This is a genomic window from Actinomadura chokoriensis, from assembly GCF_039529475.1.
GTDB lineage: Bacteria > Actinomycetota > Actinomycetes > Streptosporangiales > Streptosporangiaceae > Spirillospora > Spirillospora bangladeshensis.
The window spans coordinates 1-57443 of record NZ_BAAAMW010000008.1; the positions used below are offsets into that span (position 1 = coordinate 1).

General features: G+C 67.2%; 55 protein-coding genes and 6 pseudogenes. 23 read left to right on the top strand and 38 right to left on the bottom strand.

Translation table 11 applies throughout. The features are described from left to right. The 11 genes and pseudogenes from ABFX46_RS18745 to ABFX46_RS18795 form a co-directional block, all read left to right on the top strand. Positions 1-224, top strand: a pseudogene (locus ABFX46_RS18745) (hypothetical protein); the annotation flags it as partial. Beyond that, the gene (locus tag ABFX46_RS18750; protein ID WP_346043721.1) at positions 221-2026 is read left to right on the top strand and encodes a type IV secretory system conjugative DNA transfer family protein; all 1806 of its coding nucleotides are present in this window, start codon (positions 221-223) and stop codon (positions 2024-2026) included. The pseudogene ABFX46_RS18745 and the gene ABFX46_RS18750, both read left to right, overlap by 4 nt. A 102-nt stretch (positions 2027-2128) precedes the next feature. Continuing rightward, the gene (locus ABFX46_RS18755) at positions 2129-2542 is read left to right on the top strand and encodes a DUF4913 domain-containing protein (protein ID WP_346043723.1); all 414 of its coding nucleotides are present in this window, start codon (positions 2129-2131) and stop codon (positions 2540-2542) included. Further along, positions 2539-3327, top strand: a complete 789-nt coding sequence (locus tag ABFX46_RS18760; protein ID WP_346043724.1) for a hypothetical protein — start codon at positions 2539-2541, stop codon at positions 3325-3327. The genes ABFX46_RS18755 and ABFX46_RS18760 overlap by 4 nt, the downstream gene beginning before the upstream one ends. Positions 3328-3368: 41 nt before the next feature. Beyond that, positions 3369-4193: a hypothetical protein gene (locus ABFX46_RS18765; RefSeq protein WP_346043726.1), complete on the top strand. Its 825-nt coding sequence runs from the start codon at positions 3369-3371 to the stop codon at positions 4191-4193. 53 nt (positions 4194-4246) lie between these two features. Continuing rightward, positions 4247-5071 (top strand): hypothetical protein, encoded by an 825-nt coding sequence (locus ABFX46_RS18770; protein WP_346043727.1) that lies wholly within the window; start codon positions 4247-4249, stop codon positions 5069-5071. A gap of 57 nt (positions 5072-5128) precedes the next feature. Next, positions 5129-5518 carry a hypothetical protein gene (locus tag ABFX46_RS18775; RefSeq protein WP_346043729.1) on the top strand — a complete coding sequence of 130 codons (390 nt, stop codon included), beginning with the start codon at positions 5129-5131 and terminating at the stop codon, positions 5516-5518. A gap of 5 nt (positions 5519-5523) precedes the next feature. After that, positions 5524-6309, top strand: a complete 786-nt coding sequence (locus ABFX46_RS18780) for a hypothetical protein (protein ID WP_346043730.1) — start codon at positions 5524-5526, stop codon at positions 6307-6309. Positions 6310-6432: 123 nt separating this feature from the next. After that, a complete protein-coding gene (locus ABFX46_RS18785) occupies positions 6433-6816 on the top strand; it encodes a hypothetical protein (RefSeq protein WP_346043731.1) in 384 nt (127 codons plus the stop codon). 24 nt (positions 6817-6840) lie between these two features. Further along, entirely contained in the window at positions 6841-8325 is a 1485-nt protein-coding gene (locus tag ABFX46_RS18790; RefSeq protein WP_346043732.1) for a hypothetical protein, read from the top strand. A 235-nt stretch (positions 8326-8560) separates the two neighbouring features. Next, positions 8561-9913, top strand: a pseudogene (locus ABFX46_RS18795) (IS256 family transposase). Positions 9914-10171: 258 nt separating this feature from the next. On the opposite strand, the gene ABFX46_RS18800 reads toward ABFX46_RS18795, so the two are convergent. From ABFX46_RS18800 to ABFX46_RS18870, 15 genes and pseudogenes are all read right to left on the bottom strand, one after another. Continuing rightward, positions 10172-10432, bottom strand: a complete 261-nt coding sequence (locus ABFX46_RS18800; protein WP_346043733.1) for a hypothetical protein — start codon at positions 10430-10432, stop codon at positions 10172-10174. Between the two features lie 106 nt (positions 10433-10538). Then, the gene (locus ABFX46_RS18805) at positions 10539-11069 is read right to left on the bottom strand and encodes a hypothetical protein (RefSeq protein WP_346043734.1); all 531 of its coding nucleotides are present in this window, start codon (positions 11067-11069) and stop codon (positions 10539-10541) included. 35 nt (positions 11070-11104) lie between these two features. Next, positions 11105-12541 (bottom strand): group II intron reverse transcriptase/maturase, encoded by a 1437-nt coding sequence (gene ltrA / locus ABFX46_RS18810; protein ID WP_346043735.1) that lies wholly within the window; start codon positions 12539-12541, stop codon positions 11105-11107. 480 nt (positions 12542-13021) lie between these two features. Continuing rightward, a complete protein-coding gene (locus ABFX46_RS18815; protein WP_346043736.1) occupies positions 13022-13282 on the bottom strand; it encodes a hypothetical protein in 261 nt (86 codons plus the stop codon). Between the two features lie 95 nt (positions 13283-13377). Continuing rightward, positions 13378-14442, bottom strand: coding sequence for an SAM-dependent methyltransferase (locus ABFX46_RS18820; protein ID WP_346044202.1), 1065 nt, complete (start codon positions 14440-14442; stop codon positions 13378-13380). A 150-nt stretch (positions 14443-14592) separates the two neighbouring features. Beyond that, positions 14593-14751, bottom strand: a pseudogene (locus ABFX46_RS18825) (BldC family transcriptional regulator); the annotation flags it as partial. Positions 14752-14832: 81 nt separating this feature from the next. Continuing rightward, positions 14833-16074: an acyl-CoA dehydrogenase family protein gene (locus ABFX46_RS18830; RefSeq protein ID WP_346043737.1), complete on the bottom strand. Its 1242-nt coding sequence runs from the start codon at positions 16072-16074 to the stop codon at positions 14833-14835. A gap of 61 nt (positions 16075-16135) precedes the next feature. Further along, entirely contained in the window at positions 16136-16723 is a 588-nt protein-coding gene (locus ABFX46_RS18835; RefSeq protein WP_346043738.1) for a GAF domain-containing protein, read from the bottom strand. A gap of 169 nt (positions 16724-16892) precedes the next feature. Continuing rightward, positions 16893-17336, bottom strand: a pseudogene (locus ABFX46_RS18840) (GTP-binding protein); the annotation flags it as partial. Continuing rightward, positions 17326-17754 (bottom strand): DUF742 domain-containing protein, encoded by a 429-nt coding sequence (locus tag ABFX46_RS18845; protein ID WP_346043740.1) that lies wholly within the window; start codon positions 17752-17754, stop codon positions 17326-17328. The pseudogene ABFX46_RS18840 and the gene ABFX46_RS18845, both read right to left, overlap by 11 nt. Position 17755: 1 nt before the next feature. Next, the gene (locus ABFX46_RS18850) at positions 17756-18256 is read right to left on the bottom strand and encodes a roadblock/LC7 domain-containing protein (RefSeq protein ID WP_346043742.1); all 501 of its coding nucleotides are present in this window, start codon (positions 18254-18256) and stop codon (positions 17756-17758) included. A gap of 29 nt (positions 18257-18285) precedes the next feature. Then, positions 18286-19782, bottom strand: a complete 1497-nt coding sequence (locus ABFX46_RS18855; protein WP_346043743.1) for an ATP-binding protein — start codon at positions 19780-19782, stop codon at positions 18286-18288. After that, positions 19779-20603 carry an SAM-dependent methyltransferase gene (locus ABFX46_RS18860; protein WP_346043745.1) on the bottom strand — a complete coding sequence of 275 codons (825 nt, stop codon included), beginning with the start codon at positions 20601-20603 and terminating at the stop codon, positions 19779-19781. Before ABFX46_RS18860 ends, ABFX46_RS18855 begins: the two co-directional genes overlap by 4 nt. Next, positions 20600-21451: an SAM-dependent methyltransferase gene (locus tag ABFX46_RS18865; RefSeq protein WP_346043747.1), complete on the bottom strand. Its 852-nt coding sequence runs from the start codon at positions 21449-21451 to the stop codon at positions 20600-20602. Before ABFX46_RS18865 ends, ABFX46_RS18860 begins: the two co-directional genes overlap by 4 nt. A gap of 232 nt (positions 21452-21683) precedes the next feature. Then, positions 21684-22925 (bottom strand): IS256 family transposase, encoded by a 1242-nt coding sequence (locus ABFX46_RS18870; RefSeq protein WP_346043748.1) that lies wholly within the window; start codon positions 22923-22925, stop codon positions 21684-21686. 555 nt (positions 22926-23480) lie between these two features. On the opposite strand from ABFX46_RS18870, the gene ABFX46_RS18875 reads away from it, so the two are divergent. Continuing rightward, positions 23481-24791 carry a helix-turn-helix domain-containing protein gene (locus ABFX46_RS18875; protein WP_346043750.1) on the top strand — a complete coding sequence of 437 codons (1311 nt, stop codon included), beginning with the start codon at positions 23481-23483 and terminating at the stop codon, positions 24789-24791. Here the strand turns inward: ABFX46_RS18875 and ABFX46_RS18880 are convergent. The 15 genes from ABFX46_RS18880 to ABFX46_RS18950 form a co-directional block, all read right to left on the bottom strand. Further along, positions 24743-25288, bottom strand: a complete 546-nt coding sequence (locus ABFX46_RS18880) for a GNAT family N-acetyltransferase (RefSeq protein ID WP_346043752.1) — start codon at positions 25286-25288, stop codon at positions 24743-24745. The two genes, ABFX46_RS18875 and ABFX46_RS18880, sit on opposite strands and share 49 nt — an antisense overlap. 156 nt (positions 25289-25444) lie before the next feature. Next, the gene (locus ABFX46_RS18885; RefSeq protein ID WP_346043754.1) at positions 25445-25720 is read right to left on the bottom strand and encodes a hypothetical protein; all 276 of its coding nucleotides are present in this window, start codon (positions 25718-25720) and stop codon (positions 25445-25447) included. 154 nt (positions 25721-25874) lie between these two features. After that, positions 25875-26045: a hypothetical protein gene (locus tag ABFX46_RS18890; RefSeq protein WP_346043755.1), complete on the bottom strand. Its 171-nt coding sequence runs from the start codon at positions 26043-26045 to the stop codon at positions 25875-25877. 1861 nt (positions 26046-27906) lie between these two features. Further along, positions 27907-28206 carry a hypothetical protein gene (locus ABFX46_RS18895; protein ID WP_346043757.1) on the bottom strand — a complete coding sequence of 100 codons (300 nt, stop codon included), beginning with the start codon at positions 28204-28206 and terminating at the stop codon, positions 27907-27909. A gap of 17 nt (positions 28207-28223) precedes the next feature. Then, positions 28224-28742, bottom strand: a complete 519-nt coding sequence (locus ABFX46_RS18900) for a hypothetical protein (RefSeq protein WP_346043759.1) — start codon at positions 28740-28742, stop codon at positions 28224-28226. A gap of 364 nt (positions 28743-29106) precedes the next feature. After that, positions 29107-31113 (bottom strand): toprim domain-containing protein, encoded by a 2007-nt coding sequence (locus ABFX46_RS18905; protein ID WP_346043760.1) that lies wholly within the window; start codon positions 31111-31113, stop codon positions 29107-29109. After that, on the bottom strand, positions 31110-32036 hold the full coding sequence (locus ABFX46_RS18910) for a DUF2637 domain-containing protein (protein ID WP_346043761.1): 927 nt from the start codon (positions 32034-32036) through the stop codon (positions 31110-31112). The genes ABFX46_RS18905 and ABFX46_RS18910 overlap by 4 nt, the downstream gene beginning before the upstream one ends. Further along, the gene (locus tag ABFX46_RS18915; protein WP_346043763.1) at positions 32033-32368 is read right to left on the bottom strand and encodes a hypothetical protein; all 336 of its coding nucleotides are present in this window, start codon (positions 32366-32368) and stop codon (positions 32033-32035) included. Before ABFX46_RS18915 ends, ABFX46_RS18910 begins: the two co-directional genes overlap by 4 nt. Before the next feature lie 99 nt (positions 32369-32467). Beyond that, the gene (locus ABFX46_RS18920) at positions 32468-34081 is read right to left on the bottom strand and encodes a relaxase/mobilization nuclease domain-containing protein (RefSeq protein ID WP_346043765.1); all 1614 of its coding nucleotides are present in this window, start codon (positions 34079-34081) and stop codon (positions 32468-32470) included. A gap of 271 nt (positions 34082-34352) precedes the next feature. Next, positions 34353-34721 carry a hypothetical protein gene (locus ABFX46_RS18925; RefSeq protein ID WP_346043767.1) on the bottom strand — a complete coding sequence of 123 codons (369 nt, stop codon included), beginning with the start codon at positions 34719-34721 and terminating at the stop codon, positions 34353-34355. A 691-nt stretch (positions 34722-35412) separates the two neighbouring features. After that, positions 35413-35976: a hypothetical protein gene (locus tag ABFX46_RS18930; protein ID WP_346043769.1), complete on the bottom strand. Its 564-nt coding sequence runs from the start codon at positions 35974-35976 to the stop codon at positions 35413-35415. A 923-nt stretch (positions 35977-36899) separates the two neighbouring features. After that, complete coding sequence (locus ABFX46_RS18935; protein ID WP_346043771.1) at positions 36900-37691, bottom strand: helix-turn-helix transcriptional regulator; 792 nt, start codon at positions 37689-37691, stop codon at positions 36900-36902. Between the two features lie 280 nt (positions 37692-37971). Continuing rightward, the gene (locus ABFX46_RS18940) at positions 37972-39168 is read right to left on the bottom strand and encodes an MFS transporter (RefSeq protein WP_346043773.1); all 1197 of its coding nucleotides are present in this window, start codon (positions 39166-39168) and stop codon (positions 37972-37974) included. Between the two features lie 52 nt (positions 39169-39220). After that, positions 39221-41017 (bottom strand): S9 family peptidase, encoded by a 1797-nt coding sequence (locus tag ABFX46_RS18945; protein ID WP_346043775.1) that lies wholly within the window; start codon positions 41015-41017, stop codon positions 39221-39223. Between the two features lie 28 nt (positions 41018-41045). Further along, a complete protein-coding gene (locus ABFX46_RS18950) occupies positions 41046-42041 on the bottom strand; it encodes a LuxR C-terminal-related transcriptional regulator (protein WP_346043777.1) in 996 nt (331 codons plus the stop codon). 161 nt (positions 42042-42202) lie between these two features. Between ABFX46_RS18950 and ABFX46_RS18955 the strand changes: the two genes are divergently transcribed. After that, entirely contained in the window at positions 42203-42934 is a 732-nt protein-coding gene (locus tag ABFX46_RS18955) for a hypothetical protein (protein WP_346043778.1), read from the top strand. Positions 42935-42995: 61 nt separating this feature from the next. Here the strand turns inward: ABFX46_RS18955 and ABFX46_RS18960 are convergent, their stop codons facing one another. The 4 genes from ABFX46_RS18960 to ABFX46_RS18975 all read right to left on the bottom strand — a co-directional run bounded on the left by ABFX46_RS18960 (position 42996) and on the right by ABFX46_RS18975 (position 45161). Beyond that, positions 42996-43253 carry a hypothetical protein gene (locus ABFX46_RS18960; RefSeq protein WP_346043779.1) on the bottom strand — a complete coding sequence of 86 codons (258 nt, stop codon included), beginning with the start codon at positions 43251-43253 and terminating at the stop codon, positions 42996-42998. 65 nt (positions 43254-43318) lie between these two features. Next, positions 43319-43852: an ATP-binding protein gene (locus ABFX46_RS18965; protein ID WP_346043780.1), complete on the bottom strand. Its 534-nt coding sequence runs from the start codon at positions 43850-43852 to the stop codon at positions 43319-43321. A gap of 225 nt (positions 43853-44077) precedes the next feature. Next, positions 44078-44290, bottom strand: a complete 213-nt coding sequence (locus tag ABFX46_RS18970) for a DUF397 domain-containing protein (protein ID WP_346043781.1) — start codon at positions 44288-44290, stop codon at positions 44078-44080. Between the two features lie 10 nt (positions 44291-44300). Next, complete coding sequence (locus ABFX46_RS18975; protein ID WP_346043782.1) at positions 44301-45161, bottom strand: helix-turn-helix domain-containing protein; 861 nt, start codon at positions 45159-45161, stop codon at positions 44301-44303. A 346-nt stretch (positions 45162-45507) separates the two neighbouring features. On the opposite strand from ABFX46_RS18975, the gene ABFX46_RS18980 reads away from it, so the two are divergent. Continuing rightward, a complete protein-coding gene (locus ABFX46_RS18980) occupies positions 45508-45936 on the top strand; it encodes a hypothetical protein (protein ID WP_346043783.1) in 429 nt (142 codons plus the stop codon). On the opposite strand, the gene istB is transcribed toward ABFX46_RS18980, so the two are convergent. Together istB and istA are read right to left on the bottom strand one after the other, a co-directional pair. Beyond that, positions 45930-46733, bottom strand: a complete 804-nt coding sequence (gene istB / locus ABFX46_RS18985) for an IS21-like element helper ATPase IstB (RefSeq protein ID WP_346043784.1) — start codon at positions 46731-46733, stop codon at positions 45930-45932. The two genes, ABFX46_RS18980 and istB, sit on opposite strands and share 7 nt — an antisense overlap. Next, a complete protein-coding gene (gene istA / locus ABFX46_RS18990) occupies positions 46733-47956 on the bottom strand; it encodes an IS21 family transposase (protein ID WP_346043785.1) in 1224 nt (407 codons plus the stop codon). Before istA ends, istB begins: the two co-directional genes overlap by 1 nt. 769 nt (positions 47957-48725) lie before the next feature. On the opposite strand from istA, the pseudogene ABFX46_RS18995 reads away from it, so the two are divergent. Next, positions 48726-48872, top strand: a pseudogene (locus tag ABFX46_RS18995) (IS110-like element IS110 family transposase); the annotation flags it as partial. Between the two features lie 506 nt (positions 48873-49378). Here ABFX46_RS18995 and ABFX46_RS19000 read toward each other — a convergent pair. Beyond that, the gene (locus tag ABFX46_RS19000; RefSeq protein WP_346043786.1) at positions 49379-50932 is read right to left on the bottom strand and encodes a tyrosine-type recombinase/integrase; all 1554 of its coding nucleotides are present in this window, start codon (positions 50930-50932) and stop codon (positions 49379-49381) included. A 332-nt stretch (positions 50933-51264) separates the two neighbouring features. Here ABFX46_RS19000 and ABFX46_RS19005 point away from each other — a divergent pair, with 332 nt between their 5' ends. Then, entirely contained in the window at positions 51265-51447 is a 183-nt protein-coding gene (locus ABFX46_RS19005; protein ID WP_346043787.1) for a hypothetical protein, read from the top strand. 26 nt (positions 51448-51473) lie between these two features. Beyond that, positions 51474-51632: pseudogene (locus tag ABFX46_RS43535) on the top strand (DapH/DapD/GlmU-related protein); the annotation flags it as partial. Positions 51633-51733: 101 nt separating this feature from the next. Here ABFX46_RS43535 and ABFX46_RS43540 read toward each other — a convergent pair. Further along, the gene (locus ABFX46_RS43540; RefSeq protein ID WP_428831288.1) at positions 51734-52276 is read right to left on the bottom strand and encodes an RNA polymerase sigma factor; all 543 of its coding nucleotides are present in this window, start codon (positions 52274-52276) and stop codon (positions 51734-51736) included. 413 nt (positions 52277-52689) lie between these two features. Between ABFX46_RS43540 and ABFX46_RS19015 the strand changes: the two genes are divergently transcribed. The 6 genes from ABFX46_RS19015 (at position 52690) to ABFX46_RS19040 (ending at position 57338) form a co-directional block, all read left to right on the top strand. Then, the gene (locus ABFX46_RS19015) at positions 52690-53301 is read left to right on the top strand and encodes an RNA polymerase sigma factor (protein ID WP_346043789.1); all 612 of its coding nucleotides are present in this window, start codon (positions 52690-52692) and stop codon (positions 53299-53301) included. Continuing rightward, a complete protein-coding gene (locus ABFX46_RS19020) occupies positions 53291-54334 on the top strand; it encodes a CU044_5270 family protein (protein WP_346043790.1) in 1044 nt (347 codons plus the stop codon). The genes ABFX46_RS19015 and ABFX46_RS19020 overlap by 11 nt, the downstream gene beginning before the upstream one ends. Positions 54335-54406: 72 nt before the next feature. Next, positions 54407-54676 carry a MerR family transcriptional regulator gene (locus tag ABFX46_RS19025; RefSeq protein ID WP_346043791.1) on the top strand — a complete coding sequence of 90 codons (270 nt, stop codon included), beginning with the start codon at positions 54407-54409 and terminating at the stop codon, positions 54674-54676. A 268-nt stretch (positions 54677-54944) separates the two neighbouring features. After that, on the top strand, positions 54945-55601 hold the full coding sequence (locus tag ABFX46_RS19030; RefSeq protein ID WP_346043792.1) for a CatB-related O-acetyltransferase: 657 nt from the start codon (positions 54945-54947) through the stop codon (positions 55599-55601). 2 nt (positions 55602-55603) lie between these two features. Next, positions 55604-56473 carry a Vgb family protein gene (locus ABFX46_RS19035; RefSeq protein WP_428831289.1) on the top strand — a complete coding sequence of 290 codons (870 nt, stop codon included), beginning with the start codon at positions 55604-55606 and terminating at the stop codon, positions 56471-56473. Between the two features lie 205 nt (positions 56474-56678). Further along, positions 56679-57338, top strand: coding sequence for a DUF5701 family protein (locus ABFX46_RS19040; protein ID WP_346043794.1), 660 nt, complete (start codon positions 56679-56681; stop codon positions 57336-57338). Positions 57339-57443 lie beyond the last annotated feature (105 nt).

Below are 57443 nucleotides of genomic sequence, written 5' to 3' on the forward strand. Positions count from 1 at the left end.
AACTGGCCCGCGTCCACCAGATCACCCCGCTCACCGGCCCCGAACAGCACCTGGTCGCCTCCTGGTCGGCACCCGACTCCTGGCAACCCGGCGCCCGCCACCCCGGACGCGGCAAATACCTCATCAAAACCGGCGAACGCCTCGGCATCCCCATCGAACTCTCCCTCGTCGGCCCCGAAACCGACCTCTACGACACCGACCACGCCATCCGGGCAACCGCATGACCCGGGCACTAGGGCCACGGGCCTCGCTGTGGCACTCCAACACCGGCGCCGCATGGCTGGTCCTCGCGGCCTGCTGGACACCCATCGCCGGGCTGTGGATCGTGTGGGCCGCGGCGAAGCTGTCCGCGGTTGCAATCGGTGGGACGGTCATGCCGTTCGGCACCGACTTCGCCATCACCCTCACCCGGGGACGGACCGATCTGGCCTGGCCCGGGACACCGACCTGGCTCGTGCTGCTCATCCTCCTTCTGCTGGTCATCGCACTGTCCTGCGCCGTCTGGGAGATCTGGCCGAAGATCGCGCGACGTTTTCCACAGCCTGGGGATCCCATCGCCACGCTCGCCGACAACCCCGGACTGACCGCTCTCCAACCGGACGCGACCGCCGGCAAGGCGATTGCGCTGCGGCGTTCCCTCGCCACTTCCAACCCCGGTGACTTGGAGCCGGACGACATCGGCCTCGTCCTGGGCGACGTTCTGTTGCCGGACGAGCGGAGCGGGCCGACGTTGTTCGCCTCGTTCGAGGACACGGTCGTGGCCTTCATGGCGCCTCGGTCGGGCAAGACCACCACCCAATCCATCCCGCACGTGCTGTCCGCGCCGGGGCCGGTCATCGCGACCAGCAACAAGGCCGACCTGTGGTCGGCGATCGCCACCGTCCGCGCCGAACGCACCGGCGGGAAGATCTGGCTGTTCGATCCGCAGCACATCACCTACCAGCCGCAAACCTGGTGGTGGAACCCGCTCGCCGGGCTGTCCACGGTCGAGGACGCGCACCGCCTGGCCGGGCACTTCGTCCTCACCGTCGACGACGGCCAGAAGAAGGACCTGTGGGGGCCGGCCGCGCAAGACCTGCTGTGCGCGCTGTTCCTGGCCGCCGCCACCTCCGGCCGCTCCCTGCACCACGTCGCCCAGTGGCTGGACGAGCCCGCCGTCCCGACCCCGATCGAACTGCTGCAGCAGGCAGGGTTCCACCTGATGGCCTCCTCCCTGAAGGGCACCCAGAACGGCGCCGTGGAGACCCGCGACGGGATCTACCAGACCGCCCGCACCGCCGCCAAAGCCCTCCGCGACCAGGAGATCCTGGCCTGGGTCACCCCCGACCGCGGCCTGCCCGTCTTCGACCCGCACACCTTCGCCGCCTCGCGCGACACCCTGTATCTGCTGTCGAAGTCGCTGTCGGCCGCCGCGCCGCTGATCGCCGCGCTCACCGACACCGCCATGCGCGCCGCCGAACGCCGCGCCGAACAAGCCGGCGGACGCCTCGACCCACCCCTCATCGTCGCCCTCGACGAGGCCGCCAACATCTGCCGCATCACCGACCTGCCGCAGCTGTACTCCCACCTGGGCTCGCGCGGCATCATCCCGGTCACCATCCTGCAAAGCTACGAACAGGGCGTCACCGTCTGGGGCGAACCCGGCATGGCCGCACTCTGGGGCGCCGCCACCCGCAAACTCATCGGCGCCGGCATCGACTCCCCCCGCCTCGTCCGCGACCTGGCCACCCTCATCGGACAGCACGACGTGCCCGTGCGGTCCATCACCTACAGCGACGGCCGCGCCAGCGAACAGATCTCCCTGCGCCGCCAAGACATCCTCGAAGGCGCCGACATCCGCGCCCTGCCCGCCGGGACCGCGCTGCTACTGGCCACCGGCACCAAACCCGCCCTCATCCGACTCCGCCCCTGGTACACCGGCCCGCACGCCGACCCCATCAGCAAGGCCATCACGGCCGCCGACACCGCGATCGCCCAGGCCGCCCGCCGCCACCACACCCGCCCCGACACCGGGCCCACGACCTAACCCGCACCACACACCACATCCACGTCCGCACAGACACGTCCACATCCGCACAGAAAGGGGCCTTCACATGCACACATCCACCGCTTCGGAGGCTTCAATCCCATGTCCGACCCTGCTCCGTCCGCGGACACCGGCAAGCGTCACGAGTCGCTGTACCCGGATGTCACCGCCTGGGTGAGCGGCCACTTCGTCCCGATGTACCGGCGCACTCTCGGCGGCGAGTTCCGCTGGTGCGCCGAGTGGTGGCGGCACGGCGAGGCCATCTCCCGCCTCACCGCTCTGTGGTTCGCCTGGGAGGCGATGCGGCTGCAAGGCGCCACCGGCATGGCCCTGTGGTACCGCGACCACCTCGACCACCAACTCCCCGTCCTGCTCGGCCCACGCGGCCCCTTCTACCAGTGCACCGAAAACGAGCACCTCGCCCCACACGAAGCCCGCACCGTCCCCGTCCCCACCGGATGGCTCGGCTTCGACACCGCCACAACGGCCCCGGCTCCGGGCCCGGTGCACGCATGACGGAGCGCATGGAAGCCGCCGCACTGGCGCTCGACGCCTACGAACAGCACTTGTTCGGCGACCTGGCCAACGGGCACCGCACCGACCACGCCGAAGCCGAAGGACTCCTGCACGCCCTGGTCGTCGACCTCATCAACTACGGCGAAGGGAACCGCCTGGACGTGGTCGACCTGCTGGACGCGCTCGTCCAGGCCCGCCTCGACCGCGGCGGCGCCATCATCAACCCCCGCTACAGCTTCCGCCTCGACACCGAGGTCCAGTTCCGCGACCGCGACGCCGAGCCCTATCGGGGGTTCATCACCGAGCTGAAATCGGCAGGTCCCGGGCAGGACGCCGAATGCGTGCTGCGCATCCCCGGAGTCATCGATCTCCAGCGCACCACCACCTCGCAGCTGGAACCGGCCACCCGGATGGCGCCGATCCTCACCCGCACCTGCGGGACCGCCTACTCCGCTCTGGATGTCGAAGACACCATCACCGAGCTCATCACGCGCCTGCCCCGGTATCAGCCCGATCCCGACACCCCCGCCCTGGCGGACCTGACCGAATTGTCGGCCGCACTGGCCGCCTGGTCGGGCACCAAGCCCGAGTGGGTGCTGGAACACGCGCGTTTCCGTGCCGGCGAAATCCACCCGGTACCCGACGGGCTGTCTCCTGCCGCGCGGCGTGCGGCGGCCGGGTTTCCCAACGACATCGCCGCTCTCCTGGCCGGCGAGCAGCCCGCCCCGTCGCCGTCCAGCCGCCCAGATCCCCCGACGGCGAACCCGCATCCCCGGCAGATGTGACTACCCCACACCGCATTCCACTCAGCTTTCGGAGGCACCAGATGCCCGACCTCGATGAGGCCGTCGCCGCCGCACTCGACGCCTACCAGCAGCAACTCCTGCCCGACGAATCCGACAGTCACCGCGACGATCCCCAGTTGGCCGAACCACTCGTCGAGTCGCTCATGGAACAACTCGCCCGCTACGCCCAGGCCCGCGGCCTCGACGTCCACGACACCTTCGCCGAGCTCCACCAGCAGCACCTGGACCGCGGCGGGCCCGACCACGATCCGACCTACAACTTCCGGCTCGGCGCCGAAGTCCAATTCCGCCAAGGGCGCACCGCCACCGGCGCCAAGTCGCACTACCCGCTGTGGCGTGGCTTCATCACCGCACTGGCCACCGCACCCGATGGCCAGCCCCAATGCACCGTCCGCGTCCCTGGCGTCCATGAGGGACTGCACGTCACTGCGGCCGAATTGGAACCGGCCGATTCGCTGCTGCCCCTACCGGCCCGGACCGCCGGAGTCGTCTGCAGCGCCCGGGACGCCGAATCGACGATCATCGACATCGCCGTTCGGCTCAAGCGCGCCGCCGGCAACGGCCTGGTCCCCGACGAGCAGGCACTCACCGACCTCGCGCAACTGACCATGCGGCTGGGCGCCTGGTCCGGCGGCCGACCCGACGCGATCATGCGCCACCTCTACGACCGCATCATCGACGCCGCGCAGCAACCGCCGAGACAACGCCCCGGACCGGACGCGGCAGCCCGGCTGGCCGCCACCGAATTCCCCCAGCAGCCGGGCCCCTCCGGTGCCGACGGCCCGCCCGCCACGACCAGGCCCAAGCCGGACGACCCGCCACGCCCGCGCAGACCCCGCCCCTAACCCGCCCAACCCCGTCCGCGACACCACTCGAACCGACTCTCTTTGGAGGTTGTATGGCCGAAGCCGGCGCCGCAGAGTTCGCCGAGTTCGGAGCCGCAGCCCTGGACGCCTTCCAAGCGCTGTTCGAGGAGACCCAGCACCTCGACCACCGCGGCAACAACACCCACGCCAGCGAACTCCTCGGCGATCTGCTGATCGACCTGATGCACTACGCCGACCACCGCGGCCTGGAATTCAACGACATCCTCGCCCAGGCCAACGGCTACTACCTCATCGAACACAACAGCCCCGACGTCTTCGCCATCGGCACCACCGTCCAACTCAACGGACCCGCCGCCGACGAGGCGATCCTGCTCGGCGCACCGACCCGCGGCACCGTCACCGGAGTCCTGGTCCCCCACGACGGCCCGATCGAATACGACATCCGGTTCCTCGGCGAGACCAGCAACCACACCATCATCGCCGCCGACCTGGAGCCAGCCCCGCCATTCCCCGCCGCCTCCACCAGCCAAGGCATCATCGGCAACCCGCTTCGGGCCGAGGAGCTCCTCGTGGAGAGCATGGCCCGGATCGGCCGCGCCGACCTCAGCGGTGTCCAGCCAACGCAGGAGGAACTCAGCGATCACCACGTCCTGCTAGATGCCCTGGTCGCTTGGAACGGCATGGACAAGCGCGAAGTCACCGACCTGCTGCTGGCCAAAGTGGAACCGCGCCTCACCACCCCGCCTTCATCCACCGGGACGGCGCTCAGTCCGGCCCAACTCGCTGCCCGCGATTTCCCCCTACCGCTCACGGAAGGCCTCTCCGAACCTCGGCCCGCCGCCCAGCCGCCACCGCCCCCGACAGGCCCTGCCCCGGCACGCGCCCGCCCTCGCTAGGGCGGTTCGCCAGCGGAAACCCGTCCCATCCCGACCGTCACCGCATCGGAGGTTCCTGTGAAGCACTTCTTCGACTACGCCACCCGGCAGATCAAGACCGCCGACTCCCTTCCCGCGCTCCTGGCCGCCGCCTTCATGGGCCTGGAGCTGATCGAGCGCGCCGCCACCATCCTGGCCCAGAGCACCTCAGAGGACGCCTACCAGACCGCGCTCGGCGAAGCATCCGACGCCTGGTGGGCACTGGCCGACGCCCCTTCCCTGGCCTGGCCGCAGAGCCCCATGCCCGACACCGACGCCCGCGAGTTCGCCGCAGCCATCACAAGCCTGGTGATGGTCGTGGCCGAAGCGATCCTCAACGTCGCCTCCAAGACCACCGAACCCGCTGACCGGGTCGCGTGCCTGCGCGCCGTCCACCACGCCGGCAACGTCGCCGCGGCCCTGAGGTGACCACCATGACCCACGCCGGCAGACGCCTCGACCGCGCCGCCCACGCCCTGACCGCCTACGAGAACCACGCCTTCCCCGGCAGGCCCTCACTCCTACACCACGACGGCCTCTACACCCAAGCACTGCTGGCGGCACTGGTGTGCGACCTGGAGCACTACGCCCACCACCACGGCCTCGACTTCGCCTCCGCCCTCAGCACCGGCCGCGCCCTCAACGCCGCCGAAGTCGCCGAAGACGCCCCATACAAGGTCGGCGACCAAGTCCGCCTCACCCGCCACGACGACCGATGCGGCACCGTCATCGGCTGGCAGACCACCGGCCCCGACCCCGCCCCCGACACCGCCCCCGACACCGCCTTCCTGGTCGCCGTCCCCGGCATCCCGTTCATCTATGCCGAGCCCGCCGCCCATCTGGCACCCGCACCTGCCTTCCCGCCCACCCAGACGGTCCTGGGCACCGTCCACCACGCCGACCAAGCCGAACACCTCTACACCACCATCACCACCCGCCTCCCCGACGCCCCAGAACCGACCCAGCGCACCCTCGAACACGACCGGCGCCGGCTCCTGGCTGCGCTGAGTACGTGGAGCGGCATCACCGAAACCCGCCTGCACGACGAACTGGCCCCGCGCCCGCCCGCGAACAGACACCAGCCATCCGACACCCGGGCCGCCGCCGCGGACTTCCCCGCCGATATCAGCCAGAGCCTCCCCACGGCAGGACCCCACGATCACGGTCACGATCAGCCACCGTCCTCCCCCGGCCGCTCACACCCGACATCCGCCGCCTAACCACCGAGTCGGCCTGCAGTTGTCCACAGAAGCACGCCGACCGCCATCGCGCCTCGACGCGCGCCAGGCTGAGCCGACCGGCTCTGCCCACGACCACCTACTCGTCCCGCTGGAGGACACCTGATGACGAGCGAACGCCACCACCAGGACGTCCGGCACGCCTGGTTCACCGAAATCCTCACCACCGCGCTCAACGACCTCGCCCACGCCGAACGCGTCATCACCGCCTACGCCGCCCAGCAACCCGACGGATTCATCGCCTGGGGCATGGCCGAGGGCGAAGCCGTCCAAGCCCACCAAGCCCTCCGCCAAGCCCCCTCCTCACAAGCCGCGCCCCCCACCGACCACACCGAGCTGGACGCCACCGCCGACGCCCTGTTCCACCTCGCCACCACCGTCTCCCAAAGCCTGGTCCGGGCCGCCGAACTGGCCGGCGACCCCGACGACAAGATGGCCTGCCTCCAAGCCGCCCTGCACGCAGGCCGCCTGCGCGACACCCTGCGGTAGCCGCCCATGGCCACCTTCGGAGAGATGACCGCACTCGCCGACCACTACCTCACCGACCTGCACCACCGCCTCTACACCCCGCCCCTGCACCACGACCTACGCCACCACACCGCCCCACCCGAACTAGCCCGCCTCACCCACGTTCTGACCCGCTACCACGACCAGATCGCCACCGGCTTCGGCCTCTCCCAACCCAACACCGCCTGGGTCCGGGACGCCGCCCACCGCGCCGGCACTCTCATCAAACAAGCCGAGCACCTCCTCGGCCCACCCGCCACCATTGAAACCCCGCAATCAGCCCTGGCGGCACAACTCCGCGCCGCCTCCATCGCCCTGGGCTGCGGCCTGGACCTGCTGTCCACCCACTTCCCCACCGCCCCCGAACAGGCGACCACCGCAAACGCCGACGTCATCGCCGCCCCCGACACTGCCCGTGCCCTGCTGCACCAACTCAGTACCCACACCGCCACCCTCGGCCACCTCGCCTACGGCACCACCACCCCCGCCAACCAAGCCGGCCCGCTCCTGCTCAAAGCCGCCGTCCTCACCCGCATCTACAGCGAAAACCACACCTCACCGTCCATCACCGCCATCCCCGTCCACCACACACCCGACCGCATCCCACCCCAAGCCGGCGAAACAAACGATCAGGCCCTCACCGGCATCGACGCCAGCATCCACCGACTCAGCAACCCCACGTCGGCCACCTTCGTCACCACCTGGCGTTACCTCGCCCGCGCAGCCGCGATCATCTGCGACCTCAACCACAAGACCATCCGCCAACTCATCTACCGCATCAACGAACTCAACCAACCCGACCACCTACCCGCCACCAAACAAGCCGAATTCGACCTCCGCCACCTCCGCGCCGCCTGGAAGAACATCGTCCGCCGCTGGGACACCCACATCGGCCACCACGGCCACCCCGCCAACGGCCCCGCCACCGACGCCGGCGACCTCATCATCCGCCTCGGCCGCCTCATCCACACCGACCCCGCCTGGACCCCCAGCCCCCGCTCCTCACCCCACCTCAAACCACCCCACCAACTCGCCCCCACCCTCACCCACGCCGCCCAACTCGCCACCATCACCCTCAAAACCATCGAAGCCTGCAACACACTCGCCGCCCACCACCACGCCGCCATCAACGACGCAGCCACCCTCTACGTCCTCGACCGCCACAAGAAATACCCCACCCACCTGCCCCGGGTACCGGCATCAGCCCACGAACTCTCAACCCGCTACAAAACAGCCAAAACCAAAGGCCACCAAGCCATCACCACCCTCACCCAAGCCATCCAAGCGATTGCCCCGGAAGTAGGCTCCGACATCGAAGAAGCCCACCTAATCGCACACCGGACAACAGTCGCCAACCAACACGAAGCCGCACTAGCCGCAACAGAATTCCCAACATCCATCCAAGAATTCCTGAACCAATCTGAATCAAAGTCAGAAACAACCAGCCCGCCTGCAACGTCTAGAAATTCCAAGGAGCCGCCACGTTTGTAGAACGGCTCCAGAAACGCGCGTGCCAGCCAGGCGATCCCGCACTCGCAGTTCGCATCGGCGTGTGTGCATATCGTTCTCGTGGTGGTCAGTCGCTGCGCCCGGCCGCGATCAAGATCGATTAGAGATAGCGGCCGCGGGGCACAAGACCACAAGGGCGCCGTCATCGACGACGACTCGGGCGCCAGGGACTGTACGGTTTTCGGTGTAACTCCTGATCAAGGAGTGACACATGACAATCGGAACGAGTACGGAGGCCGTGGTGGCCGAGTCCGACAACCCGACCACGGTGACGGCCGGGGTCGATCAGGAGCTGGTCGGCCGGCTGGTGGCCCAGGCCCGTGAGCAGGGTTTGGAGTTGACCGGTGAGGGCGGTCTGCTGCAGCAGCTGACCAAGCGGGTGCTGGAGTCGGCCCTGGAGGGTGAGATCACCGACCATCTGGGGCGTGGCCGTCACGAACGGGTCGGCGATGGTGGTGGGAACGTCCGTAACGGGCACCGGTCCAAGACCGTGACCACCGAGGTCGGCCCCGTCCAGGTCGACGTGCCCCGTGATCGGGACGCCACGTTCGAGCCGAAGATCGTGGCCAAGCGGCAGCGGCGGCTGACCGGTGTGGACGAGATGGTGCTGTCGCTGTCGGCCAAGGGCCTCACCCACGGGGAGATCTCGGCGCACCTGGCCGAGGTCTATGGCGCCTCGGTGTCCAAGCAGACGATCTCGACCATCACCGACAAGGTCCTGGACTCGATGGCCGAGTGGCAGAACCGGCCGCTCGACAGCGGGCAGTCTCTAGCGAACGTCGCGAATCAGGTGGTCATGAGTTGATGTCGCCATCGTCGCACGAGCTGTGCCGGGGAGCGGTCATTGAGGCAGGCACGTGGCCTGTCGTTGAGTTCGTCGGCGACGTGGCGGATCTGTGTCGCGCTGGCGGTAACGGTTGAGGGCACCCGCGACATCCTGGGGCTGTGGGCCGGCGACGGCGGCGAGGGCGCCAAGTATTGGCTGCAGGTCCTCACCGAGCTGCGCAACCGGGGCGTGGCCGATGCCTGCATGGTGGTGTGCGACGGGCTGACCGGGCTACCCGACGCGGTCGGCAACGTCTGGCCCCAAGCCCTGGTGCAGACGTGCATCGTGCATCTGCTGCGCAACTCGTTCCGGTACGCGGCCAGGCAGGACTGGGACAAGGTCGCCAAGGCGCTCAAGCCGGTCTACACCGCACCGACCGAGTCGGCCGCGACCGAGCGGTGGCTGGAGTTCGCCGAGACCTGGGGCACCAAGTACCCGGCGATCGTGCGGCTATGGGAGAACGCCTGGGCCGAGTTCGTCCCGTTCCTGCAGTTCGACCCTGAGATCCGCAAAGTCGTGTGCTCCACCAACGCCATCGAGTCGGTGAACGCCCGCATCCGCCGCGCGGTCAAGGCCCGCGGGCACTTCCCCAACGAGCAGGCCGCCCTCAAGTGCGTCTACCTCGCGGTGATGAGCATGGACCCCACCGGCACCGGCCGCAAACGCTGGATCATGCGGTGGAAGGCCGCCCTCAACGCCTTCGACATCGCCTTCGAAGGCCGCCTCACCACCACCCGCAACTAACCCAAGCAAGATCGAGATACACCGTTAACTGGACAGACCCGGGCGCGTTTGGGGACGGTGCGCGCAGCGGTGGCTACCGCTTGCGGCAGCCACCGCAACGCTCGCTCCGGGGTGGTCTCCCAATGGTCCGTGCCAACACTGCGACGCATCGATACTTTTGCAGCGTGCAGCACGGGCGCGAAACTGCCCGCTATTCTTCGGCCCTGAGCCTGTGTCCGATAAGTGTCATGGTCGACCTTCTATTCGTGCGTGCAGTGGCTAGATATCGACCATGATCGAGACACGTCTATGGTCGGAGTCAAGGTTGTCCGGGTCGCGGAAGTCGTGGACGCGGTAGGAGCCGGACACATAGGCGTCGGCGAGAGGGGTGTTGAGGACGATGCCGTCCAGCGCGATGGGTTGGCGTCCGTTGGGGCGTTCGATCTGCGTCGGGGTGTAGTCGCGGGCGAGTTCGGCGGCGTGGTGGAAGCCGAGGCCGCCGACGCGTTTGTTGAGTTCGGGGTCCCACCATCCACACACGGCGTCCAGGGCGCTGGAGTCATAGGTGTGCGGTCCGGCCTGGGCGGCGCCGTGCTTCCATTTGATCCGCCATGCGGTTGGCGCGGGCCGTGGACACCGGGGGTGTTCAGGTCGGTCGGCTCGACATGGGGCCCGGAGGGGACGGAGTTCCAGTCGCCGAGCAAGGTGCAGGGGATGTCCTCGTCGGCGAACCGGTCGAACTCACGCAGGTCGGCCAGGCGCTGGTCGCTTGCGTGGATGTCGCCGTGCCAGCCAATAAGCCGGATCGGATCGGATCGGTGCGGTCGGGAAGGGTGAAGACGAGGAGGTTGCGGTTGCGGGAGGCGAAGTCGGGCAGCCGGTGGCTGTAGAACCGGCGCACCACGATCTTGATCGGGTCGACGTAGATGACAGGGGCGAACATGCCGCCCTCGCGCGGCAGTGAGCAGGGGTGGGGGACATAGGCCGGGCCGCCGGCTGCGCGAAGGGCGGCGGCGGCCTCGAACGCGCCTTCCATCCCGTTCAGTTCATACAGGTCGCCTTCGCCAATCACCAGGATGTCGGGCCAGTTGGGTCGGCCCGAGGCGCCCTGCCAGCGTTTCCACTGGTGGGTTTCCTCGGACCGCCCGCCGAACCCGGCGTGCCCATTACTGAGCACCGGGCTCTCCACAAGCCTCGCCGGTGTGGGTGTTCTCAACATGTGACGGTCCACGGTGTCGGAATCCTCGTCGCCCTGTATTTGTAACGGGTGGTCCGCACCTTTCCAGGGTCGAAAAGGGCCGTTGTACCGTCGACGGGCCACCAGCCGCTTCCGCAGTAGCGTCGGCGGAGTTCCTTCCAGGTGATTTTGCGGTGCTTGGTTCGGATCCATCTCATGACCCGCGCCCATGTGTAGCTGGCCAGGTATGAGAAGGCCGAACTGGACACCCCTGGTCGGAAATAGGCAGTCCACCCCCTCAGTATCGCGTTCAACCGCTTGAGTAGGGTCGCCAGCGGTTCGTTGTATCCTTGCCGACAGGCCACCTTGATCTTCGCCTTGATCGCCTTGACGGCCTTCTTGGCGGGATAGGTGTAGACGTAATGCCGGTCGGTTCCCCGTTTGCGATGTCGCTGGATGTGCCATCCGAGGAAATCAAGGCCATCGTTAATATGGGTGATCATCGTCTTCTCGGGTGATAGGCGCAGGCCCATCGGCGCGAGGACCGCTTCGGTCAGCTTGAACACTTCTTCGGCGTGTTCCCTGCCGCCGGCCACCAGGATCAGGAAATCATCCGCATACCGCACCAGGTGGTAGTTGGCCTTTCCCTGGCGCCGTCGCCGTTCACGCTCTCGTGACGCTGTAGCCGATCCGCCTGCGATCTTGGAGAAGTACTCGTCCAGAATCGACAAGGCGATGTTTGCCAGCAGCGGCGAGAGGATTCCACCCTGCGGCGTCCCCGAATTGCTGGCCCTGAAGTGTAGCTTCTGGTCCAGAATGCCAGCTTTAAGGAACGCCTTCACCAAGCCCAGGATTCGCTTATCCGCGATCCGAGCCCGCACCCGGTCCATCAGGGCGGGGTGCGAGATCTCATCGAAGCACGCCGTAATATCCCCTTCCACCACCCACTCGTAGGAGCGGCTGGCAAGGAAATGGGTCTCGGCTATTGCGTCCTGAGCTCTCCGTCCCGGACGGAACCCGTAGGAACACGGGTAGAAGTCCGCTTCGAAGATTGGCTCCAGCACCAACTTCAGGGACGCTTGGACCACCCGGTCGGCCGTGGTCGGGATTCCTAGACGGCGGAGTTTCCCGTTCGCCTTAGGGATCATCCTTTCCTTGACCGGAACCGGCTGGAAACTGCGCTGCTTCAACTGCTGGCGCAGCCGGTCGAGGAACTCCTCGACCCCCAGTGCGGTCTCGATATATGTCGCAGTCGCACCATCGACACCGGCCGTGCGCGCCCCCTTGTTGGACCGCACCCGATCCCACGCCACCATAAGGAAGGAGGGATCGGCGACGAGGTTAAACAAATCTCCGAACCGATGGTGAGAGTCACCGGTCGCCCAGCGATGCAGCTTGGTCTGGATCTCCAGTACCCGGCGTTCTGCCGCCGAAAATAGCGGCCATACGAACGCAGGTTCGTCAGTATTCACCAACGTCCTCCTGGCATTCCAGTGCCCTCCCTGCTGACTTGCTGGTCCCCTTCGCCATGTACGCACCTTTCGTACGCTCGGACTACTACGGGACCTCCGTCCCGCCCCGGATCATCAGCCGGCAACGGGCCTGCCCACCCAGCGGACTGGCTGTCCACGCGGAGGGCGGCTCCGGGACGGTTCCCACGTTCACCACATGATCGATTGGTCAGGGCGGCGCCCAGCTTTACCCCGGCAGCCTCGCCACACCTACGCCGCAGACATTCGGCGTGGCCTCCGGACCGATTAGCGACGATCGATCTCGGAGTCGGTCTCCATGGCGCGATAGGTGACCGTGCACTGCGTCCCGGCCCAGATCCGCCAGGTTTCGAGCCGGTTCCACGGTTACGGGGCTTCATCCACTGGTTCACTCTCGTTACACCTTCTGACCCTGCTTGCCGAGCCCGGATCGTCTGGCAGTGCCAATCCGTCCCGACGTTGTCAGGGCTGCTCTCGCCTTTCCCGGCGTTCCCCGAGTCGGGCTGCCCTCAGCTTCTCCCGCCCTGCTGCGACAAGGCGGTGACGGTGGTCTTTCACCTCCGCTCGATCACATAGCGCCTCGTGGCGCACGTCCCCGTCGTGGAACATCCCGGTGACCCGGTTGTAGTCGTAGGGGCCGCCGTCGCCTGAGTAGGCGGAGTAGCCGGCGTCGGTCCTGCCGCCATGCTCGACGTTGACGTAGCTGAGCCGTAGAAGGGTCATTTGGTGGGCTCCCTAGCTCGAAACGAGACGGGCATGACTGGTTTGAGGCGTTCTGCCGCGTGTCCGCCCCTGTACCGGACGATCGGACTGGGGCATCACGTCCTGGCCACGGCGCATCGTGCGTCGGTGTTGACGCCCCCTGCCGGTGGCTGACTGGGCTGCCAGAGTGCGGGTGGTACCAGGCCAGGCTGGACAGGGCTGAGACCGGTGAAGAATTCGGCGATCCGGGTGGGGGTGCGGAGCCGGTAGGGGGCGGCGCCGGTGGCGTTGTAGGTCTCCTGTGCGAAGGCGAGCGCGGTTTTGGTAGTGGTTGCGTCGGACAGCGCAAGAAAGCTGCCGGGTGCCAGGGCGTCCATCAGGCGGCGCACGATCGCATGGGCGTCGTCGGTGTTGTCGATGTGGCCCATGACCCCGATGAGCAGGATGGCGACCGGCTCGTCGAGGTCGAGGTGGCGGGCAGCGCCGACCAGAACGGCTTCGGTGTCGGCGACGTCGGCGTGGACGAGGTTGGCGGCGCAGCATGGGTCACTGTTCAGCAGTCGGATGCGAATGCTCACCAGCGGGTCGTTGTCGACGTAGACGGTCCGAGCGTTGCGGGCTGCCGATCGCGCGACGATGTGGGTGTCGGTGAGGTCCTTCGGCGCCGGGAGGCCGGGACCGATGTCGATGAACTGCCGCACCTTCTGTTTGGTGAGATATTCGATCGCCTGGCGCTTGAAGCTGCGCTGGCTCACCACTAGGTGTGCGAGGTCGGGATAGACCTCTTGGAAGGTGTCGGCGGCCTGTCGGTCGGCCTCGTAGTGGTCGTTGCCTCCCAGGATGTAGTCCCAGATCCGTGCAGAATGCGGTACCAGCCGGTCGACATCGTCCAACGAGAGTGCTTTAACGCTGGCGTTCGGCGAAGTCCGCTCCGGTTGCAATGGTGCCGTAGGGCTGAGCGCGTTAACGCTGTCGTCGGCGTCCTGGTCTTCTCGGCCCGGGGTGGGCGGTGGCGGTAGTTCGGAAGCCGTCATGTCCGGGAGGGAAAGACCTGCGGCGTTCAGCACGGTGCAGGCGTAGTCGAGTAGTTGCCCAGCGCATTCCCGATGGAGCATCCCGCCGAAGTTTCCGAGTTCTGCGGCAATGCGTTTCCACTCGAGGTCGGTGATGTCGCGTCCCATGAACTGGGTGAACCAGTCCCGGTTCAGCGTGGTGACGGCAAGGCCGTATCGGTCGGCGATGTCCAACAGCACGCGGGTGGGATCGCCGTCGTAGTGGTTGTCGACCAGTGCCTCCAGCCAGGCGTACCGACGGGAGGCGCGCTCGGCGTTCAGCAACTCGTGGACCTCGCGGGCGCGGTAGCGACGGTGGCCGCCCACCGTGCGGATCGAGGAAAGCTTGCCTTCCTGTGCCCAGCGTGTGACGGTCTTGGGGTCCACCCGGAACAGGGCGGCGACCTCGGCGGGTGTGAGCAGGTCAGGTGAAGTCATGAGTACTGAGGTTTCGACGAAGGGAAGGGGGCGGTGCGGCCCTGGGTTGGGGCCGGTGGCGGCCAAGGGCCGCACCGCAGGTCATGCGGCAGGTTCTTGTGCGCCTTCAGGCGGGACTGGCGCGGGCTGCAGGGCAGTCACGTGGGCCAGGCGCTGCGACCACTGGCCTTTGCCGGTGCCCAGGGCGGACTCGGCGAGGCGCTGGAGCTGGATGTCACCGGTCCCGGCGGGTGCATCGATATGGAAGGCGTCCCGCACCAGGCGTTCGATCGGGCGGTCGCGCCGAAGGCCGGCCGCGGCGTGGATCTTCATCGCGGCAAGGGCCGATTCCATCAGCGATTCCACGCCCCGGTACTTCGCGCTGATCAGCTCGTCGTCGCAGGGCTGACCAAGGTCGAGCATGTGGGCGGCCTGGTAGGCCAGTGTGCGGGCGGTCATCGTCCGCTCGTTGATCTGCCCGATGCGCTGCTCGATGGTGCGCAGCGCGGTGAGAGGGGCGTCCCGGCGGTGGCGTTCCTTGGCGAACCGGACGGTCTCCTCCAGCAGCGCCTGGTGGATGCCCAGCGCGACGGCGGTGAGGTTCGGCCGACCGTACAGGACCGACGAACTGTAGGCGACGTCGAGTCCCTCGCCCTCGACACCGATCATGTTGTGGGCCGGGACCCGGACGTCCCTCATGACCAGGTCACCGAAGCTGAATCCATGCAGCCCCAGACACGGCCGGTATGGGACCAGCGTCAGGCCGGGCCGGTCGTGCTCCACCAAAAACGCCGACAGGCTCTTGGACTTACGGATGTCGTCGCCGCCGGTGCGGACGATGACGCCGTGGAGATGTCCTATATGGGAGTTGCCGACGTAGAGTTTCCGGCCATTCAGTACCCAGTCGTCGCCGTCGCGGTGGGCGCTGGCCTGCATGTCCAGCACGTTCCCGCCCGATTCCTCTTCGGTCACCGCGATCGTCGGTAGGCACTCGCCAGCGGCGATCGGCGGCAGCCAGCACTGTTTCTGCTGCTCGGTACCGAAGTGGATGATCTTGGCTGCGCCGAGCTGGGACGCCTGGACCAAGGCGCCCATCGCTCCCGATACGCGGGCCAGTTCCTCGATCACGATGGTTTTGGCGAGATGACCGGCACCCATGCCGCCGTATTCGCGAGGGATGGTCACCCCGATCCACCCCTGCCGGGCGATGCGGGTGGGCAGGACGTGGTCGATGGCGGCAGAGGATTCCGTCTCAGCAACCCGGGGCGCGACCTCGGCTTCGACGAAGTCGCGGACTGCCTTGCGCAGGTCCCGGTGGTCGTCGGTCTCGAACACGGACACCATCCCTTTCCACTTGGGGCCACTGCCGGGCGGTCGGACCCGGCGTCATCGTCGCGGCCAGGTATCAGCCGCTCCGAGAGTCGGAGCTGTGCCGACCTCGGCCGGCGCCAGCGGCGAGCAGATCCGCCAGCGCGTCGCGGTGCCCTTTGATCAACTCCAGCGACGTCTGGCGGGTCCCATTGGGAAGCGCCCGGGTCCCCACCACACATACGCTGCCCAACACGGTTCCCGTCGCCTCATGAATGAGTGGCGCCCCCGCGTAGGTCCGCACTCCGAGCCGGTCGACGACCGGGTTGGACGCAAACTGTGGTTTGGCGCACACATCGGCCAGAACGAGAGCCTTGGTGCGATCAAGCATTTCGGGGCAGAACCCGTGGTCGGGTCGCATGGTGCGATCCACCGCGCGCATGCCCGCCGGGTTGTACAGGCCAACGAAGGTCTGATCGTCGCGCAGGAACAGGTTCACCATCGCGTACAAGTTCTGGGCGTGGTCGCCGAGTTCGGCTGCGAAGGTGCCGGAGATCTGGGCGGCGAAGCGGTCGAACTCGGCGTCCGGTTCTCCCAGGCCGAGTTCGGCCAGTAGCTTCACCCTGTCCTCGGCCTGGTCGTGCCAGGTGGGGACCTCTAGGCCGGCGTCGGCGTCGTATCTCATGCGGGTGCTCCGATGGATCGCTGGGGTGTGGAGTCTCGGCGGGTGAGGGCGTGCCCGACCAGCGTGAGCAGAACTGTGATGGCGGACGCTGGTCGCGGGCGTCGCAGCGCACGATCGGCACGTGCTCGGGAACTTCGAGTGCCTCACGCACCTCAGTGGACGTGTAGCGGTAGGGGGCATCGTCGAACTCATTCATCGCGACGATGAACGGCATCTGGGTCTGCTCGAAGTAGCCGACTGCGGTGAAGGCATCGGCCAAGCGCCGAGTGTCGGCCAGCACCACGGCGCCGACCGCGCCGATGACCAGGTCGTCCCAGGTGAACCAGAACCGATCCTGGCCGGGCGTGCCGAAGAGGTAGAGCACCATCTGCTGCCTGGGGAAGGTGAGGCGGCCGAAGTCCAGGGCGACGGTGGTGGTGGACTTGCGTTCAATCCCCCTCAGGGAATCAATCCCGTCACTGATCTCGGTCAGGCACTCTTCGGTGGTCAGCGGCTCGATCTCGCTGGCTGCACCGATCATGGTCGTCTTGCCGACTCCGAACCCGCCACTGATGATGATCTTCGCCGAGGTCCTGCCGGCGGCCGGGCTGGGCGGCATGGAGTCAGGCGACATCGGACAGCCTCGTTTCCAGGCCAGACCGCAACGCCTCCAGCAACTGCAGCTGATCGGGAGCGTCGGGGCCGGGTAGTGCCATGACCAGCGTCCCGCGGTCGACCAGATCGGACAGGATGATCTTCGTGACCTGGATGGGATGGCCGATCAGGGCTGCGATCTCGGCGACCGAGCAGGGCTGGAGGCTGCACAACTCGACGGCCCGGACGGCCTCGGGTGCCATCCTCGCAGCGCGGGTCAGATCCCCGGCCTCCAGCAACGTGACCAGCCGCATCGCATGCTTGGGACGGGTCCGGCCACCGGTGATCCCATAGGGACGGACCTCCTCGGTGTCATAGGTATCCCAGGGCTCACGGTCCGCTGCTGCTTCGGCAGTCCATTGGGGGCCTGGTGGAGAAGGAGATGGAGTGCCCGCCATGTCACCGGGCCTCACAACCGCGGGTACCAGAGCTTGGGCTGGAGTGGGCGTCGCCTCGGGGGCGGGTGGCCAGGTGATCGGCCACGCTTCCGACCAGCAGGCCGATCTCGTGGCCGATGACGCCTGGGTCGGAGTCCGGGCGTGCCAACACCCCCAGCACGCTGCCGACGAGTCCGGTGCCGCCGTGCCGTTCGTAGTCGGCGCTCACCACGAACACCAGAACGCCGTCGTCCTCGATGACGGCCTGGCGGAAACCGCTGGTCTTGAGGCCGCTGATGGCGCCGGCCGACCGCGCCAGCGAGTGCAGGCTGGCAACCCATGCCGCGGCCTTGTCAGCCTGATCGTCGGCCAGGCGGGCAGCCGCCGTCTTCAGACCGTCCCGTGAGACCAGCAGGGCGGCGGTAACACCGATCACCCGGCCCACGAACTCGTCCAACAGCCAACTCAGTCCCTCATCGGCCGGTGTCGAACCGGCCGTGATGGGGGTCATGCGCGTCGTCATGCTCGTCACTCCGTACCTGCGAAGGGGGTTCAGCCGGTCTCCGGCTCTGTGATGTCGTCCTGCTGCGCGGCGGCTTTTCCCTTCCGCATCCCGGCGGTGAAGGCCGCCATCAGCCCGAGGCTCGGCGGCTGGGCCGGCGCCTGGGCTGCGGGGCCAGGGGTTCGGGCCGACGGCCCCGCATGGCTGCGCCGAGGCAGCGGAGGTTTGCCGTCCTGGTGCGGCTCGGACGTCTCCGAGGATTCGGCCGCCGGTGGGAGATGCGGTGGGAACTCATGCATCGCGACCCCGTTCAGGGCAGCTTCATCCGCTCCCGACGCCGGGACGATGATGGGATCAGGCAAAGTCATGGCAGGCCGAACGGACACGTGGACTGAGCTGCGGGGCAGCTCCCCCATATGCCAAGCGGGGCCTTCGGCCGGGCTTGCCGCCCGATTCGGGGCCGAAGCAGGGTCCACCAGCAGCGCCGGCGGAATGACGACCAGGGCTCGCGTCCCGGCCTCCTCCGGATGCAGTTCGACCCGCAGGCCAAGCCGATCGGCAAGCCGCGCGACCACCAGCACGCCGATCTGTCCCTGCCTGACCTGCTCGCGAGGGCTGGTCTCGTGCGGCTCGGACAGGATCCGCCGCAGCTCTGCCAGTTTCTCGGCCGACAGCGGCAGGCCCCAGTCGCGGATTTCGATGCCCAGCCCGTCGGGTGTCTCGACCGGCGCCATGAGCACGGTGGTATCCCGGCGGGAGAACCGGGTTGAGTTCTCCACCAGCTCAGCCAGCACATGAATGATTGATGGGCCCGCATAGCCCACCACCGGCACATCACTATCGGGAAGGATCAGCCCGACTCGCCTGAACTGCTCGACCTCGGCGACCGCCTGGCGCAGGACCGTCGACATCGGCATCGGTGACTTGGCCCGCCGCGCGGTAACGCCGCCGAGCACCGCCATCCGCTCGGCGGCACGGCGCAGCTGGGTCGCCATGTGATCGAGCGCGTACAACTCGTCGAGGAGATCAGGATCCTCGTACTCCTTCTCGATCGCCTTGAGCCGGGCCAGCATTCGGCTCACCAGCGAATGCACCCGGTATCCGACGTAGACCAGAACCTCCCGGTCGGGCTCGTCTGCTACGTCCGGCCTGGCGATCGGAGCATGTTTCAGGCGGGCGCGGGCACGCACGTCAGCGTCGATCGCCGCGGCGATGGCCTCGGAGGCGCTGACGATGTCGCCGGCCCGGCAGAATGGCTGGAACCAACAGGTCCCGATCCGCGGGGGGTTGGGGAAGCGCCGTTGCCAATGCCAGTACAGGCCGTCCAGTCCCTGGGCCGGCAGCAGGAACGCCGTCCGCCCGGCATGGGGATGGACATCCATTCGCTGCGCGGTCACCGCCATCACACCCGCCGGGCCAACGGCCTCCGATGCGTGCAGCCCTCGGGCGGCGAGGCCCTCGACCAGCTCGCGCGCGCGGTCAGCGGCCTGTCCGGACGGTTGGTCGCTGCCTGACCGAACCGGGGCATGAAGCGGATGAGCCGTCACGACAACACCCCAACGCCGCACCACAGGTCGCCCGAGGCGGGAACTGGCCGTAAGTCGGATTCCGGGCGCCGCGCCGGAGCCGAGACCGGCCCCCGCGCAAGCAACTTCATCCCGGCGCAGAAGGCCCCAAGGGCCGCGGGGTTGCGGACGCACGGCGGGCCAGGAGTGATGCCAGCGCACATACTCCCAAGACCGGCAAGGCCTTGGTCATATTCGGCGGTCAGATGGCAGAAAGCGATGTGGCTACCAGCCGCCAGCGCCGTCCGGAAGGCAGAGATGGCTGCAACGGCCTGGGGATCACTGAGGACGTCCAAGCTATTGATCAGCAGCACGGCCACCGGACGATCCAAGTCCAGAGTGTCGGCGGCGCCCGCCAGCACCGCGCGGGGATCGTCCAGTCCCGCGTGCACGAACCCGCAGGTATCGGCTCGGTCGCTGAACAAGCAGGCGCCGACATAAAGCATCACCAACTCGTCAGCGTCGGCGTACACGACGCGGACGTCCGGATTGACCGACTGGGCGATGGCATGGACATCGCTGTACATCGGCATGTCGACACCGGCCACCAAAATCTGGTCGATGCCTTCCCCGACCAGCGCCCGCACCACCCGGCTACGGAACGCCAGCCGTTGCCGGGCCAGAGCCTCGATCTGCGGGAAGCGCGCGGCAACTTTCTCGCCGAGGGCGCGATCAGCTGGGTTGTAGTCGGTCCCGCCACCCCAGAAGGCCCACAGGCGCGCGATGGCCGGACGGTCGCCGTCGTATCCCCCGCTCAATCCGAGGGCAGCGGCTCGCCAGTCGAAAGCCGTGTCGCCGCTCACCGAGCACCACCCGGCGTGCGAACCCGACCATGCCGAGAGTCGGGAAGCACGGCAGCCATGCCGACAACCCGGACATGCCGCCCCGACTGCCCGTCGCGTGGCGTAGGAAGGCCCCACCGGCCGACGTCACACAGCGCCGGCGGATCGACCGCATCCCAGTCGATGAGGAGGTCTGCGATCTCCTCCTCCGTGCGGAAGTAGATGCGGCTGGTGGCGTCGACGTACGCCAGCTCCATGCCGGAGACCCGCCGCCGGTCCGTCGCAGAGGACGTCGCATGCGACATCACGAGCACGCTGCCGGGCGCCAGACGCTGCCGCAGGTTGTCGACCACGCCCTTGACCTGATCGTCGGCGACGAAATGCAGCACGGCCGCCAAGACCACGACCATGCGCTCAGCAACGTTCAGACTCGTCTTCAGGTCCGGGTTGCCGAAGATGGTGTCGAGGTCCCTGACGTCTCCCTCCAGGATCCGCTTGTATCCGGGACGAAGACCGCGGGCGTGGGCGAGAACGACGGGGTCGTTGTCGCAGCCGACCACGACAGCACCAGGGCACACTTGGTGAACGTGGTCCTCCACGCTCGGCAGGGGTACGCCACTGAGGATTCCGGCACCGACATCCAGGACTTGACCGATGCCATGGGTCTTGGCCGCCCACGCGGCGGCACGCCCGGCGAACAGGAAGTTCTCCCGCGCCACAACTCCGGCGTCGGGTGCGGACCGGAGCACAGCCTCGGCAGCAGCACGGTCGACTTCGAACCACGCGCTCCCGCCAAGGTAGTAGCTGTACATGCGGGCAGTGCTCGGCCGAGTGAACGCCAAGGCCGGGTGACTCCTGCCGGCGGTCACGACGCGGCCAGTTCTATCAGCTTGGCGTCCAGCGCTTCCGGGGTGTCGGCGTCGAGCAAGTTCGGCTTGTTGAACAGTTCCCGAGGCACCGGGAAGCGCTGCGCCCACCAACGGCCCTGGTCGGAGCAAATGAAGCTCCAGTCGGGGTGGCGTGCCTTCAGGTCCGCCTTGTCGGGGCCACGTCCAGCGGAGTGGTGTAAGAGTAGCCTCCGCGTGATCCTGTTTCTGCAGGTTAAGCTGTGAGTTCTCGATTGTCGATCTTGGGATCGGGTGTGGTGCCCTCGACCACCCGCAGTCGGGCTTTGGCCAGGAATTCCAGGCCCATGTAGCGGCGGGCCTCGGTCCACTCGTCGGTCTGCTCCATCAGCACCGCGCCGACCAGGCGGACGATCGCGGCCCGGTGAGGGAAGATCCCGACCACGTCGGTGCGCCTGCGGATCTCCTTGTTCAGGCGCTCCTGCGGGTTGTTGGACCAGATCTGCCGCCAGAGCTGGCGCGGGAAGCCGGTGAAGGCCAGCAGATCGGGTCTGGCCTGGTCCAGGTGCTCGGCCGCGTCGGGGTGCTTGGCCTCCAGCGAGGCAACGACCCGTGCGTGCTGGGCGGCCACTTCTTCGGCGGCGGGCTGGTCGAAGATGGTCCGCACCAGCGTCGCCACCCACGGCTGCGCCGACTTGGGCACCCTGGTCAGCAGGTTGCGCAGGTAATGCGTCCGGCATCGCTGCCAGCCCGCGCCCGGCAGCGTCGACCCGATCGCCTCGACCAGGCCGCGATGCGCATCGGAGATCACCAGCTGGACGCCCGACAGGCCGCGCGCGACGAGCCCGCGCAGGAAGGCGAGCCAGCCGGCTCCGTCCTCGGCCGAGGTGACCTCGATCCCGAGGATCTCGCGGTGCCCGTCGGCGTTGACGCCGGTGGCCACCAGCACGTGCACGTTGACGATCCGGCCGCCCTCGCGGACCTTCTGCGTCAGGGCGTCCACCCACACGAACGCATACGGTCCGCCCTCCAGCGGCCGGTTGCGGAACGCGGCGACCTGCGCGTCCAGCACCTTGGACATCTCCGACACCTGGCTTTTGGAGATGCCCTTGATGCCCATCTGCTCGACCAGCTTGTCCACCCTGCGTGTCGACACCCCCAGGAGATAGGAGGTGGCGACCACGCTGACCAGGGCCTGCTCGGCCCGGCGGCGCCGCTCCAGCAGCCACTCGGGAAAGTAGGACCCGCTGCGCAGTTTCGGGATCGCCAACTCGACGGTGCCGGCGCGGGTGTCCCAGTCCCGGACCCGGTAGCCGTTGCGGCGGTTGACCCGGTCCTCTGAGCGGGTCCCGTAATCGGCCCCGCACACCGCATCGGCCTCCGCGCTCATGAGGGCCTCGGCCATCGTCTTGACCATCGACCGCAACACATCGGGCTCACACGCCCCGATCTGCTCGGCCAGCCAGCCCGCAGGGTCCACACTGTTGTCCACGGCCATCGCGTTCCTCTCCTTCTGATCTTGGTCGATTCGAAGGATCACGCGATGGCCGTCTCACGTCACGACGCCACGCCCTCTGACCAGGTCAAACTCATACACCACCTCCGTGGACGCAACCCTTGTCGGCCGCGACTGAGGCCGCGGGCGATGGCTCGGCTGTGGGCATGTTGGATTCCTTGACGGGGAGTTGTCTGGACACGGAGGGCGCGGACATATACGCACGCGAGGCGTCAACCTGCCCGCATGCATCTCCGAGGGGATGTGCGAACGCTTGGCCGGGTGTAATCCCGCACCACTGGTGCTGGCTCCCTGGGAGTAAGGCCAGGCGCCGACGCCGGTCTCGCGTCGATACCGTGCTCATAGCCGAACTCCATTCCGGTCAGCCCAAGAGCGGCCGACGTTTGCACGCCGGCAGCCGAGGCCGTCTTAGTCCCGCGTCGCCTTCCGCTCACCACAAGACCGCGTTCGGCACTAGCGTGGAAGGCGTTGTCCGTTGACCGGGCCGAGCAGCCAACGGCTCGTAATAGTCCGCACCGGGGTGAAACGGTGGGAACGATGACCTTCAATGAGACCTTCGGCGAGGCGCTCCGCCGACTGATGACCAACCGCGGGATCGGCGTCCGCGCCATCGCAAGACAGGTTCCATGCGACGCCGGGCACGTTTCCAAGCTTTGCCACGGACACAAGAGCCCATCCGAGCAGTTAGCCGCCCGACTCGACGCCATCCTCGACGCGGGCGGACTACTCATTGACCTCGCCCGGACAACACCAGAAGTCCCAGTTCAGGCCAGTAGCGTGAATCCTGGGGCGCACGCCGACGAGTGGGGGGAGGACGACGAGATGCAACGACGGCGACTCTTGCAGGCACTGGCCACCCTCGGTGCCGCCTCCTCCCCCGCGGTCGAGGCCGTCCAATGCATCCGCGACGGAGTCGACCGGGCCATCGGCCGGGACGAGTCATCTCATCTGGACGAATGGGAGGAAACGGTTGCCGAATACGGCTACACCTACCTGCTCCTTCCCCCTCACAGGCTGCTGCGCGACCTCGCCGCCGACCTGGTCACAGTCCAGCGGATCACCGGCCGCCGCACCGGCGACCGGTCACTGCCCTCGTGGTACAGGGTCACCGGCGGACTGGCCGCACTCATGGCCAAGACGCTGTGCAACATGGGGCAACCACGGATCGCCCGCGACTGGTGGGTCACCGCGCAACACGCCGCGGACGCCTCGCGCGATGTGGATCTTGGCCTGTGGATCCGCGGCGAGCAGATAGTGCACGGCCTGTACGAGAAGCGGCCCCCAGTGATCCTGCTGCGCAAGGCGGACCAGGCGGTCGCCTCGGGCACGGCATGCCGAGGGCTGCTCCATGTGCGCACGGTTCGCGGGCAGTTGCTCGCCTTGGAGGGCGCCCATGAAGAGGCAACGGCGGAATTGAGGGTGTGCGAGGAGATCTTCGGCCGCCTCCCGGCTTCGGTGACCGATGAGGTGCGGTCCGTCGCCGGGTGGGCCGAGGACCGTCTGCGCTACACCGAGGCGTGGGTCCATGCACACGCCGGCGAACGCGACAGACTCGATCGCGCCGCGGCCCGCGCCGCGCAGGTCCTTCCAGGCGATGATCCGCGTGTGCACGTCCAGCTCGACCTGCTGCGCGCGGCCGGGCACGTGCGCGCCGGGGACACCGCCGTGGGGGTGCAGCACGCCCACACGGTCTACGAGACCCAGCCCGATGAGCACCGGACGGTGATGGTGACGAGCCTCGCCCGCCAGGTCGCCGAGGCCGTCCCGGCGCGCGATCGTGATCTCCCGGTCGTCGTCGGCTATCGGGAGCTGTTGTCTTCCGGTGCGGCGCGCAGTGCCATCACGTAGAGATCGAACCACGGCTCGGTCTCGCCCTCGCCACCGGGCGTGCGACCGACATGCCGCCAACCCCACCGCCGATACATCGCCTGAACCTCGTGCTCATGCGGTGCTGTGGCGAGAGTGGCTCGCTCTTCCGGCCGTGCTGTGAGCAAGTCGTCCAGGAGGCGGCGTCCGAGGCCGCTACCGCGATGGGAAGGCCGCACCGCAAGATCGATCACGGCGAACGTCCGTTCGCCAGTCTCGGCGGTGAACGCCTCAGACGCGGACGGCTTCAGCCCGTCCCACCAGTGCGACCCGATAGGCAGCGGCGTCCCGTAGGCAAAACCGGCCAGCACGCCGTCACGGCGGGCGGTTACCACGTCAAAACCGGATCGAGCGAGCAGGCCGGCCATGCGGGCCCGATAATCGCCCAGGTCGTAGCCCGGGAACGCTTCGGCGTACACCGCCTCGATCTCGCTGAACCGGGCCCGCGCGCCGTCACCGTCAAGGTGCTCGATGTCCACATCCCCGAGTGTTCCCTAGGAGCTCCCGATTCGTTCCAGGATGGTGCGGTTGAGTGTTCGTAGCGGCAGTCTCCTAGCCATGACGTCGAGCTTGAAGCACTTGAAGCCGGGCACCCTCGTTAGAAATCGGGCTCCGGCCGCCGATGACGTCCCTGCTCAGCCGCTCGCCAATACCGTTCCCGTCCGCGATTGCGGCTGATGGCCCGGGTCGTCCGGGTCGCGCGGATCGGTGGGATCGCTCGGCGGATGGTGCCGCAACTCCAGCCGCTCGCGCGGGACCTTGCTGTAGTCCTGCCCGGTGATGGGAGCGACCTCACCGGCCGCAACGCGCGCGTGGCGTCCCACGTGACCGTCCCGACGGACCTCAAGCCAGAGAAGACGAGCCCACCACGTGCGGTCGGGATGCTGCCGCTCCCAGACGAGCAGATACACAGGACACCGATGGCCCGGAAGGTGACAACAGGCGGAACTCGCACGGCAAACCATCAGAGTATCGAACATATATTCTAGTCTGCCCATGCTGTCCTCCCCCGCAATGGCCGGCGGCCTCGGCCGAGACCGGCCCGGTCGGCGGCTGGAGGTGCCGTCAGCCGGTTGGGCCGTCTGATCCGGGCGCCCCGTCGTTGCCGGGCCTGCCGTTGCCGGGTTCGGGAGGCTGGACTTCATCGACCGGTGCGTCCAGCCGCGGCCACAGCTTCTGGAAGCGCTCCTGGGCTGCGGCGGCATCGGGCAGTCCCAGCACTGCTGCGATCTGCACCCGGTCCAGACCGGCCTTCCGTACGGCGGCAACCAGTCGGCTTCCAGCCGGTCCAAGTCGAGCCGCGCGGCTTGCAGCACCACAAGAGGCCGCGCCCAGGTCGGTGACGGTCGGCTCTTGTCGATGGTCGCGGTTTTCAACGGTGGGGACCTGTGGCGGCTCTGGAATGGGCACGAGGATCGGGGTGGCCTGGTAGCCCTCTCTGAAGGCCCGTTGTTGCCGTTCGGAACTGCCACGCCATCACCCCGGCCGAGCTGGCAAGCCGAAGCAAACTCGATCTCTGATGCGCCTGCCGTGTCCAAGGTCCTGGTGGCTGGGGTTGGTCGTGACAGATGAAGATTGGGTCCAGGGTGTCGGCGCGCTCCCGCTGAACGGCCTGGAGCTGGTCGACCCAGGCTGATCAACCTACTGTGCTGGCGCCCCGGCCCGAGCCAGCAGCCCCTGCCGCCCGTCCCTGACGAATTGCCCCAGTTCCGCGGCGCCGCCAGGACGGAACGAGAGGTTGGTGCGGCGGCATCTCGCGCAAGCCGCCGGCCGGCCAGCTCGCAACCAAACTGAGAATCCCGCATGGCGTTACCTGCCATGGGGCGCCCGCTCGCCCACGCCGTCTGCCCTCTCACAAGGTCGAGCGCATGTCGGCATGGACATGAGCAGGTTGAAGGCGTCGTCTCTCGCCAGCAGTGGCAGACGAGGGGGCGGGGAAGGGTCGGTGGCGCTTGTGACCACGCCGTCGGGGGAAATCCTCGCGGGTCCCTCGGTGTGAGTCGATATGGCTATCACAGGGATTTGGCTGCGTCCGCCGGGGAGGTCTTCGCCTTCGCTGGTGTAGGCGAGCAGGAGCCACCGAGACGAGCTCTGACGGGACAAGAAGGCACGCGTTCGCTCATGGTCATCTGTGAGGACTAGGCCAGGGATTCGGTCCTCCTGGAGGGTGCCGAGGTCCATGCCGAACAACCGCCAGGCATCAGGACGGTTGAGCACGAGATCGGCAGGGACGGCTTTCCTGCGGATCAGAATCTCCATGGCTAGGTGGCGGGCGGCGCCTTCAGCGCCTGGGCCGGTCAGCGAAGTTCCCTTCGAGAGGATGGAGGTGATGCAGGTTCGCCTGGTCGCCACGTGGTCGGTCGTGGTTGGAGGCGTTGCTCGAGTCTTGGTGCGAAGACCTCTTTTCAGGTTGCTGAGCACGGATCTCGTCACCAGGAGGATGGTCTGCCGACGTTTGCCCATGGAGGCGGCAACCGCAAGCAGGGCCAGCAGCGCGATTGCTGCGGCCGAGGTGTTCGGCCACGGTGTGATGCGCAACCTCCTGGTCCGCGTAGGCGCGTGCTGAGGTTCCTTCAACGGCGTTGGCGCGGTAGCCGACGGCCCTGTCGGTGATGGCTGCGTTTCGGTGTTGCTTGTTGGGCGGGTCCGTGGGGTTGCGAGCGTCGCGTCCGATGAGGACCTACTCGTCTGGTCCCGCCCGGCCTGTTGGCGGTAGTGCTTCGTGGGCTTGTGGCGACGAAGATGCTCGGACGGCTTCGCTGTGGAGTCGCGGATGACGTCGCCCCAGTCCGGGTCACGGCCGGTGCGGAGGCTCTCCAAGACCTCATTGCGGGCACGGCTGCAGGCCTTCTTCCTGTTCACGTATCGGCTGGCGACCGGTCCTATGGAAGGGCAAGTCGCGGTGCTGCGGACGGTGATGAGGCCTGTGCTCTTCTGCGCGGAGATATGGGGTAGGACGACGGCACCGACGAGAAGGGCGGAGTTGACGACGACTGGGACCCATCGCATCAGCCGCGTTGGTCCTCGTTCCCGGCGGCGATGCGAGGGGCTGGCCGTCTCACGCTTCGCACCGGCCGTCCCGCCGACAACCGCCCTTTCACGCATATGGGCCTCGCCGGCTGGGGCGGCTCCAGTACTGGTCCGCTGGGAGTATGGGCGGGTGGCGTTCCAGGCGCCATGGCCTGTGCGGATCGCGGCGGGGCCATCTGATTGCGAGGATGAGCGCGATGGGCCAGCCGAAGGCGGTGGTGCAGCAAATCACGTTGAAGAGGATGACGATGGCTATGTCGTCGACACCGCGAGCCAGTGCGATGAGAGTCGGCAGGACCGCCAGAAATGCGAGAAGCCCGATCATCGCGAGCCAGAAGTAGAGGCTATTGAGGACTGCGGTCATCATCGTGTCCCTCCGTTCGGTCAGAGGTTTCGTCGTCGGTTTCGGTCGGGGGCCTGGGGCGGCGTTCGGCGCCCGGACGGGGTTTCGAAGGGCTGCTTTTCGGTCATTTCGAGTGCCTCGTCGACGGAGAAGGGGAAGTCCTCTGCCGCCCCGGCTATGTCCGTGCCCCGGTCAGGGTGTAAAGCGGGAGTCTCTGGAACGGCCTTGGCGATGATGTGTTCCGGCAGGTTCGTGGCGATTTCCAGAACACTGCGCAGTTCCGCAGGCTGGGGCTCGTGTCCCTGATGGCGAAGCTTGGTCCGTAGCTCGTCGGCGAGTTGGCCGGCGCGCTGGATCTGGCGTGCTTCTTCCCACTCGTCGCGGTCCGGGCCATGGACGCGTGCGGCCCATTCGGTGCCGGTACCTTCAGGGAGTTGCCCGCGTGAGGGCGCCGGGTCTCCGGTCCTGATGTGCGGGTCGCGAGTGAAGAACGGGGCCGCTTCCGCCATGGCATTGAACGGCTCCTTGCCTTCGCTGCGCAGCCGATCGTAGTGAGCCATCCCGTGTGGGTGCAGGCGGCGCAGCTGCTCTTCGCATCGGCGGACGGCGAGGCCGGCGGAGACATCGCCATCGGCGTACGGGACGGCCGCTCCCCACACTTCGGCGACGTCCAGCAGGTTGGCCTGGCGGAGCCACTCTCGGTCGTGGGCGCGCCCCAGCGGGAGCGGGCTTCGGCCAAGGCTGCCCGGCGAGCTTCGGCTTCTGCCTGTTCTGCCTTGCGATCCCTGGCCTGCTGAGCGGCCTTTAACCGGTACTTGCGCTGTGCAAGGAGTTGCTGCCCGGCGGCGGCAGCGGATACGAGCTGCACGAGCCGCTGCCCGCCGTGGTGGAGCCCCTCGGCGATCGGGTCCGGATGGTTCTGGGTCATGCGGTCCTCCGGTGGGTGGGCTTGGTTGGGGTGGTGCGGGATCGATGTTGGGCGCCGGGTGCCTGCTCGGCATGGCTGGGAATCTTCGGTAATGAGGCGTCCGTGTCCGGGCTGATCGCCGAAGTGACGAGGCTGGTGATTTCGGTGACGGGCATGCCGGTCGTGCCCGCAACGCGGGTGACTTGCCGGGCGATCTGGTCGGGTGGCAGCTCGGCGATCAGAGCGGCGGCGGCACGAGCAGCGGCCAGCCGGGTCTCGATGAACTCGAGTTGTCCTCCGGACCTCTGCATTCTCTCATCTATCACCAGGTCAGCGAGGGGGATCACGGAAAGTAATGCCTCGCGAACAGCTGACTGTCTCGCGGGGGTCAGCAGCTCAGCCGGGTCTTGGCCTTGGGGTAGGACGGCTGCTTCGAGGCGGGTAGTGAGGCGATGGAGCGTAGGCCAGGCTCGGACCGCTCCGGCTCGTCCAGCGCGGTCGCCGTCGAGCGCGATGACGAGTCCAGATGCGTTCAGACTTGTGTGAGCGGCGATCGCGTTGACCTGAGCAGAGGTGATCGCTGTGCCGCAGGGAGCGACCGCGGCATAGGTCTGCGGCATGGTCATGTTGACGGCGATTGCATCGAGCGGGCCTTCGACCAGGAGCGGGCGGGCCGTGCCTGCGAGCTGCGCGCGTGTTTCGTGCAGGCCGAACAGAACCTCGCTCTTGCGGAAGAGCTCCGTCTCGGGAGTGTTGAGGTACTTCGGGCCTTGGGCCGCCTCGCGACGGCGGCCGATGAAGCCGACGATCTGCCCGTCCAGGTCGCGGAGGGGAAGCAGAACGCGGTCCCTGAGGAGATCGAAGGGTTCTCCCCCGTCTTTCTGCTTCGCCAGGCCGGCATGAATCAGTGTCTCGTCGGCGTGTCCCAAGGTGCGCAGGTGCTGCAGCAGGGCATTGCGGGACCGCGGGGCGAGCCCGATCTCCCATCGCCGCTGCACCGCCGAGCTGAAGCCGCGGCCAGCGAGGTAGCGGGCTCCCCAGCTGCCGCTGAGTTGTCCTTGGTAGAAGTTGTGCGCGTCGACCAGTGCCGCTCGGAGTTGGGGCAGGAGGTCGTCCGTCGGGCGCCGGGTCTGTCGGACTGCGCCCTCCTTCCGCACCACCTGTGAACCGGCGGCTCGTTGGGCTGATGCGGCTGGCGCGGTGGCCGGACGTGGGGCCAGGTCGGCCGCTGCGGCGAGGCCTTCTAGCTGACGCCGAAGCCGTGTGCTGGTGCGGACGATTTGCTCTCCCACCGCGCGAACTACGCCGAGTGAGTCAGTGCGAACGTCTGTCCCGGCCCAGTGCCGGGCCGTTGGGAACGACAGGTGCGCGATCGGCAACCCCTGGTCGGCCAGAACAATGTAGGCGACCGAGTCGGCAAGGACGCGTCGCACGCCGTGGCAGGAGACGTATTGCGCGCCGCTCGCGTCGAGGTAACCGCCGGAGCGCAATGCGTGGGCGAGCTGGTGAGCGAGCAGCGACGCCGCTGCCGTCTCGTCCAGTTCTGGGGCGACCTGGATGCGGCGGTCCGGGCGCCCGAGATAGGTCCAGCCTTGTCCCCGGTCGACGTAGAAGTCCAGGTCGGCAGCCACCTGGGAGAGCCGCCGCAGACCCTCAGCCGATGTGTGCGCCTTCCGCTCGATCGCCTGGCCGTCGGTCTGCTCGATGTCGAAGACCGTGCGCGGTTTTCCGCGCGTGGAGATGATGCGGATGCCGGTCTCGCCGCGGCGGACCTGCCGTCCCTGCTTCTGCCATGCGTCGTAGGAGCGGACGTCGGTCGCCGAGGGACGCTGGGCAGGAATCAGCAGCGTGTTGGTGAACCCGTACCTTCCATGTCGACTGGCGTGCTCCAGCCAGGTCTCCCATGCCAGACGTCCATCGGCGAGGCATGCGACAGTGTGATCGGCGATTCCTTGGAGGACGGCGAGCCGACGCCGCTGGTCTTCCGCCTCGGCGAGTTGCTCGTTCTCGGATGAGGTCGTCATGACGCCTCCCGCCTGGCCGACTCTTCACGGACTGCGGCAATCATCTGCGTGAGCCGGTAGTTGGCGATCGTGAAGCCCCGTTCGCGCAGGCGCCGACCGAGCCGATCCCGGCTGAACTGCACGCCTTCCCGTTCCACTTCACGGTGGAGTTGCCGGGCGATGTCCATCAGTTGGTCGTCTCGATGCGCCTCCTCGGAAGGGGCGGAGTCCGCGGCCGGATGTGGCGGCTGCTGGACGGGCATTCGGTTGAGGGCGAGCCGGTCGGCCAGCGGGGCGCGCCATCGCCACGACCATCGGCCGTAGTCCTGCTGGAGTTGGGCGACGGCCATCAGGTGGCGGTGCTCCAGATCGAGGCCTTCCCGGTATTCGGTGATGTGCCAGAGGACCATGCGCCGCCACAGCAGCAGGCTGGAGACCGGCGCGAAGAGCCATCGGGTCGTCGGGATCCGTTCGATCCGGCCAGCGGAGGTGAGCCCGACCCATCGACGGATCAAGTGCCGGACACCTTCGACCACCGTGATGAACAGGACGGGCATCGCCGCGTGCATCACGCTGCCGGCCAAGCTGCCGTGTGCGGCCGACACATTCACCAGAATGGTGCCGAAGATGTAGACCCAGGCGACCCAGCGCAGCACCGGCCAGGGCAGATCCAGGTACTCCATCAGCAGATCCCAGCCCAGCAGGATCAGGATGCCGACGTCCATGCCGACCGGAACGATCCACGCCAGGTTGCCGAAGTGCGGCTCGGCCACCTGCCGGATGGTGGTGAACGACCCGAGACCTCCTAGGATCGCCAGCGCTGCAATCAGAGGAGCGACCACGGCGGCCACCCACTTGACGACTCGGGCTTCTCGAGGCACGCGCGCGGCCTTCTTGGCGTCGGTGGCCGAAGGCGTCACTTCTGGTTGCTTGAGTGCGGTCATCGGAGACGCCTCTCGACCATCCAGACCAGCAGTCGCGCGACGTATCGGACCTCGTCAGTGGTGCCAAGCAGCCGCCCGTGGGCGGTGACGTAGGCGTAAGCGCCGTCGGCACCGGCACACAGAACCGTTTCGGACCACCCGTTGTGCCGGATCCTCAACCGCCAGCGTCCGTTACGCGGCTTCCGTGCCCGCACGCAGGCTCCCAGTCGCTTCAGCTCATAGTGCAGCCGGAGCAGCTTGGCACGCCGCTCTTCCAACTCGGCCTGCGTGGTCGTTGCCTGCTTCTGCATCGCGTCCCCCGGTGATGTCAGCCGATGATCCGAGACGGCCATCAACTAAAGTCTTTGACCAAGAAGATGCAGCACACGCAGACGTTGGTCAACTAAAGTATGCGGTTCGGCGTGTTGCGTTTTTCAAAACAACAGCGAGCATCACGTGCCTCGCCGTCTGCCCGCGTGCGGCGACGGCGTGCTCGGTGCAGAACTTGCTCGTGTCACAGGGGCTACGGGAGCCCATGGATTGGGGAATCCGGCCATGGCAAGCCGAGCCGGCGTGGACAAAACGGCCTTGTCAGGCTCCAGGTGATGGCCGGTCGCTGCGTGGTCGAGGTGCTGTCTCGCTCGGCGAGCCGCGCCGGCCTGTGCCTGGCGTTGTTGCAGCAACCGGATCTGGGTGATGGTCTCCACAAGGGCGATCAACCGGGTGACCAACACAAGAATGGAAACGGTGGTGCGGTCATGGGTCCCGGTGAGAGTCAGCAACCGCGCCGCGGTACGCAAGGCGTTGCCAGCTGAGCTGGGACGAGGGATGCGGCCGTAAGGTGAGCGGGCCGCCCGGTCGTAGGTGTCCGCGGCACGACGAAGATGGGAATTGCCGGTAGCTCTGGCCGCCACGTGCAAAGTGTCGGATGCGGCCCAGCAGGCGTCCTCGGCCTCGTAGGGGTTGGTGGCCAGATGCCGCCGGATCTGGGACGTGGCATAGGCCGCCGCGCGAGCCGCGTCGTCGTAGAACGCCTGCCGCTCTTCAGGCGTAAGGTCGTAGAGCGAAGAGGCAGGACCGCCGTCGACGTCCGATACCGGGCTCTCCCATCGTCGCTGGATGCGCTGAAGGGTAAGGTCATCGGCGAGCCGTCCACCGCTGTACCAGGTGGGCTCCTCGCCTTCGGCCAGCGCTACGGCGTAACCGGTGATTTGATCGGGATCGAGTCGGCTGTAGCGACGGCGCACCAGCAGGCCTTGTCGTTCGAGGAGATCGAGGAACTCGCCGGTCGTCCGGGCTTCGTCCGCCGCGCGGCGGACGGCCGTCCGCAGCACGGCGCGCGCCGTCCGCGCCGACAGATGCCGTCCAGACAGCGGACGAGGCCCCGGACGATCACCACCGTCAGACGCCCATCGGCAACGGAGCTTGGGCAGCGTGAGGTCACTGGCCAGCTTTCCGCCGCCGAACCACACGGGCCGTCCGGACGGCCCTACGTCATCCGGCAGTGCGACGGCGTAGCCAGTGACTGCGCCGGCGCAGCGTTCACTGTGACGCTTGTGGACCAGAACCCCTTCAGCCGCTAGCGCAGCGAAGAATTCGGCTTCCGTCCGGGCTCCCGCCGCCGCAGTGACCACATGCCGCCGCAGTACGCTGCGCGCCGGTTCCGTCCGACCGACGCGTTGGGACTTTTCGGTCTCGGCACGCTTGGGTCGCCGTGCCGCCGTCCGATCCGCCGGGGCCGTCCGCCGCAACCCGTAACGGTCCTCGACCGCGCGGCAGGCGGCACGGAGTCGGTAGCCGTCATTCCACACGTTGGGCCGTCTCCCGTCCTGGCGGGCCAGGGTCGCGACGATGTGGACGTGGTCGTCGGCGTGCCGGACGGCGAGCCAACGGACGGCTCCATCATCGCCGGACGGGGCCAGCCCGGTCCGCTCCATAATCTCGCCGGCAATCTCCCGCCACTGACGATCGCTGAGGAGCGGGTCGTCCGGGTGCGCCCGGACGGCCACATGCCACACCGGCTTGGGATGGTTGCGTTCACCCAACAGGTCGAGCGGCTGCTGCATCAGAGCGTCCAGACGGCGGAAGTCTCGCTTCCCGTCCCTTCCTATTGGTGGTTCAAGCGCTGCCGGGGCATCGAAGCCCGCAACGATATGCGGATCATGGTGCTCGTTACGGCGTCCCGGCCCGTACAAGTAGCGGATCAGCCCTGGAACGCGTTTACCTCGCATGACTTTGGCGATCACGCAGGCCCGCCGCACCACATCCGACTCGCATCACCAAGAGCCACGATTTCGCTCCAGTGCAACCGAGCGCGAGTCGTCGGCAGCCTCGACCTCATCGTCGATACTTCGGCGCATGGGTGCGTCGGAGGGCCCTTCTTATCTCTTCGGCGACCGCATCAATGTTTTGCGTCGAGTCCGCTGCGATCCGCGCATACTGTTCCAACGCGTAGGTGGGCCGGCCCGTCGAATGCAACGCCGCAACAGCCTGATTGAGATTGATCCCGACACGACGGGCCTGACCTGCAGCCTGCATCACCTCACCCAGCAACTCTGTCAGGGGCGACCACTGCGGCGGATCGGTCTGCATGGCCACAGCAACAGTGACCTCGCCGACATAAGCACTGACCGCCATGCCCACCCGTTCGGCCGCCGCCCGAACGACGGCGTACTCCTCCTCACTCAGGGGGATCCGCACCCCCACGTCCCGCCGCTGTCCACGCGTTCGGCGCCGACGACGCCCTTGCCCTTGTCGATGCCTCCCACCACCGTTCTCCCGCCGCGCCGCAAAGCGGGGACCTTCTCGGTCTCCAGGCGACACCTGACACCCCCTTCAGGGCTTCGAAGAACTCCGCCCATCACCTCTTCGGACCGCGCCCGGTCCGAAGCCCGTAAGTGTCACTTACGCCATTACTTGCCCCCGCGTCGGCGGAGCCCGGCGGACGGCAGCCGCCCTGTGGACAGATACGCCGGCGCAGTCCGCAGCGCCTCGTCCAAGGAGCCACGGTTACCTTCGAGCATGAGAGAGACGAGCTCGTCATCAGGCTCTCGGCCGACGAGGCCCTAGTGCTGTCGGGCCTGCGGACATCGTGCAGATGACCGACCTCTGCCGCATTGTCGGCGACACGGCCGTTTGGGGCCGTTGGGATCACCGGTGCGCTTGATAAGGCGCTGCCGTGGATCTTCGCGCCGGACAACGCAAAACAACTCGCTGCCGGACACGCACGCCACAGCGCCGCCCCTTATCGCTCCCCCAAGTCAGAGAAGGCGACATCACCGCCCGCACGGGGCGGGCCGGCACCATGACAGAGCCATAGCCCGTCCCTTAGGCACAGGGATGTCGATCCGCGCCGACAGCAGGGTCTGGCTGAATTGGGCCGCGTGCCGTTATCGGCCTACCGGCCACGACGTGGATGCGGCGGCTGCGGCGGCGAGCGAAGCTCCGGCGGCACGGCATCGGCCTGACCCGGACTCGGGAGCAGCTCGTTGATCGCACTCGGGAAGTCCTCACCTGCGGAGCTCACCTGGGTGTCTCCTCGCTCTGCCCGATCCACCTCTACATGCTGGTCGCGCGACGCCCCTTCACTGTCGGCCAAAGCATGGATGGGAGCAAGCGCACTCGCTGCCCGCCGGAAGCTCTCGCCGAGGTCGGCCGCCTGCTCAGTGACCCGCCCGAGCGCATTGTGGGCCGCAGTCACCGCAGGAACAGGGTCATCCTCGCGGTCATGCCCGAGCCTGCCGGCGTCGAGTTCCCGCGTCAGGAATGCGTCGATATGCTCTGCCGTTTGCGCTAGGCGGAAGGACGTCTGGGCGAGATTTCCCAGAACCGTGTACGCCGCGGTCGGCTCAGACAGCCCCGGAGGGCCTTGCGTCAGATGGTTGAGGGCTCGGACGCGTTCATGCAGCTCGCCAGCGAGCCGCTCGATGTCCTCATTGGTAGGGGTTTCGTGATCGTTCACGCGGGTTCTTCTCCAGTGTCGAAGGGGATTCGGCCATACAGCAGCCCTCTCGATAGACGACGGGTAACATGCTTTGGAATCGCTTGTAGCGGTCTTCTTCTGTTTGCGCTCTATGATGCCGTGAACTCGTACGGACGCCCAGCAGGCCCCTCGGCGTGTTGCCCTCCCGCCTCTCACGGGACTTCAGCAGCCAGTTGGTTCCATGCTCAAGTACTCGCTAGTGGTTGACCTGCGGGAAATCCGTGTGCGGTGATCGTCTGGCCGGTGCACCAGACAATCCAGAACAAGCGGTCAGTCAAGGCGTCGCCACAGCCGTCCCGTAGGCTCGCCTCATGGCCACCGCCCGGCAGCCCGGATTTGCATCTCAAAACGATAACGGCGTCGTATAGTTGCAGGTCGCGAAGTGCTCTCCCCGCGCGAGCGGGGGTGGTCCGTGACGCCGAGGAAGCCGCGCCAGGTCATTCGCGCTCTCCCCGCGCGAGCGGGGGTGGTCCGCGTGGATTACGGTCTCCTCCGAGACCTATCCCGTTCTCCCTGCGCGAGCGGGGTGGTTCGGGTGGACGACCTTCGGCCGTTTCGTCATGCCCGTTCTCCCCGCGCGAGCGGGGGTGGTCCGCGCGCGACGCCGTACGTGGTGGTGAGGTGGTGGTTCTCCCCGCGCGAGCGCGGGTGGTCCGCTGACGGCGCCCTCCAGGTCGTCCGTGCTCGCGGTCTCCCCGCGCGAGCGGGGGCGGTCCTGCCGCCGGCTACAGCGAGGTGTGACTGTTCGGGTTCTCCCCGCGCGAGCGGGGGTGGTCTGTCTGACCCCTCCGTCCATCGTCGGCGGGCCGTGCCCCCCTGTACACGCGGGGCCTTTGCCTCAGGCGCCTAGTCGTGAGGTAGAGAGCCAGCACCTCGCTCAAGAGCGCATCCAATGCAACGGGTCAGTCCACCAATCCTTGCTGGACTGCGACTACTCCCAGCTGGAATCGTGTTTTGGCTCCGAGGCTCTCTCGCAGAGTTTTGATATGTCGACGCACGGTGGTGAGGCTCAGATCCACCCGTTCTACAATGCCCTCATCCGAGAGGCCTTGGACGAGTAGGCGTAGGATCTTAACCTGAATTTCCGGGAGACCTCCACTGTTTCGCCCCATCCCACCAAAGGGTATGGCTCGCTCCCAAAGCAGGTCGAAGTATTCTCGCAGTGCACCTGCGATCACCGAGGACTGAACCAGAAGAACTGCCGACGCCTCGGCTGCGGTGAGCGGAAGGATTGCAGTCGCCTCGTCAGCGAGTCGCAGGCTCATTCGAACGCGTGGAAGTATGCGAACCTGCATGCCGGTCGCGGCTATCATTTCCAGTTTGTCTCGTGTGGCTACTTCCTTCAGGCAGTCGGAGTCATAGATTGCTCTGCATCGGGCGCCGCGCTCTACTGGGGAGGGAGTCACGGCAGCACCGCCACTTGCGTCCATCGGCTCTGCCGGCGCATGGCTGCTCAGAGCCAACCATTCGCGCTGCACTGAGCCGAGTAGCCTGCTAGTCAGCCTGCTGACTTCATCGCTGTCGGTGACAAGTTGCGCCAGTTGGCGCACCGATGGGTCTGCGGTCGCACTTGTGTTTGCCGAAAGATCGCGCATGCGCTGATACCCGCCCAGGAGCCTCTGATAGTCGGCCAGCGCTTCTTGCGCGAGGCCGAACAGCGTATGCTGCAACACCACGTCCATCGGAACAGCCATCGTGCATGACGCTTCGTCGGCTGTGGGTTCACATCTCTGGGCCATTCCAGCACAGATCAAGCTATTTAAGTTATCCGCTCCCCCGAGTACACGTGATGCTTCTTCGATTGAGCATCGCCCTGCAGTTAGGAGCCGAAGGTACAGATGGAGTGTTTCTGCTTCAACGACTCCACCAAGCAGACGAACGGCCTTCTCCTCGAGAGAACGCATGCGGAAGCCTCATTTCAATCGACTACACGAGATATAATGCAGACCATTCCACAGAGGTCAATCCGCCATCTCACACTAGAGCCTCTTTACTCTCATCTTTTGCGATAGCGGCCATCCTTGGAAGCAGACGGAGGGCAGTCAGCACGGAAAGCGTTGCGATGACAACTGCGCCACTTGCCCAGAACGCGAGCCTCTCAGGGCCGAAGGTGTCCGCCAGAGGCCCGGATACCAGCATGATGAGTGGCATGAGGGCATAGCTCGTGACCATGTTCCAGCTATTGACACGGACGAGCATGTGCGGAGAAAAGCGTTCCTGTAGAAGAGACGTCCATAGGACGTAGTAGACGGCCTGGCATACGCCGGGAATGACCGCCGCGACGGCGATTAGTTGCCAGGCCGCTCCGCTTCCCATCAGAAGCATGGGAAAAGCCACCGAAAGAGGAAGCAACGCAGCCACCTGAATCGGTTTCTCGGGCCGCCACCGGGCACCTACCAAGGCACCCAGCACTGCGCCAAGGGGCTCGCAAGCACGGATGACTCCCCAAGCCCAAGCACCTCCGTGGCCATCGGTGGCGTAGAGCGGACCTGCGATTTTTGTGTAGCAGACCACCGCGGTGGTTATCGCGGTGTACTGCAAAGTCATGAGCCATATCCATGGGCAGGCCCCGAACTCGCGCCATCCGGCCCGCAGCTCGCGCAGTGGGCCCGCGCCAGGGTTGCCGGGGCGCGCGGTGGCCAGCCGGCTGAGTAGCACGGCGCTCAGCCCGCACAAGACGCCTCGCATCGAGGCAGCCGATGCTGGTCCGATCGCGGTGACCATCGCGCCGGACGAGATGAGGCCGATGAGCAGGCCGACCGACTGGGTTTGATTGACGAGCGCGTTCCCGGCTGGGCGGCTGGGCGAGTCGAGGAGATCGGCGATGATGCCGCGGAGTGTGGGCAGGAACATCGCGGTGGCCACACCGCCGATGGCACCCAGCACGCACAGCAGCGCCAGGGGCGCTCGTCCGGTGAAGAGTGCGGCGCCGATGGCCAGCCAGGAGAGGCAGGCCAGTGTCTCGGCGCCCATCAGTACGTGGTGCCGACGGAAGCGGTCTCCGGCGACTCCCCCGCAAATTATGAGTAGGGCGGGGAACGCGTTGCAGGCCATGACCAGGGACAGCCCGTGCGCACCGTAGCCCAGGTTCATCACGCCCCAGGCGAGGGCCAGTTGCCCGAATCCGACACTCGCACTGGAGATGACGCGGGAGATGAACAGGGGTGCCACGGAGGGGTCCCGGAGGAGGGTGAGCGGCGACAAGAAGCCGGACACAGCGCTCCTACCTCCTTGTCAGGTGTGTGAGGAGGAACTGTGCGATATCCTCGAATGCCTTGATCTCGTTGCTGCGATTAGTGAATCCATGGCCTTCGTCGGGATAGACGTCATAGCGCACGTCGATACCGCGGGCGCGGAGCCGGATGACGATCTGGTCGGATTCGTCCTTGGGGACGCGTGGGTCGTGGGTGCCCTGGATAACCAACAGTGGTGCGGTGATGGCATCGGCGTAGGTGATCGGGGACCGGCTGGTCAGGAGTTCGGCGTCGGTGTCGGGGTTGCCCAGGACGGCGTCCACGGTGGGCCTCCAGGTGGGTGGGCAGGCCCGGGCGAGGGTGACCAGGTTGGACGGGCCGCAGAAGGACACCCCGGCCGCCCACGGGTACGGGAGCCGTGACAGGCAGGAGAGGGCGGCGAATCCTCCGTAGGAGCCGCCCATGACGGCGATGCGGTTGGCGTCGATGTCGGGGAGGGTGTGCAGGTGGCGGACGGCGTGGTCGAGGTCGTCCAGGTCGATTCCGCCCCAGTTGCGGTAGATGAGCTTTTGGTGGGCGAGTCCGTATCCGGTGGAGCCGGCGATGTTGGGTGCCAGCACTGCGATGCCCTTGTGCAGGAGGTACTGGTAGAGGCCGGAGTATGCGTATTCGGGACGTTCTTGGGCTTCGGGGCCGCCGTGCACCGAGAGCAGAACTGGATGAGGACCTGGCGTGTGCGGTCGATAGAGCAGGGCGTGGACCTGGCGTCCGCCGGAGGCCGGGTAGGTGATCAGGTCGGGCTGGACAGGATCGATCACCTGGACGGCAGGTGGGCGAGCGTCGGTGAGGTACCGGAATCCAGTTGCCGGGTCGAGTACGCCGATCTCGCTTGGCCGGGTCGCCGTGTCGATCTCCAGGACGATCCTTTCGCCGTCCGGACTGATCGAGATCGCATCGATGACTCCCTGGGGAGTATCCGCGAGCGTGAACTCGGTGTTGTCTCGGCTGGCGCGGAGCACGGAGCGTCCGCTTTGGTTGATGGACCAGACGAGGATGTCGCCGGCGGCTTCGATGTGCTCGGCATCCCAGTTGTCGCTGGTGATACGCGTCATGGAGGCGTTGTTCAGGGTGTATCGGCCGATAGAGGTGAACTCGCCCCACATGTCGGTGCACAGGTAGAAGGCGGTCGAGTCCGGTGTCCACGGTCCCGGGACGAAGTAGCCGTTTCCGTGCTCGGCAGTGACGCAGGCGGCCTCGACGTCGGGCTTGGTGAGGTCGATGAGGTATGTAGCGATGTCGGTGTTGGACCGGACACCGGCGGCCGTCAGCCACCGCCCATCAGGTGAAGTGCGGACCGGGGTGAAGTTGACGCCATCCGGGGGAACGATGCGACGCTCGGTGCCATCGGCCAAGTCTCGGATGAGGATGTCTTGGACGGTGCGGTCGCGGTCGTTGGCCGCATAAAACAGGTACCGGCCTTGGGCATCGAACGAGGCCTTTGCCAAGACCCGCTGACAGTCGGGGCCTGTGCTGATCTCGGTGAGGTCTTGCCCATCTGTGCCGACGCGGTAGATGCGGTACTGCTCGTCGCCGTTACGGTCGGCGGTGAAGACCAGGTTCTTGCCGTCCGGCCACCACATGATCTGCCGGACGGCTTGACCTTCGAGTTGGGTCACACGGTGCGGTGTTCCTCCAGTGACCGGGATGGTCCACAGGTCGAAGGACCCGGCGGCGTTGCTGCAGTAGGCGACGGTCTTGGCGTCCGGCGATAGGGCCACCTGCCCTCGGAAGCGTTCGGTGGGGACGAAATCCACATAGTCGGGCATCGCTGCTACTCTCCAGATGGGGTAGGTGTCAGTCGATCCAGCCACGTCGGGCGACCGCAGCGCCCATTGCGATACGGCTGGTGGTGCCGAGGTGCCTGCCGATCGTGCTGATGTGCCGTCGCACACTGCTGGTCTTCATGCCGATCCGTCGGGAGATCCCGTCATCGGTCATTCCCTGCGCCAGCATCCGCAGGATCGACATCTGGACCGGCTTGAGCGGCATCTCCGGCGCGGCATCGCCGAGCGGGACCGCACGCTCCCACAGCAGCTCGAAGTACTCGCGCAGCGCAGCGACGATCACCGGGGATTTGATCAGCAGCGCACCGGGCAATCCGGTCGGGGTCAGCGGCAGCAGCGCTACCGCCTCATCGGCAAGCTTCATCTTCATGCCGATCTTGGGCAGGATCCTGGCCTCTTCGCCGGCCCCGGTGTGCATTTGGATGATCTTGATGCCGACGGGGTGCTCGGCGCAGGACGCCTGGTAGATGGTCCGGCTTGCGACGTTGCCTTCGAACGTGGGCAGGGGCGGCATTCCGGCCAGTTCTTCCAAGGGCCGCTCCATGGCGAAGTTCTCCAGAGTCAGCCAGTGGCGCCGTGCCGTTCCCAGGAGTGAGCGGGAGGTGTCGGTGATCTCAGTGCGGTCTGTGAGGACGCGCACTAGTTGGTCAGGCGGACCTTCCATGGCTCCGGGGAAGGGATGCATTTCGACCATGCGGCGCTGCCCGTCCAGCAGGCGTTGCTGGTCGGCGACCAACTTGCGGGACAGTGCCGCGAGGGCTCCCTGCAGCGCCAGATCCGGAGCGGTGGCGACCAGACGCGGGGAAACGGCCATCCCCAGCGGCATGACGTAGGCCAGCCCGGTCTCTTTCAGCGCCTCCACGATCCTGGACCCGCCGAGCACCTCGTCCGTTTCCGATGGCAGGCAGCCGTCCGAGGCCAGCAGCTCGGCGTAGGGGCTGAGCAACTCCTCAGCGACGAGCCCCTTCAGCAGTCTGGTGGCTGTCTCTTGGTCTTCCGTACTCACCTACACCTCCCGTGACAGAGAGTATCGATGCAAGTGAGGAGCGTCGCCAGAATGGCGCGTGAGCGTTTGGTGTCAATGAGCAGAGTCGCCATCAGCCGCCTGGCTACCTACGCTGCGGCTCCAGGCTGCTGGCGTAGGCGGTTTCTGTGGAAGCGGCTTCGATGGATCAGACTGCCGGTCTCTGGTCACTTGCCGCCATGAGGCGTTTCAATCAGATCCGTGACCTGGCAGGACCCGGTTTGATCAAGGTCTCCCTCGCGACCCATCCACCCGGAGTGAAAATGAATCGACTGCGCAAAGCCACCCACACGCCCTTGGCCCGCCGGCTTACCGGCCTCACCATCAAGCGGCGCAGCCCACACGGATGCCGCAAGCCGGTTCCGGAGCCCGTCCTGGCACGCGCCTTCAGCCACCCTCAAGGAGCCGGCGTCATCGGCCCAGGTGCCCAGCGTCTGCTACGTTCCGCGCTGGTCGACGCCCTGACCCGCAGCACGAACGGATGCGATGTCATCATCGCGCGGTCCGACCTGGTGCGTCTGCTCGGCACCGCAGCCATCGACCTCGCGTCACGCTTCGCCTCCGTCCTGCAAGTCACCGGCACCTTGGAAGAGGCGATCGAACATCTCGAAAGCAGGCTCCCGAGCACCGCTGCCACCGAGCCGGAGGACCAGAGTCCGGTCCTGTGGCTGGCGACACCGGGAGTAGACGCCGACGTCGTCCACCAGGTGATGGAGAGCCAACTCGCGGCCGACCTCATCGCGCTGTTCAACGGACCGTGGCCGTACGGCCCCACCCACTTCATCGACACCGACGGCCCCAGGCGCCCGCCTTGTCACGACCTGCAGCTGCTCAGTCGTGACAAGGCGATCGCCAAGCTCCGCGCCGTCGGCTGAACACGCTGAAGGTGGCAGGTGCTGTGTGGGCCAGGGAAAGCTCGTCCCCGGCCCACGATGTTCACTTGAACTTCGGACGCTGGTCGCTGACTTGGAAGACATCGCCAATAGCGGCGTCGATACGAGCGACGGCTTCGCTGAACGCGAGCGATCCGCCGATCAAGTAAGCGCGGTGCACCTCGTCCTGTTCCTCCCGGTCGGCCAGGTCGGCCTTCTGCCGTGCCCGGCCAGCCAAGGCATCACGGGAGCGGGTAAGGGCTCGCTGAATCCCGTTGGCGAACTCGCCTTTGGTCAAATCGTCAGGGAGCAGCAGCGCCAACGCCGCAGGCGGATCATGTGGTCGCTGCTTTTCGCCGCGCTGTCGCCTGGGGAAGCGGAACCATGTCACGAGGCGTCCGTGTCCGGGCGGAGCGGCCACAATGCCCAGACGACCTTGCCGGGTGCTGCGGCACCGGCGGTGATCGGATACCAACCCCATCCAGTGGCCAGGGCGTCGACGAGTTGCAGCCCTCGCCCACCTTCATCATCACTGTCGGGAGCACCCAGCTCTGGACGGGCGTCGCTGGGGTCACGGACCTCGGCGATGAGGTGTCCCGCCGAAACGCGGAGCTGGACGAGGATCATCAGCAGAGCACGGTCGTCGAGGGCGTCCAGGTCCTTGAGAACCGGCTGGCCGATGGCGTCGAAGGCATTCGTGGCCATCTCAGAAAGGACCTGCTGGCACTCCCAGCCGTGAGAGCGCTCCAGTCCCCAAGAAGCCAGCTTGGCTCGCGCAAAGGAGCGCACGAGGGGGATCGAAGTGGAGAACGCGGCCATGCCGATGCTGTCGCGGTAGTCGTCGCCTCCGTCGTGGTCAGGCGGCCGCCTGCCAGCCGGAACCGCCCGGCGACGCCGGACGGTGGCAGTGGATATGGACATCTATCAGAACTCCTGCCTAGTCATCGGTGGGGAGGGAGACGAAGCCAGTAGTGCACCGGGCCCACTGGCTGCTTACAGTCTCCTGCTTGCGACAGTCACGATTATGGGACTGTCGCAAGGAACCAGGCAAGGGCTTTCGCAACAGTGCGCGAAGAGACAATTACGCAAATGCAAACGAAACGGGCCAGAGCGGAACGCTCTGGCCCGTCGCGCGACGACCAGTGGCTACAGCAGACGGTATTGATCTTCCTTGACCGCACCTATGAAGGCACGCCACTCGCCGGCGCTGAACGCCAGCACGGCACCGCCCACGCCGACCGCCGAGTCTCGGACACCGATGCCCGACCGGCCGCGGGCCCGCCCAGCCTCGACACAGTTGTTGCCCGTACCGCTGTATGAGGACTTGCGCCACCCCGTGTAGCGCTCGGGACCATTCATGATCGTCTTCCTAACGAGATGGCAGGGACTTTGCTACCTGCGCCAGCATCTCGCGCGACCTCTCCACCGAGAGCGCCGCGCTCACCAAACCGGTGTACACCATCTCGAACTGCCCGGTCTGCTCCTGATCAGTGAGCACCAGATCGGTGGCCACCGCCTCCAGGCCGACCACGACCGGATCGCCACTGTCCGGGTAGGTGTAGATCGAAAACGAGCATTCAGGGATGTGGTAGCCGGGGATCTCTGCATCCACCGGCAACACCTGTACTGTGACCTGCTCTTTCTCGTCCATCAGCTTGATGATGCACTCGATCTGCCTCCGGAAGACCTCCGGCGGAACCGACCGTCGCCGCAGCACCACCTCGTCCAGAATGACCTCATACGCCGGGCCGTTTGGACGATGCAGCATCCGCTGCCGCCCGGCCCTCCCCTTCAGCACGCCGCTCATCTCAGCGCCCGAGGCCAATGGCAGTTCGCTGTTGGCCAACCGCGTGGAGATGAACTCCTCGGTCTGCAGCAGCCCCGGGATCAGGTTCTGCTGGTACTCCCGGATCACCGCGGCGCCGGCCTCCAGATTGGCGAACCGCGCTTGCCTCTCCCCGATGCCGGACGACTCCCACCACCCGTGGGACGCTGCTTCCGAGGTGATCTGCACGAGTTGCGTCCACTGGTCACCCTCAACACCCAAGGTCTCCAGCAACCTCTGGACGTCCTCCTGACTCGGCGGGACGTGCGCGTTCTCCAACTTGCTGACCATCTGCCGGTACACCCCGGACCTCTTGGCCAGATCCTGAGCAGACACACCTGCCCGCTCCCGAAGCTCCCGCAACTCCGCAGCGAGCCTCAACCGCCGCACATACGGACTGATCACCTAGCCCCCTTCACACCCCGGCTTCAAGAATGTCACTGAAAGGAGAATGTCACGCAACCGGAACGACCTCCGACTCCGTTGGCATCGATGCCGCAAGCCCGAACCAGCCAGATCAGGACCAACCGCCCGCTGGTCGACAGCCAAGCCATGCACGTAGACCTGCGGCTTTGGTGGTTACGACTCCGGGCCAACTCCATCTGTCTGCGAGTGGTCTTGCTCAGTAAGTAGAAGTCACCAACGGCAAAGCCGAAGCCGTCTCCTCCTGGTCAGTTGCCGCTGCCGCGCCGTCGGCCCTCGGCAGTCACGTCGCGCCGCTGAGCATTTGTCACCATCGCACGTTTTACTCATGCCGCTGACCGGCGTCCTTGGGTTTTCATTGTGGCTCGTCAGCAAAGCGACCCGCTTGGAGGAGCAGATGAACGCCATGTCCTGCATCCATGGCCCCATCAACTGGACGACGAGTCACCCACCCCACGACCGCTTGATCGGCGAGGCCGGCGGCAGCCCCGCGGGCTCCGGCCACCCTCCCGGCAGTCCCCTGCAGCCCCACATGACGGGTCGGCTGGAGGCGCCCTGGCTCGACAACAGGCGGTTTGCGCAGTCGGACCTCGCCCGCGGAGACTCTCTGGACGCCGACTTCAACGGTCGAGACGGGCGGCTGAACCGCTCTGCCTTCGCCAAGGCGCCCACTGTCAACGACGTGCGAATTCTGACCCCCTGCCGGCGTCTGAAAGTTGACCCCCTGGTGGTGTTGTTTGTTGTGGGTTGTTACTGATGGTCGTTGTTGGTCTGGGCGGCGGGGACGCGGCCCAGGTCGCGGTTCTTCAGGCGGTAGCTGTCTCCTTTCAGGCTGATGACCTCGGCGTGGTGGACGAGGCGGTCGATCATGGCTGCGGCCACGATGTCGTCGCCGAACACCTCACCCCAGCGCCCGAACGGCTTGTTGCTGGTCACGATGAGGGAGGCGCGTTCGTAGCGGCTGGAGACCAACTGGAAGAACAGATTCGCCGCCTCTGGCTCGAAGGGGATGTAGCCGACCTCGTCGACGACCAGCACCGGGATGCGTGCGAGCTTGACCAGTTCCTGCTGCAGTTTCCCGGTGGCGTGGGCGTCGGCCAGGCGGGCGACCCATGCGGCTGCGGTGGCGAACGCGACGCGGTGCCCGGCCTGGCAGGCCCGCATCCCCAGCCCGATCGACAGGTGGGTCTTGCCGGTGCCGGGCGGGCCGAGGAACACCACGTTCTCGCGGGCGGCGACGAAGTCCAGAGTGCCCAGGTGGGCGATGACCTCTCGTTTGAGGGAGCGCTGGTGGTCGAAGTCGAAGTCCTCCAGTCCCTTGCGGGCCGGGAAACGGGCTGCGCGGATGCGGGCCTCACCGCCGTGGGATTCGCGGGCGGCGACCTCGCGTTGCAGGCAGGCGGCCAGGAACTCCTCATGGCTCCAGGACTCGGCCCGGGCTCGTTCGGCCAGCCGGTCGACCGAGGCCGCCAGGGACGGGGCCTTGAGGACCCGGGTCAGGTAGGCCAGTTCGGCGGCGAGGTTGCGGCCACTGCCGGTCTTCGCAGAAGCCATCAGGCCACCCCCTCAACGCCCAGCAGGGCGTCGTAGTCACTGAGTCGGCGTTGTTCGACCTCGGTCCCGGCCGATGCCGTCACGGCCTGGATCTTGGTGCGGCGCAGCGCGGCGGCGGCCCGGGCGTGGGCCGGGTCGGTGATGCTCTGATGGACCGCCCAGCACCGGTCATGCCGGGCGACGAGTTGGCCGCCGCAGGTCACGGTGACCTGCTCGGGATCGGCGACGACCTCGACCAGTCGGCCGATGACCGACGGGTGCACCGAGTAGTCGTTGGAGGCGATCCGGACGTAGTGGTCGCGGGCCAGCCGTGTCGAGGTCCGCCACCCGACCGCCGGAGCAACCGGCGGCAACCCGACCATCGCCGCCCGATCGGCATCGATCCGGTCGGCGGGACGACACTCGATCCGCCGGTGATGACGGGCATTGGCCCGCGTCAGCCACTGGGCGAGCTGAGTGTTGAAGTCGCCGGGGCCGGTGAAGACGCGGCCGGGCATGAAGGAGGTCTCCAGATACCCGTTCGCCCGCTCCACCAGCCCCTTGGCTTCGGGGTCGGCGGGCCTGCACTGGCGGATCGCGATCCCCAGCACCCCGCGGAACGCGTTGGCCTCGCCGGTCAACTGCGGACGGCCACCCTTCCACTGCCCGATCGCGCCCTCGTTGTCCCACACCAGCGTCCTGGGCACCGCCCCCAACACGCTCAGCAGGGTCCACATCCCGGCGAACAGGTCCCCGGCCGCCCGCGAGGGCAGCATCCGCGCCATCAGCCAGCGCGAATACCCCGAGACCATCACCAGCACCGGCGGGCTGCCCGCCTGCCCGGCACCCAAAGGGATGTGGGCCGGCGGGAACCACAGATCGCATTGGGCCAGCTCGCCGGGCTGATACGCCGTCCGGGACACCGGATCCACCGGCTGGTAGTGCGGCCGCAGGATCCGGACCCGGTCCTTGAGCACAGTGAGCGAGTTCGTCCAGCCGATCCGCTCGGCGATGACCGTGGCCGGCATGTCCGGAAACTGCTCCAGCAGTGCCCGGATCTGCGGCTCCACCGCGTCCACGATCGACCCCCTGCTCGCCCGCCGGTACTTCGGCGGTTCCTCGGCCGCCAGCGCCCGCTTGACGGTGTTCTTCGAGATGCCCATCCGCCGAGCGATCGCCTTGATCGGCATGCCCTCGGCCCGGTGCAACCGGCGGATCTCCGCCCAGTCCTCCACCTTGATCACCCTCCACAGTGACAGCGGAGGGGGTCAGATTTCGGCCGTCGCCTGGGGGTCAGTTTTCACGTGTCGTCGACACCCACCGGCAGCATCGGCGTGTCCTGGATCCGCGCGGTCAGACCCGACGTGAACGCCCCGGGATACCGGGCACCTCGGGTACCGACCCCCACCGCACCTGCCTACCCGGGTCCAGGGGCGGGTGAGTCTCTCACAGGTGGACCGTACGACCTCTAGCGGCAGGTGACACCGCACGTGCAAGGTGAGTGCCACCAGCATGCGCCTCTCGATTACATGACGGGTGGCGGTCTCGGCGCTGCTAGGCCATCGGAGCGCCTGTCCAGCGCGGCGTCGATGCACGCCAGCGCCGGCTCGCCGTGGCTGCTCAAGGCGTGAACGGCCTCATGCCGCTCGCAAGTGCGCAGTGCGACCATGTCTGGCTGCCTGGCCCGCCGATGGAGGAGGGGGCCAGGCAGCAAGGACGCTTGATCATTCGGAACTCCCCTCGTAATGCGCGTTCAGCGTAAACCCAGTTTGAGCGGTATATAGCGAACCCCCTGAAGTTCCTGTTTCGCCCAGTCCCTCGCGCGCCGCGGTCGCTCGCCGGACGCTCTTCGCCTTCCTACGGGACCCCAGTCCCGCATCGACGGAGCCAGCGAGGCATTGCCTGCAGAAGGCAGCATCACTTTCCCGTGCTCATTTGTCGACGCCGTTCGGTGAGGACCGAAAACCGCAGCTCAGTGCGGGGAGGTAGGCGGAAGGGAGCGACCAGTGAAGGCGGTGGCGCTCACCGGCCCAGAGCCGCCCAGCAGGCCGACGTCGGCTGGACACGCTGCCGCTGCCGAAGGCAACACGGATGGCCGAGCGGCTGGTCCATGACATCTTCACCGCGCTGGCCGAGCAGACGGTGGTGGCGCAGGGCACCAGACGGCCGTGCTGCTCGAACAGGCTGCGGATCAGCACGGCCGACCGCGGCACAACTCGGCCTCCAACCGGGCGAACGCAGCCGCGGCCGCCGATGCGGCTGGCCTAGAAGCCGGCGCACATCCGCGGCGCCTACGCCCGCGAACAGTGGCTGGACTAACTGCACGCGGCCGGCGTCGACCCGTGGCAAGGTGCGGCGCGCGGACGCCGACGCCCTGCGTCGGCGCAGCGTCCGGCGGACCTGCTCGATGGCGGAATCGACGGCCGGTTCGGTCAGCACGTGCTGATGGCCGAGACTCATGAGAGTTCACCCTGGCTTGCGGCGGCTGGTGCGGGTCTGCGACGCAGCAACTAGTCATCAGCAGCCACCGAGGGTGCGGGGTGGCCAGAAATCACGCGCAGAACCACTTTGGTCCGCTCGCCGAGCAAGGCGGCATGAACGCCTGGCTTTCGTGCAGTCGACAGTCGAGACGCCGACTGCACGAGAGACCGCCTGTACTGGGAGTGTTAGTTGCTCGTTGGGATTTGCATGGCGGTGAGGGTGTCGGTGACCAGGTGCAGGCCTGGGCGGGAGGTAGAGGTTTCGGCTGCGATCTGGCGGGCGAGGGGAGGGTCGATCATGGCTTGCATGCGGTTCATCATGGCTTCCATGCGCGCCAACATCGCTTCCTGCGGATCTGGCTGCTTGGTCTCGTAGCCCAGCAGCACGTTCATCGTGGTTGCCGCGGTCTCGCTTTCTTCGGCTAGCGCCCACACATAGTGGGTGGTGGATGTCAGGTCGTTGTGGCCCAGCCGGGCCTGAACGTCCGGCAGTGGGACATCGTGTGCCAGCAGCAGGGAGGCGTGGGAATGGCGCAACTGGTACGGGGTCACATCGACACCGATGGCCTTGCGGGCCGGGATCCAGATGGTGCTCCATTCGCTGGACGCCAGGTAGTCGTTGCCGTCCCGGCGGACCCGCCGGCGGGCGACCTTGCCCTTGCGTGCCATCGCCTCCACTCGATATGCAGACCGGTAGTCCCGGTAGGCCTGCACGCACGGGCCGCACCTGCAACCGTGCTTGCGGTAAGTGCTGATCTTGGTGTGGGTGACCCGTGCACCGGTGACAGGTGAGATGAAGGTGGTCTTCGCGGCGGCCTGCATCTCCTCTTCGGTGCAGCGTGGCAGGTTGACCCAGGCCGTGTCCGGCATGAACAAGCGCACCGGGAAGATTAGATCCCCGGGTTTCATTCCGTGTTCTTGGACGTGGGTTCGGATCTTCTCGACCAGCGGCCTGCCGACCTTGAATCGGCGGTGCTCGCCGTTCTTGGTGTAGGGGCGGGTCACGAACCGGCCGCCGGTCGGGTGGAACTGCTTCGCCACCTCCACAGTCGATCGGCAGACCTTCAGCATGCCGGTGTCGTAGTCCAGGTCTCCCTCCTGGAAGGAGATCGCCTCACAGAAGCGGACTCCGGTGGAGATGATGTACTCGGCGAACAGCCGGTGCGCCGGCAACGGCAACTTGCTGCACAACTCCCAGAACACCGTCTCGTTGATCACTTTGATGTTCTTGTGCACGGATTGCTTGCCGACGTTCAGTCCTCTGACCGGGTTGTCGCTGCGGTAGCCCAGCAGGATCGAAAGGCCGATCATCGCCGAAAGCAACGTTCGGCAGGCCCGTCGCGTGTTCACCGTCCGCTCTGCCTCGGCCAACCAGGTGAAGTACTGGATGGCGCGGGCGGAGTCGATCGTCGCCACCCTGTCGGCCTTCAGGTACGGGCGGACATGGTTGATCCATGTTCCAAAGTAGGTCTGCATGGTGTTCGGCTCGACCCGATGATGCCGCTGGAAGATCGGCCAGAACTCCTCGAAGGTCATCGCGCGCCTCTGCGCCAGCGTCATCTCACCTAGGACGCCGTTCTTGCTCCTGTTCTGCTCCCGGCGCGCCGCGGTCAGCGCTTCCAGCTCGTCGTCGTAGGTACCGGCCGACCGGGGCACCCCGGTCGTGTCGTAGTACATCCCCGTGTACCGGGTCGCCCCGGTGCGCTTGCTGACCTTCCTGGCTACGTACGGTTGCCGCATCAACTCCCCCTCTCAACCGGAGAACGAGTTAGCGAATCGGCTAGCGGACTGTCTGAGACAGCTCCGTATCAGCCACCCCTGCGCGTGATTAAAAGATATGTCTACCTGCGATTATATCTTAAAATCAACCACTCGGCTGAGTCTGGGAGGGCTCGGGCAACGTCGCGGCACTCGATCTCCTGCGTGCGATCCTGCGGGAGCCGCAGACCCTGGACGCGTTCTTCGACGAGGTCGAGCTCGCCCGAGGAGCCGACAAGCGCCTCGACGCCGCCGTCCAGGACACCAAGGACGCCTTCGCCGACACCGCGACGATCGAGTTCCGCGCCCGCCGCGTGGCCGAGCGCCTGGCCCTGATCCTCCAAGCATCACTGCTGGTCAGGCACGGCCACCCGACCGTCGCCGACGCCTTCTGCGCCACCCGCCTGGCCGGCGACTGGGGCGCCGCCTACGGCACCCTCCCCCCGGGCCTCGACCTGGCCCCGATCATCGACCGCGCCACCCCTAAACTCGGCTGATGGGCGTGTCCACCTTCCCGTTCACCATGTTCGGCGACGAGTGGGCCGAGCAGACCCTGGGCGCCATCACCGCCGTGCCCAGCCGGGGCGACACCGTCATCGGCAACGACGTGTGGTTCGGCTACCAGGCCACCGTCATGCCCGGCGTACGGATCGGCGACGGAGCCATCATCGCCGCCGGCGCGATCGTCACCGCCGGCGTACCGCCCTACACCATCGTCGGCGGCAACCCAGCACGCCCGCACCGCCCGCAAAGGCGCGACCATGGCGTGGAACTGCTCTGGGGTCATGCCGGCCATGGCCGGGTATTCGTGCTTGACCAAATTGTGAACCTGCCGACCGAATTCTGCGCGGGCCTCAAGCTCGGGACGCACCTTGACACGGGTGGAGATCTTCTTCGAGAAGGTCCGGGTGCACCCGGCGGCGCGCAACGCCACGAGCCGGCTGTCGAATTCGTGGCCCCGGTGGAACGGAGTACGCGACCGATCCGGAGCGGCAGCGCCGCGGGGGATCTCGGCGGCGGGCACCGGCGACGGCGCCCGGCATTGCGCGCCGGGTCGGCGCCCGGGCGGGACGGGCACCTCGAGTGGGTCGGACGGTGTGGTCCTGGGCGGCAACCTGGCCCTAGCGGCAGGGCGAGCGGGAGGACGGCATTGTCCGGTGGAAAAGCGGCTTTCAGCCGTTTACAGGCCCGGTGCAGTCGAACCCGCGCGGTACCGTTGCGGGTGCCCAGCACCGCCGCCGCCTCAGCCAGGATCAGGCCGTCCAGATCGACCGGTTCGATGACACTGCGCAGCCGCTCGGGCAGCGCGGAGAGCGTCGCATACAAGGCGCGCGCCTCTCGCTAGGCGTGGATCTGCTCTTCCAGCCAGACGATGTCGTCGCCGTCCAGGTAGCGATGGCCTCCCGCTCTGTGCTGTTTGCTCTTCTTGGCAAGAGAGCCTCGTCGCGTTACATCCCACCGACCCTTCCTGTGCCGGCGTTGCGGACGCGAAGCTCGGAACGGGCGGTTGCCAAGGATCGCGGGCGGCGGCTCTACCGGGCGAAGCTTCGACTCCGCCGCCAGGTCGCCCACACCCACCACGGCACTCTCTACATCACCGACACACCCCCAGAATCACCCTGCCCGTCCGGCCTGCCATGCCAGCCGCCGCTCGCGCGTGAACCTTCTCGCGGTCGGCTGGCAAAGAGGGGTGTTGGTGCCAGCGATCCAGGGAGGGCCGGTATGTGAAGAGTGACGCCATGACCGCTGTCGGGGCGGTCGCGTCCACCAGTGACGCCGAGGAGATCGAGCGATCTCGGCAGGAGCCTGAGCGGTTCGCCGTGCTGTTCGACCGGTACGGCGCGCGTTTGCATCGGTATGCGGCGCGCAGGCTTGGGGACGGAGAGGCCGACGACATCGTCGCTGAGACGTTCCTGGTGGCGTTCCGGCAGCGGGAGGGATACGACCTCGGCCGTTCCGAGGCGCTGCCATGGCTGTACGGGATCGCCTCCAATCTCATCCGGAGGCATAGGCGCGCCGAGATGAGCCGCTATCGGACGTTCGTGCGTACCGGGGTGCTGCTGGACGCGGCCGACGGTGTCGCCGAGCAGGCGGTCGAACGGGCGAGCGCCCAGATGAGCGGGCGTCGGCTCGCCCGGGCGATCGCGGGGTTGGCGGCCCGCGACCGGGACGTGCTGCTGCTGGTGGCGTGGGCTGATCTGTCCTATGAGCAGGTCGCCGACGCCCTGGGGCTTCCGGTGGGGACGGTGCGGTCCCGGCTGAACCGAGCCCGGAAAAAGGTGAGGCAGGAGTTCGATGGAGTGAATCCGACCTCCGTCCATGATCGGAATGAGGACATCGATGATGAATGACCTGCGTGAGGTAGGGAAGTTGTGGAGCGAGGCCGGCGAGCCCGGACCCGCCAGGCTGGCCGCCGTCCGGCAGCGGTTTCTGCAGGAGACGCGGTCGGAGGAACGGCCGGGCGGTCTCGGTACGCGCCGACCGTGGCGGGCGTGGGGAGTCCGGACGGCGACGGCGGGCGGACTGGTCGCGGCGGTGACCGCGGGCACCCTCGTGCTGGTGGGCGGGAGCGGTCCCGGTTCGGCACCGGCCGACGCCGCCGAGCTGCTCACCCTGGCCGCCCAGGCGGCAGGGGACGGACAGGTCACGGACCCGCGTCCAGGCCAGTTCGCCTACCGGGAGTCAGTCGCGCTGGAGCTCTCGACCGGCAGCGGGGGCTCCTGGTTCCGAAAGGTGCGCTACCAGGAGTGGCGGCGGGCCGACGGCAGAGTCCCGGTCTACCGCCGGACCACGCTGCTGGGGCTCGTGCCGCTGCCGGGTGAGAAGGTGCCCGCCAAGGCATGGGAGCTCGCGCGTGTCAGCACGGGCGGCAGGTTCCTGCCGTGCGCCTCTCGGCCCACTGAGCCGAACGCGCCGTACGCCGTGCACAAGGAACTGCCCACCGACCCGGCGCGGCTGCGCGGCGCCCTGGCCGCCGGAGTGGACGCCGGGCAGCGAGCGGAACTCTCCGAGGACCAGGCCGTGTGGATCAACCTCACGGCACTGGCCTCCGCGCAGCCGCCGCCCAAGGTCCAGGCGGCACTGTTCACGGTCGCCCGCCAGATCCAGGGCACGCGCCTGTCCGGCCGCACGACCGACGCCGCCGGGCGTCCGGGCCTCGCGGTGACCTTCGACACCCGGCCCGGCGAGCGCGAGGAGCTGATCTTCGACGCGAAGACCTACCGCTTCCTCGGCTGGCGCGGCACGGCGGCGGGCACCGGCGACACCTCACCCGCCGCGACCACGACCGCGGACGTCGCCGTGACCAAGACCGCAATCGTCGACGGTCTCCCGGCTGGGGTCTCCACGCCCGGACACACCTGCCCAGACGAATCCGGCGACTGACCGACCAGATGCAGGGCCGTGTGAGCCTCCTGGCGCCCACACGGCCCTGCCGGTCCATGCGGTGGCCGGTCCGTGGCGTTTCGCGGCCGGACGATGGTGCGGGCGATCAACCTGTCCAGCAAGACGATCGCCGAACTCATCCCGTGCGTCGTCGACGGCCGCGCCACGCCCGAACTGCTCGACCGGCCGGCCGTCCAGCGCGATGACATCGACCGGCAGATCGCCGACCTGACCGACACCCGCAACGGGCTCGACTCAGTCGTCACCGGCGCCGGCACCACCATGCTCACCGGCCGGTCCTGCCGCCCCCGGCAGGACCGGCAAACCTCAAATCGAGGCTGAGGAACTCAGCGGTACCCCGAGACGGGCAGGCGGCGATGGGCCAGCAGCCAGGCGGTGGTGCGCTCGATCTTCCACCGGATGTCCCGGAGCTCCGCGCGCGCCTCGTTCCGATCCATAACAGCGGGGTTATCGATCAGTTTACGAAATCCCCGTTGATCAAGAACGGCGTCCTGATGGAGGGTGGGACCCGTCCAATGAGCCCGGGCAGCCGCTCCCGCCCTGCCACCCCGGGCCTTTGCGGCACCGACCGATCTACGAAGGACTCTGCTTGTCTCCCGACCCGACCACCGTCCACCCGCTGCCGGCCCACGACCGGGTGGTGTTCCTCAAGCCGCTGGTCACCTCGCCGACGATCGCCGTGGGCGAGTACACCTACTACGACGACCCCGACCACGCGACCGACTTCGAGCACCGCAACGTGCTCTACGCCTACGGCCCCGAACGGCTGATCATCGGCCGGTACTGCGCGATCGCCTCCGGGACCAGGTTCCTGATGGCCGGCGCCGAGCACCCGACCATGGGCGTGTCCACCTTCCCGTTCACCATGTTCGGCGGCCCCTGGGCCGAGCAGACTCTGGACGTCATCACCGCCATGCCCAGCCGGGGCGACACCGTCATCGGCAACGACGTGTGGTTCGGCTACCAGTCCACCGTCATGCCCGGCGTACGGATCGGCGACGGAGCCATCATCGCCGCCGGCGCCGTCGTCACCGCCGACGTACCGCCCTACACCATCGTGGGCGGCAACCCGGCCCGCGAGATCCGGCGGCGCTTCGATGACGCCGACGTGGACCGGCTGCGCCGCGCCGCCTGGTGGGACTGGCCCGCCGACCTGGTCACCCAGCACGCCCGCACCATCATGACCGGCACCCCCGCCGACATCGAACGCATCGCCCTCCACCACCGACACGCGGAAGACCATTGACCATCCAAGAACACGTCGTAGCCGACCGCAGTGACGGCCCGTACGCGATCACCACGGGACCGGACAACGCCTTGTGGTTCACCCTCGTCCACAGCGGACACATCGGCCGGCTCGTCCCCGGACGGCAGCCCACCACCCATCGCCTCGATCCGGCGTGCGGGCCGACGATCATCACGACCGGGCCGGACGGGGCCCTGTGGTTCACCGAATACCAGGCGCACCGGATCGGCCGGATCACCACCGACGGCACGATCTCGGAGTTTCCGCTGCCAACGCCCGGCTGCGGCCCGTTCGGCATCGCCGCCGGGCCTGACGGGGCGCTGTGGTTCACCGAGACCGCCGCCGACCGGATCGGACGGATCACCACCGAGGGGCGGGTCAGCGAGTTCCCGCTCCCCGTCACCGGCGCATTCCCCTCCGCGATCACCGCCGGAGCGGACGGCGGGATGTGGTTCACCCTGAACCAGGCCAACGCGATCGGGCGGATCGGCATGGACGGAACGATCGCCGTTCATCCCCTGCCGACCGAAGCCGCCGCGCCGGTGGGCATCGCCGCCGGGCCTGACGGGGCGCTGTGGTTCGTCGAGATCGCCGCCGGGCAGATCGGCCGGATGACCGCCGACGGACGGGTGACCGAGTTCCCGCTCCCCGACCGGACGGCCCGGCCGCACGCCATCACGCCCGGTCCCGGCGGTGACCTCTGGTTCACCGAGTGGGGCGGCAACCGCGTCGGCTCCATCACCGCCGATGGCATGATCCAGGTGCACGACCTGCCCACTCCCGGATCGGAACCCCACGGCATCACCCTCGGCCCGGACGGCGCTCTGTGGGCGGCACTGGAAACCGGCGCCCTCGCCCGCATCACCCGCTGAACAGGGGTCAGGCGCGTCACGCTCAACCGCACCCATCGCCGCCGCCGTGGACCGCAACGAATCGGCAGTTCTTCCGAGGACTTCCCCGAACTCCGCCATGCGCACGACGACCACCGGCGCGCATCGAGCACCGAAGACCCTGCGGGCCACGCCACCGAACTTCCGCCTTCAACTTCTGAACCGCCGGATCTCAGGAAAGGACCTCATGACACCGCAGACGACCTTCGACGCGGGTGCAGAATTCGATCGGCAGGTTGACAACCTGGTCGAGCACGAATACCCCGCGATGGCGGGCATGGCCCCGGAGCAGTTCCACGCCCTGGTCGCGCCTTTGCGGGCGGTCGCCGTGAACGCCGGGAACCTCGTCCACGAGCCCGATGCGGGCCGACTGCCCTTCCTGCTCGTGGTGAAACATCAGGTCGTCCCGATCGAGCAGATGATGCCGCGAACCACCCTGCACGGAAAGGCCAAGGCCGGTTTCGTCGACCATTCCTTCGAGCCCGGATCCATTGAACGCTTCGTCCCGATCAAGGAGACCGACCTCCCCGACCAGCCGATATACCTGCTGTTCGGCATCGAGCGCGGCGAGGAGTTCTGCGGCGCCGTCCCCAACGACGCCATGGACACCATCCGCGACCGGGGACGGACCCTGCTCACCATCGAGGAGGGCATAGCCATGACGACCCAGTTCCCGGAGGTCCTGGTCAAGAACAAATGCTACTCCCTGGGCGGCTCACGCTGCGGCGACCGCCGCGTCCCGGCGATATGGATCAGCAAGAACGCCCCCAAACTCGGCTGGTGCTGGGAACGCAACCCCCACACCTGGCTCGGCATGGCCTCCGCCGCCCACCGCGCCGGCGTTTGAGAGGGACGGAAGCCAGGCATGAGCACAGGGACCAGTGCCCATGGGCTCCACCTGCGGGATGGGGAAATTCAAGCGCCATGGAGAACTGAGCATCGGGCCAGTCGA

Excerpts from the sequence above, each read along its gene's own strand:
- ABFX46_RS18875 (WP_346043750.1), top strand. The coding sequence starts at position 23,481 with ATGACCTTCAATGAGACCTTCGGCGAGGCGCTCCGCCGACTGATGACC.
- ABFX46_RS18935 (WP_346043771.1), bottom strand. The coding sequence starts at position 37,691 with ATGGCTGTTCCGATGGACGTGGTGTTGCAGCATACGCTGTTCGGCCTC.
- ABFX46_RS19040 (WP_346043794.1), top strand. The coding sequence starts at position 56,679 with ATGACACCGCAGACGACCTTCGACGCGGGTGCAGAATTCGATCGGCAG.
- ABFX46_RS18920 (WP_346043765.1), bottom strand. The coding sequence starts at position 34,081 with ATGCAGCAGCCGCTCGACCTGTTGGGTGAACGCAACCATCCCAAGCCG.
- ABFX46_RS18955 (WP_346043778.1), top strand. The coding sequence starts at position 42,203 with ATGGATCAGACTGCCGGTCTCTGGTCACTTGCCGCCATGAGGCGTTTC.
- ABFX46_RS18845 (WP_346043740.1), bottom strand. The coding sequence starts at position 17,754 with ATGGCGGGCACTCCATCTCCTTCTCCACCAGGCCCCCAATGGACTGCC.
- ABFX46_RS19000 (WP_346043786.1), bottom strand. The coding sequence starts at position 50,932 with ATGCGGCAACCGTACGTAGCCAGGAAGGTCAGCAAGCGCACCGGGGCG.
- istB (WP_346043784.1), bottom strand. The coding sequence starts at position 46,733 with ATGGCTTCTGCGAAGACCGGCAGTGGCCGCAACCTCGCCGCCGAACTG.
- ABFX46_RS18895 (WP_346043757.1), bottom strand. The coding sequence starts at position 28,206 with ATGATGACCGCAGTCCTCAATAGCCTCTACTTCTGGCTCGCGATGATC.
- ABFX46_RS18760 (WP_346043724.1), top strand. The coding sequence starts at position 2,539 with ATGACGGAGCGCATGGAAGCCGCCGCACTGGCGCTCGACGCCTACGAA.
- ABFX46_RS18755 (WP_346043723.1), top strand. The coding sequence starts at position 2,129 with ATGTCCGACCCTGCTCCGTCCGCGGACACCGGCAAGCGTCACGAGTCG.
- ABFX46_RS18910 (WP_346043761.1), bottom strand. The coding sequence starts at position 32,036 with ATGACCGCACTCAAGCAACCAGAAGTGACGCCTTCGGCCACCGACGCC.
- ABFX46_RS18785 (WP_346043731.1), top strand. The coding sequence starts at position 6,433 with ATGACGAGCGAACGCCACCACCAGGACGTCCGGCACGCCTGGTTCACC.
- ABFX46_RS18770 (WP_346043727.1), top strand. The coding sequence starts at position 4,247 with ATGGCCGAAGCCGGCGCCGCAGAGTTCGCCGAGTTCGGAGCCGCAGCC.
- ABFX46_RS18945 (WP_346043775.1), bottom strand. The coding sequence starts at position 41,017 with ATGCCCGACTATGTGGATTTCGTCCCCACCGAACGCTTCCGAGGGCAG.
- ABFX46_RS18905 (WP_346043760.1), bottom strand. The coding sequence starts at position 31,113 with ATGACGACCTCATCCGAGAACGAGCAACTCGCCGAGGCGGAAGACCAG.
- ABFX46_RS19020 (WP_346043790.1), top strand. The coding sequence starts at position 53,291 with ATGATGAATGACCTGCGTGAGGTAGGGAAGTTGTGGAGCGAGGCCGGC.
- ABFX46_RS18830 (WP_346043737.1), bottom strand. The coding sequence starts at position 16,074 with ATGGTGTCCGTGTTCGAGACCGACGACCACCGGGACCTGCGCAAGGCA.
- ABFX46_RS18980 (WP_346043783.1), top strand. The coding sequence starts at position 45,508 with ATGCCGCTGACCGGCGTCCTTGGGTTTTCATTGTGGCTCGTCAGCAAA.
- ABFX46_RS18970 (WP_346043781.1), bottom strand. The coding sequence starts at position 44,290 with ATGAATGGTCCCGAGCGCTACACGGGGTGGCGCAAGTCCTCATACAGC.
- ABFX46_RS18750 (WP_346043721.1), top strand. The coding sequence starts at position 221 with ATGACCCGGGCACTAGGGCCACGGGCCTCGCTGTGGCACTCCAACACC.
- ABFX46_RS18765 (WP_346043726.1), top strand. The coding sequence starts at position 3,369 with ATGCCCGACCTCGATGAGGCCGTCGCCGCCGCACTCGACGCCTACCAG.
- ABFX46_RS18820 (WP_346044202.1), bottom strand. The coding sequence starts at position 14,442 with ATGGGACGCGACATCACCGACCTCGAGTGGAAACGCATTGCCGCAGAA.
- ABFX46_RS18965 (WP_346043780.1), bottom strand. The coding sequence starts at position 43,852 with ATGTCCATATCCACTGCCACCGTCCGGCGTCGCCGGGCGGTTCCGGCT.
- ABFX46_RS18870 (WP_346043748.1), bottom strand. The coding sequence starts at position 22,925 with ATGGCCGTGGACAACAGTGTGGACCCTGCGGGCTGGCTGGCCGAGCAG.
- ABFX46_RS18915 (WP_346043763.1), bottom strand. The coding sequence starts at position 32,368 with ATGGCCGTCTCGGATCATCGGCTGACATCACCGGGGGACGCGATGCAG.
- ABFX46_RS18850 (WP_346043742.1), bottom strand. The coding sequence starts at position 18,256 with ATGACGACGCGCATGACCCCCATCACGGCCGGTTCGACACCGGCCGAT.
- ABFX46_RS19015 (WP_346043789.1), top strand. The coding sequence starts at position 52,690 with ATGACCGCTGTCGGGGCGGTCGCGTCCACCAGTGACGCCGAGGAGATC.
- ABFX46_RS18900 (WP_346043759.1), bottom strand. The coding sequence starts at position 28,742 with ATGGCTCACTACGATCGGCTGCGCAGCGAAGGCAAGGAGCCGTTCAAT.
- ABFX46_RS18790 (WP_346043732.1), top strand. The coding sequence starts at position 6,841 with ATGACCGCACTCGCCGACCACTACCTCACCGACCTGCACCACCGCCTC.
- ABFX46_RS18780 (WP_346043730.1), top strand. The coding sequence starts at position 5,524 with ATGACCCACGCCGGCAGACGCCTCGACCGCGCCGCCCACGCCCTGACC.
- ABFX46_RS18815 (WP_346043736.1), bottom strand. The coding sequence starts at position 13,282 with ATGACCCTTCTACGGCTCAGCTACGTCAACGTCGAGCATGGCGGCAGG.
- ABFX46_RS18835 (WP_346043738.1), bottom strand. The coding sequence starts at position 16,723 with ATGAGATACGACGCCGACGCCGGCCTAGAGGTCCCCACCTGGCACGAC.